This window comes from Aeromonas dhakensis, assembly GCF_002285935.1.
Lineage (GTDB): Bacteria > Pseudomonadota > Gammaproteobacteria > Enterobacterales > Aeromonadaceae > Aeromonas > Aeromonas dhakensis.
In genome coordinates this window covers 3,971,879-4,028,784 of the sequence record NZ_CP023141.1, presented here as the reverse complement: position 1 = coordinate 4,028,784, position 56,906 = coordinate 3,971,879, and the positions used below count along the sequence as shown (strand labels likewise).

Annotated in this window: 46 protein-coding genes (2 of these 46 running past the window's edge); 20 read left to right on the top strand and 26 right to left on the bottom strand. The window is 63.0% G+C overall.

Annotation, left to right across the window (positions count from 1 at the left end; all coding sequences use genetic code 11):
- On the top strand, positions 1-129 hold the final stretch of the coding sequence (locus CK627_RS18665; protein ID WP_010634517.1) for a hypothetical protein. The gene continues 222 nt to the left of window position 1, outside the view; only the last 129 of its 351 coding nucleotides appear in the window; its start codon lies off the left edge, out of view; the stop codon is at positions 127-129.
- Here CK627_RS18665 and CK627_RS18660 read toward each other — a convergent pair.
- On the bottom strand, positions 126-968 hold the full coding sequence (locus CK627_RS18660; RefSeq protein ID WP_095593085.1) for a HAMP domain-containing protein: 843 nt from the start codon (positions 966-968) through the stop codon (positions 126-128). The two genes, CK627_RS18665 and CK627_RS18660, sit on opposite strands and share 4 nt — an antisense overlap.
- Before the next feature lie 133 nt (positions 969-1,101).
- Positions 1,102-2,376 carry an adenosylmethionine--8-amino-7-oxononanoate transaminase gene (gene bioA, locus CK627_RS18655; RefSeq protein WP_095593084.1) on the bottom strand — a complete coding sequence of 425 codons (1,275 nt, stop codon included), beginning with the start codon at positions 2,374-2,376 and terminating at the stop codon, positions 1,102-1,104.
- Positions 2,377-2,596: 220 nt separating this feature from the next.
- Between bioA and bioB the strand changes: the two genes are divergently transcribed.
- The 5 genes from bioB to htpX all read left to right on the top strand — a co-directional run bounded on the left by bioB (position 2,597) and on the right by htpX (position 7,420).
- Entirely contained in the window at positions 2,597-3,685 is a 1,089-nt protein-coding gene (gene bioB, locus CK627_RS18650) for a biotin synthase BioB (RefSeq protein ID WP_095593083.1), read from the top strand.
- Positions 3,682-4,878, top strand: coding sequence for an 8-amino-7-oxononanoate synthase (bioF, locus tag CK627_RS18645; RefSeq protein WP_095593082.1), 1,197 nt, complete (start codon positions 3,682-3,684; stop codon positions 4,876-4,878). The genes bioB and bioF overlap by 4 nt, the downstream gene beginning before the upstream one ends.
- Positions 4,868-5,671 carry a malonyl-ACP O-methyltransferase BioC gene (bioC, locus tag CK627_RS18640; protein ID WP_095593081.1) on the top strand — a complete coding sequence of 268 codons (804 nt, stop codon included), beginning with the start codon at positions 4,868-4,870 and terminating at the stop codon, positions 5,669-5,671. Before bioF ends, bioC begins: the two co-directional genes overlap by 11 nt.
- Before the next feature lie 83 nt (positions 5,672-5,754).
- Complete coding sequence (gene bioD, locus CK627_RS18635; protein ID WP_005299037.1) at positions 5,755-6,435, top strand: dethiobiotin synthase; 681 nt, start codon at positions 5,755-5,757, stop codon at positions 6,433-6,435.
- A 112-nt stretch (positions 6,436-6,547) separates the two neighbouring features.
- Positions 6,548-7,420 carry a protease HtpX gene (htpX, locus tag CK627_RS18630; protein ID WP_010634511.1) on the top strand — a complete coding sequence of 291 codons (873 nt, stop codon included), beginning with the start codon at positions 6,548-6,550 and terminating at the stop codon, positions 7,418-7,420.
- Between the two features lie 61 nt (positions 7,421-7,481).
- Here htpX and CK627_RS18625 read toward each other — a convergent pair whose 3' ends face one another.
- Together CK627_RS18625 and CK627_RS18620 are read right to left on the bottom strand one after the other, a co-directional pair.
- On the bottom strand, positions 7,482-9,194 hold the full coding sequence (locus CK627_RS18625) for a methyl-accepting chemotaxis protein (protein WP_095593080.1): 1,713 nt from the start codon (positions 9,192-9,194) through the stop codon (positions 7,482-7,484).
- Between the two features lie 219 nt (positions 9,195-9,413).
- Entirely contained in the window at positions 9,414-11,228 is a 1,815-nt protein-coding gene (locus CK627_RS18620; RefSeq protein WP_095593079.1) for an MOSC N-terminal beta barrel domain-containing protein, read from the bottom strand.
- A gap of 376 nt (positions 11,229-11,604) precedes the next feature.
- On the opposite strand from CK627_RS18620, the gene CK627_RS18615 reads away from it, so the two are divergent.
- Positions 11,605-13,251, top strand: coding sequence for an NAD(P)-binding protein (locus CK627_RS18615; RefSeq protein WP_095593078.1), 1,647 nt, complete (start codon positions 11,605-11,607; stop codon positions 13,249-13,251).
- Entirely contained in the window at positions 13,248-16,823 is a 3,576-nt protein-coding gene (nifJ, locus tag CK627_RS18610; protein WP_095593077.1) for a pyruvate:ferredoxin (flavodoxin) oxidoreductase, read from the top strand. Before CK627_RS18615 ends, nifJ begins: the two co-directional genes overlap by 4 nt.
- A 72-nt stretch (positions 16,824-16,895) precedes the next feature.
- Here nifJ and CK627_RS18605 read toward each other — a convergent pair whose 3' ends face one another.
- Positions 16,896-19,400, bottom strand: coding sequence for a penicillin acylase family protein (locus tag CK627_RS18605; protein ID WP_095593076.1), 2,505 nt, complete (start codon positions 19,398-19,400; stop codon positions 16,896-16,898).
- A 188-nt stretch (positions 19,401-19,588) separates the two neighbouring features.
- On the opposite strand from CK627_RS18605, the gene CK627_RS18600 reads away from it, so the two are divergent.
- Positions 19,589-20,704, top strand: a complete 1,116-nt coding sequence (locus CK627_RS18600) for a helix-turn-helix domain-containing protein (RefSeq protein WP_095593075.1) — start codon at positions 19,589-19,591, stop codon at positions 20,702-20,704.
- Positions 20,705-20,780: 76 nt separating this feature from the next.
- Here the strand turns inward: CK627_RS18600 and CK627_RS18595 are convergent, their stop codons facing one another.
- The 6 genes from CK627_RS18595 to CK627_RS18570 form a co-directional block, all read right to left on the bottom strand.
- Positions 20,781-20,996, bottom strand: coding sequence for an HP1242/YdcH family protein (locus CK627_RS18595; protein ID WP_005299061.1), 216 nt, complete (start codon positions 20,994-20,996; stop codon positions 20,781-20,783).
- 286 nt (positions 20,997-21,282) lie between these two features.
- Positions 21,283-21,873: a hypothetical protein gene (locus tag CK627_RS18590; protein ID WP_017766109.1), complete on the bottom strand. Its 591-nt coding sequence runs from the start codon at positions 21,871-21,873 to the stop codon at positions 21,283-21,285.
- Positions 21,874-21,884: 11 nt separating this feature from the next.
- Positions 21,885-23,231, bottom strand: a complete 1,347-nt coding sequence (locus CK627_RS18585; RefSeq protein ID WP_042007156.1) for an MATE family efflux transporter — start codon at positions 23,229-23,231, stop codon at positions 21,885-21,887.
- A gap of 146 nt (positions 23,232-23,377) precedes the next feature.
- Positions 23,378-25,201 carry a SulP family inorganic anion transporter gene (locus tag CK627_RS18580; protein WP_095593074.1) on the bottom strand — a complete coding sequence of 608 codons (1,824 nt, stop codon included), beginning with the start codon at positions 25,199-25,201 and terminating at the stop codon, positions 23,378-23,380.
- A gap of 70 nt (positions 25,202-25,271) precedes the next feature.
- Entirely contained in the window at positions 25,272-25,892 is a 621-nt protein-coding gene (locus CK627_RS18575; protein ID WP_095593073.1) for a nucleotidyltransferase family protein, read from the bottom strand.
- Complete coding sequence (locus tag CK627_RS18570) at positions 25,882-26,139, bottom strand: GNAT family N-acetyltransferase (protein ID WP_005299077.1); 258 nt, start codon at positions 26,137-26,139, stop codon at positions 25,882-25,884. The genes CK627_RS18575 and CK627_RS18570 overlap by 11 nt, the downstream gene beginning before the upstream one ends.
- Before the next feature lie 134 nt (positions 26,140-26,273).
- On the opposite strand from CK627_RS18570, the gene cysM reads away from it, so the two are divergent.
- Positions 26,274-27,179 (top strand): cysteine synthase CysM, encoded by a 906-nt coding sequence (cysM, locus tag CK627_RS18565; RefSeq protein WP_095593072.1) that lies wholly within the window; start codon positions 26,274-26,276, stop codon positions 27,177-27,179.
- 165 nt (positions 27,180-27,344) lie between these two features.
- The gene (locus tag CK627_RS18560) at positions 27,345-27,626 is read left to right on the top strand and encodes a hypothetical protein (RefSeq protein WP_095593071.1); all 282 of its coding nucleotides are present in this window, start codon (positions 27,345-27,347) and stop codon (positions 27,624-27,626) included.
- A 34-nt stretch (positions 27,627-27,660) separates the two neighbouring features.
- Here CK627_RS18560 and CK627_RS18555 read toward each other — a convergent pair whose 3' ends face one another.
- From CK627_RS18555 to CK627_RS18540, 4 genes are read right to left on the bottom strand one after another with little or no spacing between them, the layout of a single operon-like run.
- Entirely contained in the window at positions 27,661-28,845 is a 1,185-nt protein-coding gene (locus CK627_RS18555) for an iron-containing alcohol dehydrogenase (RefSeq protein WP_095593070.1), read from the bottom strand.
- A gap of 16 nt (positions 28,846-28,861) precedes the next feature.
- Positions 28,862-29,377 (bottom strand): SCP2 sterol-binding domain-containing protein, encoded by a 516-nt coding sequence (locus CK627_RS18550; RefSeq protein ID WP_019838562.1) that lies wholly within the window; start codon positions 29,375-29,377, stop codon positions 28,862-28,864.
- Positions 29,358-29,960, bottom strand: coding sequence for a TetR/AcrR family transcriptional regulator (locus CK627_RS18545; RefSeq protein ID WP_095593069.1), 603 nt, complete (start codon positions 29,958-29,960; stop codon positions 29,358-29,360). The genes CK627_RS18550 and CK627_RS18545 overlap by 20 nt, the downstream gene beginning before the upstream one ends.
- A gap of 10 nt (positions 29,961-29,970) precedes the next feature.
- Positions 29,971-31,401 carry a coniferyl aldehyde dehydrogenase gene (locus CK627_RS18540; protein ID WP_095593068.1) on the bottom strand — a complete coding sequence of 477 codons (1,431 nt, stop codon included), beginning with the start codon at positions 31,399-31,401 and terminating at the stop codon, positions 29,971-29,973.
- Positions 31,402-31,612: 211 nt separating this feature from the next.
- On the opposite strand from CK627_RS18540, the gene CK627_RS18535 reads away from it, so the two are divergent.
- On the top strand, positions 31,613-31,906 hold the full coding sequence (locus CK627_RS18535) for a hypothetical protein (RefSeq protein WP_005299095.1): 294 nt from the start codon (positions 31,613-31,615) through the stop codon (positions 31,904-31,906).
- Between the two features lie 55 nt (positions 31,907-31,961).
- Here the strand turns inward: CK627_RS18535 and CK627_RS18530 are convergent, their stop codons facing one another.
- Positions 31,962-32,411 carry a C40 family peptidase gene (locus tag CK627_RS18530; protein WP_005299102.1) on the bottom strand — a complete coding sequence of 150 codons (450 nt, stop codon included), beginning with the start codon at positions 32,409-32,411 and terminating at the stop codon, positions 31,962-31,964.
- Between the two features lie 853 nt (positions 32,412-33,264).
- On the opposite strand from CK627_RS18530, the gene ahh1 reads away from it, so the two are divergent.
- The gene (ahh1, locus tag CK627_RS18525) at positions 33,265-35,130 is read left to right on the top strand and encodes a hemolysin Ahh1 (protein ID WP_017781836.1); all 1,866 of its coding nucleotides are present in this window, start codon (positions 33,265-33,267) and stop codon (positions 35,128-35,130) included.
- Between the two features lie 67 nt (positions 35,131-35,197).
- Here ahh1 and CK627_RS18520 read toward each other — a convergent pair whose 3' ends face one another.
- Positions 35,198-36,106 (bottom strand): hydrogen peroxide-inducible genes activator, encoded by a 909-nt coding sequence (locus tag CK627_RS18520; protein ID WP_011705410.1) that lies wholly within the window; start codon positions 36,104-36,106, stop codon positions 35,198-35,200.
- Positions 36,107-36,252: 146 nt separating this feature from the next.
- Here CK627_RS18520 and CK627_RS18515 point away from each other — a divergent pair, with 146 nt between their 5' ends.
- On the top strand, positions 36,253-36,855 hold the full coding sequence (locus tag CK627_RS18515; protein WP_005299113.1) for a peroxiredoxin C: 603 nt from the start codon (positions 36,253-36,255) through the stop codon (positions 36,853-36,855).
- A 164-nt stretch (positions 36,856-37,019) separates the two neighbouring features.
- Here the strand turns inward: CK627_RS18515 and CK627_RS18510 are convergent, their stop codons facing one another.
- From CK627_RS18510 to CK627_RS18485, 6 genes are all read right to left on the bottom strand, one after another.
- Positions 37,020-37,985 carry an alpha-L-glutamate ligase-like protein gene (locus tag CK627_RS18510; protein WP_010634493.1) on the bottom strand — a complete coding sequence of 322 codons (966 nt, stop codon included), beginning with the start codon at positions 37,983-37,985 and terminating at the stop codon, positions 37,020-37,022.
- Between the two features lie 3 nt (positions 37,986-37,988).
- Positions 37,989-39,527 carry an inactive transglutaminase family protein gene (locus CK627_RS18505; protein ID WP_005299120.1) on the bottom strand — a complete coding sequence of 513 codons (1,539 nt, stop codon included), beginning with the start codon at positions 39,525-39,527 and terminating at the stop codon, positions 37,989-37,991.
- Between the two features lie 3 nt (positions 39,528-39,530).
- Positions 39,531-40,319, bottom strand: a complete 789-nt coding sequence (locus CK627_RS18500) for an ATP-dependent zinc protease family protein (RefSeq protein WP_005299122.1) — start codon at positions 40,317-40,319, stop codon at positions 39,531-39,533.
- A 52-nt stretch (positions 40,320-40,371) separates the two neighbouring features.
- Positions 40,372-41,349 carry a tRNA 5-methoxyuridine(34)/uridine 5-oxyacetic acid(34) synthase CmoB gene (gene cmoB, locus CK627_RS18495; RefSeq protein ID WP_019838556.1) on the bottom strand — a complete coding sequence of 326 codons (978 nt, stop codon included), beginning with the start codon at positions 41,347-41,349 and terminating at the stop codon, positions 40,372-40,374.
- Positions 41,346-42,089, bottom strand: coding sequence for a carboxy-S-adenosyl-L-methionine synthase CmoA (gene cmoA / locus CK627_RS18490; protein WP_010634490.1), 744 nt, complete (start codon positions 42,087-42,089; stop codon positions 41,346-41,348). Before cmoA ends, cmoB begins: the two co-directional genes overlap by 4 nt.
- A 393-nt stretch (positions 42,090-42,482) precedes the next feature.
- A complete protein-coding gene (locus tag CK627_RS18485) occupies positions 42,483-43,331 on the bottom strand; it encodes a DUF72 domain-containing protein (protein WP_095593066.1) in 849 nt (282 codons plus the stop codon).
- 432 nt (positions 43,332-43,763) lie between these two features.
- Here CK627_RS18485 and aspS point away from each other — a divergent pair, with 432 nt between their 5' ends.
- The 3 genes from aspS (at position 43,764) to CK627_RS18465 (ending at position 48,248) form a co-directional block, all read left to right on the top strand.
- Positions 43,764-45,530 (top strand): aspartate--tRNA ligase, encoded by a 1,767-nt coding sequence (gene aspS, locus CK627_RS18475; RefSeq protein ID WP_019838554.1) that lies wholly within the window; start codon positions 43,764-43,766, stop codon positions 45,528-45,530.
- Between the two features lie 102 nt (positions 45,531-45,632).
- Positions 45,633-46,373: a YebC/PmpR family DNA-binding transcriptional regulator gene (locus CK627_RS18470; RefSeq protein WP_005299136.1), complete on the top strand. Its 741-nt coding sequence runs from the start codon at positions 45,633-45,635 to the stop codon at positions 46,371-46,373.
- Positions 46,374-46,631: 258 nt separating this feature from the next.
- Positions 46,632-48,248, top strand: a complete 1,617-nt coding sequence (locus CK627_RS18465; RefSeq protein WP_017783865.1) for a phosphoethanolamine transferase — start codon at positions 46,632-46,634, stop codon at positions 48,246-48,248.
- 192 nt (positions 48,249-48,440) lie between these two features.
- On the opposite strand, the gene nagC is transcribed toward CK627_RS18465, so the two are convergent.
- From nagC to nagB, 3 genes are read right to left on the bottom strand one after another with little or no spacing between them, the layout of a single operon-like run.
- Positions 48,441-49,655 carry a DNA-binding transcriptional regulator NagC gene (gene nagC / locus CK627_RS18460; protein WP_010634486.1) on the bottom strand — a complete coding sequence of 405 codons (1,215 nt, stop codon included), beginning with the start codon at positions 49,653-49,655 and terminating at the stop codon, positions 48,441-48,443.
- Positions 49,656-49,659: 4 nt separating this feature from the next.
- A complete protein-coding gene (gene nagA / locus CK627_RS18455) occupies positions 49,660-50,805 on the bottom strand; it encodes an N-acetylglucosamine-6-phosphate deacetylase (protein WP_095593065.1) in 1,146 nt (381 codons plus the stop codon).
- Positions 50,806-50,814: 9 nt separating this feature from the next.
- Positions 50,815-51,615: a glucosamine-6-phosphate deaminase gene (nagB, locus tag CK627_RS18450; RefSeq protein ID WP_017766092.1), complete on the bottom strand. Its 801-nt coding sequence runs from the start codon at positions 51,613-51,615 to the stop codon at positions 50,815-50,817.
- Positions 51,616-51,888: 273 nt separating this feature from the next.
- Here nagB and nagE point away from each other — a divergent pair, with 273 nt between their 5' ends.
- The 3 genes from nagE to glnS all read left to right on the top strand — a co-directional run.
- The gene (nagE, locus tag CK627_RS18445; RefSeq protein ID WP_095593064.1) at positions 51,889-53,343 is read left to right on the top strand and encodes an N-acetylglucosamine-specific PTS transporter subunit IIBC; all 1,455 of its coding nucleotides are present in this window, start codon (positions 51,889-51,891) and stop codon (positions 53,341-53,343) included.
- A gap of 122 nt (positions 53,344-53,465) precedes the next feature.
- On the top strand, positions 53,466-56,129 hold the full coding sequence (locus CK627_RS18440) for a beta-N-acetylhexosaminidase (RefSeq protein WP_095593063.1): 2,664 nt from the start codon (positions 53,466-53,468) through the stop codon (positions 56,127-56,129).
- Between the two features lie 346 nt (positions 56,130-56,475).
- A protein-coding gene (gene glnS / locus CK627_RS18435; RefSeq protein WP_025201933.1) for a glutamine--tRNA ligase crosses the window boundary here: on the top strand, positions 56,476-56,906 show its start. It continues 1,231 nt past the right edge of the window; only the first 431 of its 1,662 coding nucleotides appear in the window; the start codon lies at positions 56,476-56,478; the stop codon falls past the right edge of the window.

Below are 56,906 nucleotides of genomic sequence, written 5' to 3'. Positions count from 1 at the left end.
CTGCTGACCCTGGCGGTGCTGCTGGCAGAGCGTTGGCGCTGCCGGCGGCGGGAGGACACGGGGCGGGTTCACCTGGCTATCTTGCTGCTGATCCTCGTCGCCAGCCTGCTGTTCTACTACCTGGGCTAGTCTGCCGGCCCGGAGCGGTCGCGGCTGGAAGGCGCTTGCTCCGCCCGCGGCTGCTCGCCAGCGGAGCGCTTGCCGAGCTGGCGCTCCACGCTGTCGAGCATCTGGTTGTAGGCGAGCGCCACCCGACCAATCTCATCCCCCTCATCCCCTTCCAGCCGGTGGCCGAAGTCGTGCAGATCGGTGGCCTCCTCCATGGAGCGGGTCAGCTGGTTGAGAGGGCGGACGATCCAGGTACGGATGACCCAGAGGGTGAGCAGCAGCCCCAGCCCGAAGATGACGGTGAGGCTCAGGGCCGAGGTGAGAATGTTCTGCTCGACCCGGGTAAACAGGGTGTCGAGGGAGTAATCAAAGCGCACCGCTCCCAGCACGGTATTCTCCGGCACCTGGTGGCAGCTGGTGCAATCGGTGCCGCGAAAATCCTTCTTGGCCAGCAGCGGACGGGTCACCACCAGCTTGCTGTGCATGCCGTCGTGTACCACCTCCAGGCTCCCTTTGCCCGCCAGTGCCAGCTCGTCGAACCTGTCTTTGGACTGCTCGTGCTCGCGGCCTGCCCCGTACTGCTTGCTCACCGCCTCGCTGCGCACGATGCGGGCATCCTCCACGTGGGCGTGCTCGAGGAACTTGTCGCGCAGGGTATCGCGGGCTTCCATCTTGCTGGTCAGCATCAGCATGTTGAGCCCATCGAAATAGGCTTCGGTCTGCTCGCGGCTCTGCTCCTTGATGAGGGTCAGGATGAGGTCGCGCTCGCGCACCGCCTGATAGGCCGCGGAAAACACCAGCACCATGGAGAAGATGAACAGCAGGAAGAAGTTGATTTTGGCAGCAATGGAGAGGCGCATGGGAACGGTACATCTGTTGGGTAAAACCCGCGCAGTCTACGCGTCTTGGCGGCCCGGGTCTGGTGTCTTGCTCACATTATGATGAAAAAGATTCAAAAGACCCTGCCTGAGCGGCAGGGGCTGCCTGTCAGGCTCAGAACTCGCCGCTGTGGATGGCGGCGGCGATGGCGCCGGTCAGCACGGTCAACTGTGCCGGGCCGATGACGAAGGGGGGCATCAGGTAGATGAGCTTGCCAAAGGGGCGGATCCAGGCGCCCAGCTCCACGAACTTGCGCTGGATGCGCGCCACGTCCACCCGCTCCTTCATCTCCACCACCCCGATGGCGCCGAGCACCCGCACGTCGGCCACCGCCGGATGCAGAGTCAGTTCCACCAGCTCGGTGCGCAGCTGATGCTCGATGGCACGCACCCGCTCAGCCCAAGGCGAGGCCAGCAGCAGTTCGATGGAGGCGTTGGCCACCGCACACGCTAATGGATTGCCCATAAAGGTCGGCCCATGCATGAAGACGCCGGCCTTCCCATCACACACGGTGCGAGCCACATGCTCGGTAGTGAGCGTGGCCGACAGGGTGAGGTAGCCGCCGGTAAGCGCCTTGCCCAGACACATGATGTCGGGGCTGATGCCGGCCCAGTCGCAGGCAAACAGCTGGCCGGTGCGGCCAAAGCCGGTGGCTATCTCGTCGGCAATCAAGAGCACGCCGAACTCGTCGCACAGGGCGCGCACCCACTGCAGGTAGCGGGGGTGATAGAAGCGCATGCCACCGGCGCCCTGGACTATGGGTTCGAGCACGATGGCGGCGATCTCCTCGTGATGGTCCGCCATCAGGGTGGCCAGCTCCACCACGCAACGCTCGTCCCACTCGGCGTGGAAACGGCAGCTGGGGGCTTCCACGAAATGGTGCTCGGGCAGGAAGCCCTGGTAGAGCTCGTGCATGCCGCCATCCGGGTCGCACACGCTCATGGCGCCGAAGGTGTCGCCGTGATAGCCACCGCGCAGGGCAACGAACTTGGCGCGAGGCGTCCCCTTGGCGTGCCAGTACTGCTGGGCCATCTTGAGCGCCACCTCCACCGCCACCGAGCCTGAATCCGCCAGAAACACCCGATCCAGCCCCTTTGGAGTGATCGCCACCAGCTTGCGACAGAGCTCCACCGCCGGGGCATGGGTCAGGCCGCCAAACATCACGTGGGACATCTTGCCGAGCTGGGCGGTGGCGGCCGCGTCCAGTTCCGGCACCTGATAGCCGTGCACACAGGCCCACCAGGAGCTCATGCCATCCACCAGCTCGCGGCCATCGTTGAGGGTGAGGGTCACCCCCTTGGCACTGGCCACTTCATAGCAGGGCAGGGGATGGGTGAGAGAGGTATAGGGGTGCCACACATGGTGTAAATCGAATTCTTGGTTGGTCATTTGTTGTTCTGTTGTCAATTGGTTTGATCTGGTCGGTGTTGACAGTCTACGCCCGCTCTCTACACTAGCCAACAATTTCAGCCACTTGGCCCTGCGCGCATCCCTGTTCGCCCGGGCCAGGCGGCGGGTTTTGCGCTTCTCTACTTGCAAGGACCTCTTACAAAGACTCTTTGCAAGCAAGGCCGCGCAGGATCCCACTTATAACAATTGGAAGCCATGTATGAATGCTCTCACCGCGGGCGGTCACGCCCTTCGTCACGACTGGACCCTCGCCGAGGTTCAGGCCCTGTTTGCCCTGCCGTTCAACGATCTGCTGTTCCAGGCCCAGACTGTGCACCGTACCCATTTCGATCCGAACGAGGTGCAGGTGAGCACCCTGCTCTCCATCAAGACCGGTGCCTGCCCGGAGGATTGCAAGTACTGTCCCCAGAGCGCCCGTTATCACACCGGCCTTGAGGCCGAGCGGCTGATGGAGGTGGAGAAGGTGCTGGAGCGGGCCCGCGAAGCCAAGGCCAACGGCTCGTCCCGCTTCTGCATGGGAGCCGCCTGGCGCAACCCCAAAGAGAAGGACATGCCCTATATCCTGCGAATGATCGAGGAGGTACGCGGGCTCGGCATGGAGACCTGCATGACGCTAGGCATGCTCACCGCCGATCAGGCGGCGCGCCTCGGCGCCGCCGGCCTTGACTACTACAACCACAACCTCGACACCTCGCCGGAGTTTTACGGCGACATCATCACCACCCGCACCTATCAGGATCGGCTCGATACCCTGGAGCATGTGCGCGGCGCCGGCATGAAGGTCTGCTCCGGCGGCATCGTCGGCATGGGGGAACAGGCGAAAGATCGGGCGGGCCTCTTGATGGCGCTGGCCAATCTGCCGCGCCACCCGGAGAGTGTGCCCATCAACATGCTGGTCAAGGTGAAGGGGACGCCGCTGGAGAACCAGGAGAACCTGGATCCGTTCGAATTTATCCGCACCATCGCCGTGGCACGTATCATGATGCCGGCCTCCCACGTGCGCCTCTCCGCCGGGCGGGAGAAGATGAACGAGCAGATGCAGGCCATGTGCTTTATGGCGGGGGCCAACTCCATCTTCTACGGCTGCAAGCTGCTGACCACCCCCAACCCGGACGAGAACAACGACATGCAGCTGTTCAAGCGCCTCGGCATTCGCCCCGCCCAGCGGGCCCAGAAGCCGGATCAGGTTCAAGAAGAGGAGCTGCTGGCCGAGGTGAGTCGCCAGAGCGAACCCGCCGAGATGTTTTATGACGCCACTCGCCCCCGTGCCGGGGCCGCGCGGTCATGAAGGGCCCCGCAGTCTCGGGCCCCTTCGAGTTGAGCGCAGCGCTGGCCGAACGCGAACAGGCCGGCCTGCTGCGCAGTCGCGTCGCCACCGACGGCGCGAGTGGTGGGCGCCTCAAGGTTGGGGGGGGCGATTACCTCAACTTTTCCGCCAACGACTATCTGGGGCTGGCTGATCACCCCGCCATCAAGGTCGCCTTCCAGGAGGGCATCGAGCGCTATGGTGCGGGCGCCGGTGCCTCGCCGCTGGTGACCGGTTACAGCCGGGCCCACCAGCAGCTGGAAGAGACGCTGGCCGAGTGGCTCGGACTGGAGGCGGTGCTGCTGTTCAACTGCGGCTTCTCGGCCAATCAGGCGGTGCTCAAGGCCCTGCTCGGCAAGGAGCATCTGCTGTGGCAGGACAAACTCAACCACGCCTCCCTGCAGGAGATGGGCAGTCAGCTGCCCTGCAAGATGAAGCGCTTCTGTCACAACGACATGGCGGTCCTTGAGCGGCAGCTTGAGCCAAGTCGAGGCTTGATCGTCTCGGAGGGGGTGTTCAGCATGGACGGGGATCAGGGCCCCTGGCGCGAACTTAGCCAACTGGCCGCCCAGAGCGGCAACTGGCTGATGATCGACGATGCCCACGGCCTCGGCGTACTGGGGCCACAAGGGCGCGGCACCTTGGCGGCCCAGGGGGTGAACTCGGCCGGCGTGCACATCCAGATGGGCACCTTTGGCAAGGCGCTCGGGGTAGCCGGCGCCTTTGTGGGCGGCAGTCGCGAACTGGTGGCGTATCTGGTCAACTTCGCCCGCCACTACGTCTACAGCACCCATATGCCGGCGGCACAGGCCTGCGCTGTCATTAAGAGCATCGAACTGGTGCGCGCCGCTGACGAGGCCCGCGCCCAGCTTGGTGAACTCATCACCCGTTTCCGACAAGGGGCGCAGGCGCTGGGTTGGCAGCTGGGTGACAGCAATACCCCCATCCAGCCGCTGCTGGTGGGGGAGAGCAGTGCCGCCCTGCAACTGGCCGAGCGGCTGCGGGGGCGCGGCGTCTGGGTGAGTGCCATCCGTCCGCCCACGGTACCGGTCGGCACGGCGCGCCTTCGCATCACCCTGAGCGCCGCTCACCGCGCTGAGGACGTGGATCGCCTGCTCGATGTCCTCGGTCCTTGCCCGGCGGACAATGAGAGAGGAGGCACCCATGCTGCATGAGCGTTTTCAGGCGGTGGACAAGGCCCAGCTTGCCCGCCGTTTCGGCGCCGCCGCCCGTCACTACGACGCCCACGCCCGCTTCCAGCAGGAGGTGGGACAGGCGCTGCTGGTGCGGATGAGTGCGGCGGGTATGCATGAGGGGCTGGAAGGTCGTGGGCTCGATCTGGGCTGCGGTACCGGTTTCTTTCTGCCGACTCTGGCCGGGCGCTGCTGTGAGCTGACCGGGCTGGATCTCGCCCCCGGCATGCTGGCCCAGGCGGCCCTTCGCGGCAGCGGCGCCCGCCTGCTGTGCGGCGATGCCGAGCAATTGCCCTTTGCCGACGGGACGTTTGACTGGGTCTTCTCCAGCCTGGCGCTGCAGTGGTGCGAGCGGCCGGCCCAGGCTTTCGCCGAGCTGCACCGGGTGCTCAAACCCGGCGGCCGGCTGCTGTTCTCGACCCTGTTGGCCGAGTCGCTCTGGCAACTGCGTGAGGCCTGGCGCACGGTTGACGAGTGTGATCATGTCAATCGCTTCCTCAGCCTGCCACAATTGCAGCATGCCATCGCCGTCGGCGGCTTTGCCGCCCCGGCGCTGGAGAGCCTGACCTGGTCGCTCGGCTATTCCGAGCTCAACGGTTTGCTGCGCGATCTCAAGGGGATCGGTGCCAGCCAGGTCAATGACGAGCGTCATACCGGCCTTGGCAGCCGTCAGCGCTTGTTGCGTCTGAGCCAGGCCTATGAGGCCCATCGTCAGCCGGACGGTCTGCTGGCCGCCAGTTATCAGGTTTGCCTCGGCCAGCTGATCCGTCGTTAACCGGCGGCCTTGGCCGAGAGAATTGAGCTGCGGGTGCCCCGCCGTATCGAGCCTGGGCACCTGCGCCGTATTGAGGAGTCATCATGGTCAAATCCTTCTTCGTCACCGGCACCGATACCGATGTGGGCAAGACGCTGGTCGCCCGCACCCTGCTGCTGGAGTTCGCCGCGCACGGCATCCGTTGCGCCGGTTACAAGCCTGTCTCCGCCGGCTGTGCCCGCACCCCGGAGGGACTGCGCAATCTGGATGCGGTGCTGTTGCAGGAGGCGGCGAGCCTGCCGCTGCCCTACGATCTGGTCAACCCCTACGCCTACGAGCCGCCCATCGCGCCCCATATCGCCGCCAGCGAAGCGCGCGACGCCATCACCCTGAAGGGGTTGTCGGACGGGCTGCGCCAGATTGAACAGGCGGGGGCCGAGCTGGTGGTGGTGGAGGGAGCGGGGGGCTGGTTCCTGCCACTCGATCGCAAGCACCTGCTGTCGGACTGGGTCAAGCAGGAGAACATGCCGGTGATCATGGTGGTGGGGGCCAAACTGGGCTGTCTCAACCATGCCCTGCTCACCTTCGCCGCCATTCGCAACAACAACCTGCCGGTGGCGGGCTGGGTCATCAACCGGCTGCACGGCTCCATGAGCCACTATCAGGAAAATCTGGACACCCTGCGGGGCTTGCTGCCGGCCCCGTTTTTGGGTGAAATACCCTTTGTAAACAATCCGCTCGAGGCTGATCTGCGCGGGCGACTCGACATTTCGCCCCTGCTCTGAATCCGACATTCAGCGAACATTCATAGAAACTGTCTATTATGCGTGACAGGTGTGACCCGGCCGGCAGCGAACTGGTGACGGGCCACGCATCCATATCTCACAAGGAGTCAATATGAAGCGAATTATGCTATTCCTGGTGACCAACCTGGCCGTCATGCTGGTGCTGGGGGTGGTACTCAATATCCTGTTCTCGGTTCTGGGGATCAACAAGTCCAGCATTTCCGGTCTGTTGGTGTTCTGCGCCGTGTTCGGTTTTGGGGGTTCCTTTATCTCCTTGCTGATGTCCAAGTGGATGGCCAAGCGCAGCTATGGCGTCCAGGTCATCGAGCAACCCCGCAACGAGACCGAGCACTGGCTGGTGAGCACAGTTGCCCGTCAGGCCCGTGAGGCGGGCATCAAGATGCCGGAAGTGGGGATCTACGACTCCCCCGAGATGAACGCCTTCGCCACTGGCGCCCGCCGTGACGACTCGCTGGTCGCCGTGTCGTCCGGTCTGCTCTACAGCATGAGCCGTGACGAGGCGGAAGCCGTGCTGGCCCACGAGGTGAGCCACGTGGCCAACGGCGACATGGTGACCCTGACCCTGATCCAGGGGGTGGTGAACACCTTCGTGATGTTCTTCGCCCGCATCGTGGCCGGCGTCATCAGCAACTTCTTCAGCTCCAACAACGAGGAAGAGAGCAGCAGCACAGGCGGTTTTGCCTACATGATCACCGTGTTCGTGCTGGAGATGGTGTTCGGCGTGCTGGCCTCCATCATCGTCATGTGGTTCAGCCGTCAGCGTGAATTCCGCGCCGACGCCGGCGCCGCCAAACTGGCCGGTCGCGACAAGATGATCGCCGCCCTCGAGCGCCTCTCCCGTGGTGCCGAGCCGCAGCTGGAAGGCTCCATGATGGCGTTCGGCATCAACGGCAAGCGCTCAATGAGCGAGCTGTTCATGAGCCACCCGCCCATCGAGCAGCGCATCGCCGCCCTGCGCGGTTAAGCGTACCGTACCAATGAAAACGGCTGCCTTCGGGCAGCCGTTTTGCTTTGTGCGCTTTGCGCTACAGCTTGAAGTGGGCCATCTCCTGGCGCAGCAGCCGTGACAGCTGCTTGAGCTTGGCCGCCTCCTGGGAGACGTGGCGGGCGGCATCCCCCGACTGCTCGGAGAGGGAGGTGATGTTGCCGACGGTGGAGACCACCTCGTTGGCGGCAGTGGACTGCTCGCGCAGGGTGTGGCTGATCTCCCCCATCAGGCCGGTGAGGTTGGAGGCGTGATCCTGGATGCTGGCGATGGCCGCGCCGGTCTGGCTGGCCAGGCTCACCCCGCGGGAGACGTTGTTGACCGTGTTTTCCATGCTGCGGATGGAGGCGTCCGCCCCGCTCTGAATTTTGCCGATCATGCCGGTGATCTGCTGGGTGGAGGCGGCCGAGCGGCTGGCGAGGTTGCGAACCTCGTCGGCCACCACCGCAAAGCCGCGTCCCTGCTCGCCGGCCCGGGCCGCCTCGATGGCGGCGTTGAGGGCCAGCAGGTTGGTCTGATCGGCGATGCCGCGGATCACCTCGATGATCTCCGAGATCTGCTGGGTGTGGCTGTTGAGATCCGCGATGCTGCTGGCGGCGTTGGAGACGGTGTCCGAGATGCTCTGGATGCTGTCGAGGGTCTGCTTGATGACCCCGGAGCCCTCTTCCAGGGTGTTGGCGGAGATCTTGCTGAGCTCGTCGGCGTGGGTGGCGTTGTCCGAGAGGTGGCTGATGCTCACCACCAGCTCCTCGATGGCGGCCGCCATAGTTTGGGTGCTGGTCTGCTGGGAGGTGGCGAACTGGGCTGTCTGCTCCGCTATCTGGGCGATGCTGTCGGCCGAGCCTGAGAGCTCTTCGCTGGAGTGGGAGACCTGGGCGATGATCCCCTTGAGGGTGCTTTGCATGGTGGCGAGCAGGCCAATCAGGCTCTCCTTGGCACCGGCCGGCACCTTGATCGGCTGGGAGAAGTCCCCCTCGGCCAGGTGGTTGAGATCGCTTCTGAGCTGATCGACCGAGGTGCCGACCAGGTCAATCAGCGCCTTGTAGGTGCGCCAGAGGAAGAACATCAACACCAGGCCGAGCGCGATGAACAGGTAGCGCAGCATGGCGGACTGGCTGGTGGCGTCATCCACCGCCTGCTGGGTACGGGTCTCCATCATGACGTAGAAGTCGTCGATGGGGGACATGATGCGCCCCTTGTTCTGGTGATAGGCCTTGTCATGCATCATGGCTATGGCCTTCTGCTGGTTGGCGGCCAGATCGCCATCGGTCTGCTGCACCAGCTTGAAGGCGGCCACCTCGGTGTTGACCAGGGCATCCGAGTTGTTCTTGGCCTCGTTGAGCTTGGCGAGCTCCTCCTCGGTAAAACCGGTGTCCTTCATCAGGTCGATGAGGCCGCGACGCACCTGGCTGTCGGGCCGCGGGTTCTGGCCGTTGGCGGCGACGAAGTCCCAATAGATGCGGTTGTAGCCCTGCGGCCGGTTCTGTTCCCCGTTGCGAATGGCCAGGATCCGCATGTACTGCTGCTCGTAGGCGGGATCCTTGGTGATCACATAGGTGCGGCCGAGGCGGGTCAGATCGTCGGAGGATTGCCGCAGTTCATCGGCCAGCAGATAGGATTGGTAACGTTGCTGATAGCTCTGTTCCATCTGTTTTCCCGACCAGCTGTAGGCGAAAAACACCAGCGACAGCAGGATCAGGGTGATGACTGAGAGCAGCAGATTGAGCTGAAAGGCGGGTCTGTTCTGTTCCATGGTTTGAGCGTCCTTATTCTCACCGATAACCCCCTTTGTCACGCGGCGAAGGCCGGTACTTCTGTGGGGTTTTATTGTTGTTGCAGTGAGTATAGGAGCGCTCTTCGCTAAGGCTGCGGCGGGTCGGCGAAAAGGTGCGAGAAAGGAGGCGCGAAGGCAAAGGAGGGGAAAAGCGCGGCCGGGAGCGTACCCCGGCCGGATTATTGCACCTCGATCACCTTATTTGATGACGATGTCGGTGAGGGGGACGGCGCAGCAGGTGAGGATCTTGCCAGCGGCTCGCTCGGCGGCGGTGATGGCGGGGGCATCGGGGTGATCCACTTCACCCGCGACCAGGGTCTGCTTGCAACTGCCGCAGATGCCGGCGCGGCAGCTCCAGGGCAGCTCCACCCCTTGCTTGTGGGCCTGATCCAGCACTGTGCCCTGATTGTTGCCGGCAAACGCCTGCTCGCCGATGCGCAGTTGCACCGCCTGATGTGGGCGGGAGAGGGAGAGGATGGCGCCGCCAAAGCTCTCCTGGCGGATCCGTCCGGCCGGCACGCCAAGGGCGGCCAGTCTGGCGGCCGCATCGGCCATAAATCCGTGGGGGCCGCAGATAAACACTTCCCGCTGTTGCAACCCTTTGATCTGTTTGAGGTGAACCTCGTCCAACCGCCCCTTGAGCCCCTGCCAGTGCGTATCGGGCTGGCTCAGGATCAGGGTGAGGGTCATCCCCTGCTGCGCCAGGGCGTGCAACTCGCCGGCGGCGGGAATGTCCGCCTCGCTGCGGCACAGGTGCATGAAGTGCACGTCGCCGAGCTCCCCGCGCAAGGCCAGAGTGCGGGCAATGGAGAGCATGGGAGTGACCCCCGAGCCTGCCGAGAGCAGCAAGAGATTGCGATCCCGGCCCAGATGAAATTCGCCGGCGGGGTTGGCGGCCAGCAGACGGTCACCCGGTTGCAACTGCTGGTGCAGCCAGTGGGAGATGCGACCGCCGCCCACCTTCTTGACGCTGATGCTGTAACGCTCCGGCTGCTCCGGGGTGGAGCTCAGGGTATAGCGGCGCTGCAGGCGCTCGCGCCGCAGACCGAGGCCAATATCCAGGCTGATGGGCAGGTGCTGGCCAGGCAGGTAGTCGGGCAGGGGCTCACCATCGGCCGCCTCGAACCAGAAGGTCTCCAGATCCCGCGCCAGCGGCTCGCGGGCCACGCACACCAGTTCCCGTTTTTTCGGGGCCGCGTTGGGGTAGACAGGTGCGCGGGCGCGCTCCAGCACCTCTATCTCGCTGCCCGCCTCAATCCACCCCTCGTTGAGGGCCACCAGGTTCTGACCGAAGTAGACCTCGCCATCCTCGCCGCGCCGGTAGCGGGTGAGGGTGGCCAGCGGCTCTTTCAGGGCATTGAAGCGATCCGTGCCCGGCTCCACCGTGGTCATGATGCAGCGGCTGCAAGGCTTGGCCACCAGGAACTCCACCTCGCCGATGCGGATCCGCTTCCAGCCGTCCTCCTCGAAGGGGAGGGTGCCGCTCGCCACCAGGTTGGTGCGAAACTGGCTCATCTGGTGCAGCGCGTCGGATCTCAGGTTGAGATCTTCCAAAGACGCCTGGCTTATCAGCAGCAGGGGGTAACCGTCGGCAAAGCTGACCCGGGTGCCGGTCTTCTCCCGAAAGCGGGCAGACTCTTCGCCAAGCCAGAGCAGCTGCACCGGCTCCCCCGCCACCTTGCTCAGCCACGCATCGGCCTGGGCGTGGGTGTGCAGGGCGTTGAAGATGTCTTTCCAGACGCCGGTGGCGCGGGACGCGCGGCTGAACTCGGTCTCTTGCAGGGTGAGCGGCTCGAAGCCCGGATAGCGCAGCTGCAGGCCGCCCTCGATGGGGGGGGCCACCACCTGCTGCAACTGGGGATGGGTGCGGGCCGTGATGAAGCTGCCGTCCGGTTTGACCACCATGTAGCGACGATCCCCCTGCAGCCCCTCTTCGGTGACCAGGGCGCGGGTCAGTGGCATGCCTGCCGTCGACTTGATGGGGTAGAGATGAATGCTGGCGAGTGTTGGCATGGCCGAATCCTTGTGCGATGGCGGTTCCAGTGCAGGAGACAGGCGGGCGAGCCCCGTTCCGTGCAGCAATGGTTGCAGGAATGGCGTTCACCCGGAGTGGCCGACGATGCGGTGTCGCTTGCGGGGCGTGAGCCCGAGCGGAGTTCCTGCAGACGGGCAAGATGTTACACGGGTCACGTTGTGCACTCCATACCCCATAAAGTGCAACATTTTTTGATCCTGATCCGTCATTCAGTACAAAAATCAGTCCATTATCGAGCCAGCTTCCAGTTTCTGACGCTTTCGCTTCTTCCCTCTCCGGCCACCGTCCGCTTCGGTTAAACGGTATCAAGTGCATTCGGATGGGGCCTGTCACCCAAAAAGAAGAAAGCAATGTATGAGCAAACAACTGGATATGACCCCACCGCCGGATCTCTCCCAGAAGACGGGAACAGGTCCGGTCCGTACTCGGCTACCCGTTTGGCGGCCAGCCCTGCCACCCTGCAATCATGCCTGCCCGGCTGGTGAGAACATCCAGGCCTGGCTTGCCCTGGCTGAAGCGGGCCGCTTCGAGGCGGCCTGGCAGACTCTCATCGAAGAAAATCCCCTGCCTGCGGTCCACGGGCGGGTCTGCTATCACCCCTGCGAAAGCGCCTGCAACCGGGCCCAGGTGGATGATGCCGTCTCCATTCATGCCATCGAACGCTTTCTCGGCGACGAGGCGCTGGCCAGGGGCTGGCAGCCTGCAGCCCCCGCGCCCGCCAGCGGCAAGAAGGTACTCATCATAGGCGCCGGCCCCTCCGGCCTCTCCTGCGCCTGGCACCTCAACCGACTCGGCCATCAGGTGGAGATCCGCGAGGCGGGGCCGCTTGCCGGCGGCATGCTGCGCTTCGGCATTCCCGCCTACCGTCTGCCCCGCGAGGTGCTGGATCGGGAGGTGGCCCGCATCGTCGCTGCTGGCGTCACCCTTACCCTCAACCACAAGGTGGAGGACGTGCTCAAGGAGCGCGACCAGGGGGGCTTTGACGCCGTCTTCATGGCCATCGGCGCCCATCTGGCCAAGCGGGTCGACATTCCGGCCCGGGAGGCGGGCAAGATCCTCGATGCGGTGAGCTTCCTCGAGCAGGCCAGTCTGGCCGAAGAGCAGGGCTTGCCGCCCCCCAAACTGGGGCGGCGGGTGGCCATCTACGGCGGCGGCAACACCGCCATGGACGCGGCCCGCACCGCCCGCCGCCTCGGGGTGGAGGAGGCGATGATCATCTACCGCCGCGACCGGGATCATATGCCGGCCCACGCCTTCGAAGCCGACGAGGCCGAGGAGGAGGGGATCAAGATCAACTGGTTGCGCACCATCCGCCAGCTCGACAACACCAATATCGAAGTGGAGGTGATGACCCTCGACGAACATGGCAAGCCGGTGCCCACCGGCCAGTTTGAAACCCTCGAAGCGGACTCCCTCATTCTGGCGCTGGGTCAGGAGGTGGACTTGAGCGTGCTGGAGAGCATCCCCGGCGTGCGGGTCAACCAGGAAGGGGTGGTGCAGGTTGGCGAAAACCTGATGACGGACGTACCGGGTCTGTTTGCCGGCGGTGACATGGTGCCTTCCGAGCGCACCGTCACCATCGCCACCGGTCACGGCAAGAAGGCGGCGCGCCACATGGATGCCTGGCTGCGCGGTCGCCTCTACCACAAGCCGCTCTCCTATCCGCTGGTTGGGCCCGAGCAGCTGCAGCTCTGGTTCCAGACCCACGCCCCCGCCAGCAGCCAGCCGGTCAAACCGCCCTCGGCGCGGGACGACTTTGGCGAGATCATCGGCGGACTGGACGAGACGGCGGCCCGCTACGAGGCGGCTCGCTGCTACTCCTGCGGCAACTGCTTCGAGTGCGACGGCTGTTATGGCAGTTGCCCCGAGCAGGCCATCGCCAAGCTGGGGCCGGGTCTGGGATATCAGGTGGATGCCGAGCGTTGTACCGGCTGCGGTGCCTGCCACGACCAGTGTCCCTGCCACGCCATCGAGTTGCGTCAACCGGAGGAGTCCCTATGAAACACGAACTGATCATGGTTGACGGCAACGAAGCCGCGGCCCGGGTGGCGTATCAGCTGAGCGAAGTGTGCGCCATCTATCCCATCACCCCGAGCTCGACCATGGCCGAACTGGCCGACGCCTGGGCGGCGGAGGGGCAGACCAACCTGTGGGGCAACATCCCTACCGTGGTGGAGATGCAGAGCGAAGGGGGGGCGGCCGGCACGGTGCATGGCGCCCTGCAGGCGGGGGCGCTCGCCACCACCTTCACCGCGAGCCAAGGGCTGATGCTGATGCTGCCCAACATGTACAAGATCGCAGGCGAATTGACCTCGGCGGTGTTCCATGTGGCGGCCCGATCCTTGGCGGCGCAGGGGCTGTCGATCTTTGGCGACCATCAGGATGTGATGGCGGCGCGCAGCACCGGTTTTGCCATGCTCGCCTCCAGCTCGGTGCAGGAGGCGCAGGACCTGGCCTTGATTGCCCACAGCGTCACCCTGCAGTGCCGGGTGCCTTTCGTCCACTTCTTCGACGGCTTTCGTACCTCCCACGAAGTGAACAAGATCACCGCGCTGCACAAAGATGAAATTCGGGCGCTGATCGATAACGACTGGGTGCGTGCCCACCGCGCGCGGGCGCTCAACCCGGATCATCCGGTGATGCGCGGCACCGCCCAGAACCCCGACACCTATTTCCAGTCCCGCGAGAGCGTCAACCCCTTCTACGAGGCGGTGCCGGCGCGGGTGCAGCAGTGCATGGAGAGCCTCGGCGAGCTGACCGGCCGCCACTACCGGCTGGTGGAGTATCACGGCGCCCCGGATGCCACCGAGGTCATCGTGTTGATGGGTTCGGGGGCGGCGACCGCCCGCACCACGGTAGATTGGCTCAACCAGCAGGATCGCAAGACCGGGGTGCTGGTCATTCGTCTCTATCGCCCCTTCCCGGTGCAGGCGCTGCTCGATGCCCTGCCCGAGAGCGTGCGGCGCATGGCGGTGCTGGATCGCACCAAGGAGCCGGGCGCCGGCGGCGAGCCGCTGCTGCTGGATGTGCAGAGCGCCCTCATCGATGGCTTGCAGCGCGGTCTTATCAAGCGGCTGCCGTGGCTGAGCGGCGGTCGCTATGGCCTCTCTTCCAAGGAGTTCACCCCCGCCATGTGCGCGGCGGTGTTCGAGGAGCTGGCATCCGATGCGCCGCGCCCCCGCTTTACGGTGGGGATTGTCGATGACGTGTCGGGCCTCAGTCTGGCCTGGCACCCCATCGGCGATCTGGAGCCTGCCAGCCGGGTGCGGGCGCTCTTCTTCGGCCTTGGTGCCGATGGCACCGTGGGCGCCAACAAGAACAGCATCAAGATCATCGGCGAGCTGGAGGGCTTCCACGCCCAGGGCTACTTCGTCTACGACTCCAAGAAGTCGGGCTCGCGCACCGTCTCCCACCTGCGCTTTGGTCCCGAACCCATCGACGCCCCCTGGCTTATCGAGCAGGCGAGCTTTATCGGTTGCCATCAGTGGGGCTTTGTCGAATCTGTGGATCTGCTGGAGTTCGCCGCCGAAGGGGCGACCCTGCTGCTCAATGCCCCCCATGAGCCCGACCGGGTCTGGGCCGAACTGCCCGAGCGGCTGCGCGCCCGCATCCGGGCTCTCGATATCCGCCTCTACTGCATCGACGGGGATAGGGTGGCCGAGCGCAACGGCATGGGCAATCGCATCAACACCATCATGCAGACCTGCTTCTTCGCCCTGGCCGGCATATTGCCGCGGGACGAGGCGATTGCGCTTATCAAGGAGAGCATCGAGAAGAGCTATGCCCGCAAGGGGCCCGAGGTAGTCGAGCGCAACTTCGCGGCGGTGGACGACACCCTGGCCCACCTCCATCAGGTGGTCATCCCGGCTGGTGAGGAGCAGATCAGCGACTATCCGCTGCCACTGGCTCCCGGCGGCAGCGAGTTTGTCCAGCGGGTCACAGGTGAGATGCTGGCAGGGCGCGGCGATTTGATCCCCGTCTCCATGCTGCCGGTGGACGGCACTTACCCCACCGCCACCAGCCGCTTCGAGAAGCGGGATATCGCCCGCGAGATCCCGATCTGGAATTCGGACATCTGCATCCAGTGCGGCAACTGCGTCTTTGTCTGCCCCCACGCGGCGCTGCGGGCCAAGTTCTACCATCAGGACTGGCTGACGAGCGCTCCAGAGGCTGCCCAGTCGGTGCCCGTCACCGCCAGGGGCTTCCCCGATAGCCGCTACACCTTGCAGCTCTATCCGGAGGATTGCACCGGCTGCGGCCAGTGCGTGCAGGCCTGTCCGGTGCGGGCTGGAGAAGATGAGAGCCATGAAGGCGAGCGCGCCATCGCCATGATGGACAAGGCGCCCCATCTGGCCGGCCAGAAACAGGCGCTGCGTTGGTTCGAGAGCCTGCCCTGGCCTGCTCGCGAGCGGGTGGATTTCTCCACGGTGCGCGGTGCCCAGTTCCTCGAGCCCCTGTTCGAGTTCTCCGGCGCCTGCGCCGGCTGTGGCGAGACCCCTTACCTCAAACTGCTGACCCAGCTGTTTGGTGACCGCATGCTGGTGGCCAACGCCACCGGTTGCTCCTCCATTTACGGCGGCAACCTGCCGACCACGCCGTGGGCCAAGAACGGTGAAGGGAAGGGGCCGGCCTGGTCCAACTCATTGTTTGAGGACAATGCAGAGTTTGGCTTTGGTTTTCGTCTCACCGCCGATCAGCATCACGGTCAGGCAGTGGCAGCCTTGCAGGCGATGAAGGGGGAGCTGGGCGCAGAGCTGGTCGATACCCTGATTAGCGCCCCGCAGCGGCTGGAGTCGGAGATCCGCGCCCAGCGCACCCGGGTGGCGCAAGTGCGCGAGCGGCTGGAAGAGGTGAAATCCGGCAAGGCTCGCGAGCTGCTCTCGCTTATCGATCAGCTGGTGCGCCGCTCGGTCTGGATCATCGGCGGCGATGGCTGGGCCTATGACATCGGCTCGGCGGGGCTCGATCACGTGCTCGCCTCCGGGCGCGATGTGAACGTGCTGGTGATGGATACCGAGGTCTACTCCAACACCGGCGGCCAGATGTCGAAATCGACCCCGCTCGGTGCCGTCGCCAAGTTCGCGGCGGGGGGCAAGACGCTGGCCAAGAAGGATGTGGCCCTGCAGGCCATCGCCTACGGCAACGTCTATGTTGCTCGCATCGCCTTCGGGGCCAATCCGCAGCAGGCGCTGCAGGCCTTGCGTGAGGCCGAGGCCTATCCGGGCCCGTCGCTCATCATCGCCTACAGCCACTGTATCGCTCACGGCATCGACATGGAGTTCGGGTTGACCCAGCAAAAACGCGCCGTGGCTTCCGGCCACTGGCCGCTGATGCGCTACAACCCGGTATTGCGCAGTGCGGGGCAGAACCCCTTCAGCCTCGACAGCCTGCGCCCCTCCATTCCGCTCGCCGAATATAGGCAGGAGGAGACTCGTTATCGGGTGCTGGCCCAGAGCCACCCGGAGGAGGCGCAGCGGCTGATGCAGGTGGCACAACAAGTGGCGTGGCAGAAGTGGGCCACCTACGAGGAGATGGCCACCCGCGAGGCCAGTCATTTCCATCCGCCGGTGTGATGATGGGGCGAAACAGGTATGAGAAAGCGGGCCATTGGCCCGCTTTTTTATGGCTGGATAGAGAGGGTTGACTCAGAGGCTGCTGGTGCGCAGTACCTTGAGGTGCAGGGTACGCTCCAGGTGGGCCGCTATCTCCTGCTCGGTGAAGCGCATGGGTTGCCACTGCTGACGGGCGAACTGCTCGGTCTGATCGGTGAAGTGCGGGCTCTCGGGGTCGTGGGACTGGCCGTAGCTCAGGAAGCGCTCCGCCTTGGGGCCGGCGTCATCGAACTGCAGGGCCAGCACAAAGCTGGAGCCGTAGTTGGCGCGATAACGCAGCTCGGGCTGGCCGTCACCGTCATCATCCAGACTGCGCAGCGTGGTGCCTGCCACGGCCTTGCCGGTCACTATGTTGGCGAGATCCGAGCTGCTGCGCGAAGGCAGGTTGGTCTGCACCATGTTGAACAGCCCCTCGAACGAGTTACCTCCCGGCAGTGCGATGGGGGTCAGCCCGGCCGCTTTTTGCACGAATTGCAGTGCGCCGAGTTCGGCATCCGGCGCGATACCGGCCGCCTGCAACCGCTGCTGGGCCTGGGCCAGCGCCAGCAGGGCCGGGTCTTCATCCGGTGCACCGCTCCAGGGCGCCAGCCCGCGCGGGGTGGTGGCGCCATGGGCCGGATCGAAGGGGATGGCAAACAGGGCATCCTTGATGTCTCTGTGGCCGCTGGTGCGAAACGCCGTCAACCATTCGCGCATCAGGTGAGCTCCCCGGCTTTCAAGCTGATACTCGCCATCCCAGTTGGCGAGCGCGTTGCAGCTCGGCGTCAAGTCCAGCGGGCCGCTGGTCAGCTGGATCTGCGGATGGGCCTGGCAGCGAGCCAGCAGGGGATCTCTGAGCTCACGGGCAAACAGGGAGCCGTTGTGGGTCAGTACCCGTTGCAACGTCTGCAGGGTAAAGCGGCGATCAGCCCCGGTCAGTCCCATGGTGTCGGGGGTGCTGATGAGCTGGGCGTTGTAGCGGGTACGCGGGCTGCGCACTGTCTGCTCCGGCCCATAGAGAATGGAGTATCCCTCCAGCGGGGCCGCCAGGTTGGTCAGCCAGTGGCTGCTGTTGGCGTTGTAGACGTAGTCGCTGCGAGTCTGGCGGGGGGCCTGGCTGAGGGGGACAAGGCCGGGAGCCCGGGTCTGGCCGCTGTCGACCCACTCGAAATCGGGGTCGTTGCCCGGCAACAGCACGCTGCCCTCTCCATCCAGCCAGATGGGGGCCAGTTGCGGCGTCTGGGAGGCGGCTCGCCACCAGGCTTCTGCCTTGGCGCCGAGGCGGGGTACCTGGGTGGCATCCACATAGCTGGCCTGGCCCGTCTTGTCGACGAGCAGGGTATTGACCCAGGGCACCCCCTGATGCTCGGCCAGCGCCTCGAAGAACGCCGGGGTGCTCTGGGCCCTGGCCATGGCCAGCCACTGTTCCAGCATCTTGTAGTTGCCGGCGTTGGCATCGCGGAAGCTGACGGCGCTGCTGCTGGTCCAGCCCAGGGTGGGCGAGAGGGAAGCGAGGTTGACCATGGGGCCGAAGTGGCTGGCATAGACGGTCTGGACATGGGGCTGCAGGCCGCCATCGGCCTGGCGTACCTGTACGGTGATCTCTTTCTGGCTCATCTCCCGCCACTGGTCGCCGTAGCGGTAACGCAGCGGATTGGCGGGATCCAGGGTGAGCTGATAGAGGGTGAAGCGCTTGGACTGGGAGACTGTGTGGGTCCAGCCCAACTGCTCGTTGAAGCCGATCAGGATGGCGGGAAAGCCCATCATGGTGGCTCCGGTCACGTTGAGCTCCCCCGGGATCTGCAGGTGCTGTTCAAAGAATCTGAGCTCGCCATCCCAGGGGAAGTGGGGGTTGCCGAGCAGCAGGCTGTTGGCGTTGCTGCTGCGATCCGCCCCTAGCGCCCAGCCGTTGCTGCCGATCCCCTCCGAGGTGAGCAGCGAGACGGGATCCAGCGCCGGGGCGGGCAGGGCGGTACGTCCCTGTGCACCGGCAGTGGCGGGGGGCTGGGCGCTGGCCATGGCGCCGATGAAGCTGCGGCCGCTGGCCAGTTGGGCAAGATCCAGGTGATAGGCCAGCAACTGGACCGGGGTGATGGGTTCGACCCACTCGGCCCCGCGGCAGGGGGAGGGGTAGTCCGCCGGGCCGGCGCGGCCGGCAAGTGAGTGGTTGAACCCCGCCACATAGCCTTCGACAAGGTCACGGGCATCCGGCGCCAGCTTGCCATACAGGGCCGCGGCCTGGGCTGGCAGGTCGAGGGCGCGATAACCCACGTCGGAGAGCAGGTTGCGCTGCTGCTCCCCCGCGCCCAGCCAGCGGGATTTCTCTCCCCGCAGCTTCATGATCTGCTCGCTCAGGGTGCAGAGGTTCTCCTCGGCATGGGCATAGCCGGTCCCGAAGCCCAGGCTGGCGTAGTCGTTCGCCTTGATGTGGGGAACACCCTGCTCCGTGTAGGTAAGGGTGACGTCGTAGTGGCGAGCGGGATCCGGCTCGCTGCTGTTCTCCTGGCAGCCGGCCAGTACGAGGCAGCCGAGCAGGGGGAGGGGAAAATGGGTTTTCATCCTGGTTCCTTCTGTGGTCCTGACTTGTTATTGTTCTGTTGCTTTTCAGCCGCAGGCGAAGGTATTTAAGCGCAGCCCTTTCGTCCCTGTCGCCTCGCTGGATGGAACCGGTCAATGGTTGGAAAACATAATAAAAACAAGGATAAACAGGTACGGTTCGATGGAGGCGTACCTGCAGGAGGACGCATATGCAGTGGGAAGAAGTGGCCGCCGTGCTCAGTCTGAGCCTGACCGGCATGTTGCTGCTGGCCACGCTCGGCTGGCTGCGGCGCATGCGGCGGGATGCCGCCGCCGGTTATCTGCTGGCTCTGCTCAGCCTGAGCGGCTTGCAGGCGCTGGAGTATCTCTACCACCAGCAGCAGTGGTTTCTGCAGTGGCCTCATCTGCTCAAGCTGGCCGACCCTTTGGTGGTGATGTTGCCGTTCTGCCTGTATGGCTACATCAGGGCTCTGCAGGGGGAGTCGGTGCTCGGTTGCTGGCGTGAGCGGCTGGTGCACGGCTTGCCCATGCTGCTGGTTGCCGCTCTGGCGCTGCCCTACTGGTTGTTGCCGGGGGCCGACAAGGTGAGCTGGATCCTGCTTGGCAAGCAGGGGGATGCGTTGTGGCCCGGGGTGACCCTCTATGGCAACCGCTATCTTGCCTGCATCGCCCTGCTGGGGCTGACCTACTGGTGGCAGCAGCGGCGCCTGGGAGTGGTCAGCCGCAAGCCGGCGCTGCGGGCCTGGGTGGCTCAGCTGCAGGGGCTGCAACTGCTGGTGGCCTTGCTGTTGCTGGTGCGCATCGCCTTGAGCTGGCTCGGCTGGCCGCTCTCTACCGTCTATCTGCAGGCTCCCGTCACCGCCTATCTGCTGCTGCAAGTGCTGGCCCATGCCAGGCTGCCCCAACAGGGCGGCGCGCCTGAGGGGGGCGTGCGCGAGCGCGTCAATGATGCCGCATCGGAACCGGTTCGGGATGAGGGCTTGCGCCCCTTGTTCGAGGCGCTGGAGCGCCAGCTCGGGCGCGGAGCCTATCGGGATCCCGCCCTCTCCCTTGGCAAGCTGGCCGAGGAGTGTGGCCTGAGCCTTCACCAGGCGTCCAGCGCCATCAACGCCTGCTCGGGGGGCAACTTCTACGACTGGCTCAATCGATATCGGGTGGCGGAGGCCAAGCGACTGTTGCAGGAGAGCGACGAGACGGTGGCCTCTGTCTGTTACCGGGCCGGGTTCAACAGCAAGTCCACCTTCAACAGCGCTTTTCGCCGTCATACCGGCCAGACGCCGAGCGAGTTTCGACGCCAGGGGGCGCAAGCGGCCGTCGCCTCCTGATGAGCGGCCAACAAAAAGCCCGGCGTCGGGCCGGGCTGGCAGGATAAGTTGCTTATCCAGGTATTCGTCGAGGCGTCTATTGTGGATGTTGTTTGAGGATGTCGTAGATCTCCTCTTTCAGTTTGAGTTTCTGTTTTTTCAGATCCTTCACCTCGGCGCTGTAGTCGCTGGCGTGATGTTTCTCCAACTTTCTAATCTCCACATCCAGGTCGTTATGCAAGTCAAACTTCTTTTGGAAATGGACATCACTGCTCTTCAGTTTCGAGATGAGCTCTCTGTACTCTGGGAACATGTAATGCGGCCTCCTTGGTTTCGTTTGATTGTGCCTGCAAGACCAAACTACCGCGTCCCCTGCGAGATAAATGTGATCCGGCTCCAATTCGGGACCAATGATTTGCTGCATGCGACGGGCGATTTTTAACTGTTTGAATCACAAGCTGATAAGGCTTTTATCGGTAAGCGGAGAGTCTGAAAAGTGCCGGATGGATCACAATTGTGACGGCCGGATGACAGCCTGGGGCCGCCGGGTGGGCAGCAAAAAGGGGCGCAGGGCCCCTTCTTGGTAACAGGTGTCGCGTTTACTCTTTTTTCTTTTTCTTCTCGGGCAGCGGCTTGCCATCGCGGGCGATCACCTTGCCCACCTCGAAGCCGATTTGCGCCGCCAGCTCTTCCAGGTCCGGTGACTTGGCTTCGTTGCCGATGGCGTACTGATAGTTGGCGATGGAGATCTTCTCGGCCACCGGGGTGCCCGGGACGATGGGCTCGCGCCAGCCCTGACCCACATGGGCCACCAGGGTACCGTTCATGATGAGCTCGCCGACGATCTCCTGGGTGGGGATGCCCTTGCCGTAGGTGAGGCCCTGCGGGTGCTTCTTGCCGACCAGGGGTTCGCTGCTTGCCGGCATCAGCTTGGTGCGGATCAGCCACTTGGGCGACTTGGTCTTGCCCACCGCCTTGCCGGTCTGGTACTCGTTGATCTTGATGGTCTTGATCATCTGGGCCATGAAGTCCTTGGTCAGCGCCTTCTGGGCCTCGCTGGTTTCATCGATGGCGATGGGGGCCACGTACCAGGTCTGGGCCGCCTGCGCCTTGGGGGCGGCGGGGGCGGTTTGCGCCATGGCGAGCGGGCTGAGCAGGATGGCCGCCAACAAGAGTCCTATCTTCTTCATTGTGATTCCGCTTATGTTTCAACAAGAATTTTGTTTTGCCAGCGACGACTGCGCCAGCGCCAGAACATGGCCAGACCGCGCACCCACTCGTCGCAGGCGAGCGCCAACCAGATACCGACCAGTCCATAACCCTGCATGATACCAAGGAAATAGGCCAGTGGAACGGCAATTCCCCACATGGAGAGCAGCGCCATGTAGAGCGGGAAACGGGCGTCACCGGTGGCGCGCAGGGCGTTGATCACCACCAGGTTGAAGGTGCGGCCGGGTTCCAGAATGAGGCTTATCAAGAACAGCTGCGCCACCTGGGTGATGATGTCGGCGTCATCGGTGAACAGGCTGATGATGGTGCGGCCGTTGAGGGCGGCGGCGAGGGCGATGAGCGCGGTGACGACGAGCCCCAGTTTCAGGCTCTTCATCAGCTGGGTGTAGGCCTGCTCGAAGCGGCGGGCCCCCGCCAGATGGCCGATGATGATCTCGTTGCCAAGGCCGATGGAGAGGCCGAACAGTAGGATGAACAGGCAGATCTGGAAGAAGTAGGACTGGGTCGCCAGCGCCTTGTCGCCGAGCAGGCCGACGAAGGCGGTCACCACCATGAACTGCAGCATCCAGGAGAGGTTCTCCCCGGCGGCCGGCAGGCCGATGTGCAGCACTTTGCCCAGCATCAATCGGCTGGGTTTGACGATCTCAGGCAGTTTCAGGTGGATGCCGGTCTTGCGCGCCACCAGCCACACCAGCAGCACCACCCCGACGATGCGACCCGCTACCGTGCTGATGGCGACCCCGGCCACCCCGAGCTGGGGCAGGCCGAACCAGCCGTAGAGCAGCAGCAGGTTGCCGACGAAGGTGATGAGGTTGACGGTCAGGGTCACGTACATGGCCTGACGGGTGTGGCCGTGGGCGCGCAGGGTGGCGGCCAGGCAGAGGGCCGCCGCTTCCGGCAGCAGGCACAGGCCGATGATCTGCAGGTAGAGGGTGGCATCGCTCATCAGGTTGGCGGGCAGGTTCATCAGCGCCAGCATGGTACTGGCGCCGGCGATGACGCCGACGGCGGCCACCAGCCCCACCAGCAGGTTGAAACCGATGGCGGTGTGGATGACGACGCGGGCCTTCTCCTTGTCGCCGGCCCCCAGATACTGGGTGATCACCACGCTGGTGCCGATGCTGACAAAGCTGAACAGGGTGATGGCGAGATCGAACACCTGGTTGCCGACCGCGAGCGCCGCCACCCCCTGATAGGAGACGTGACCCACCATGAAGGTGTTGAGGGCCCCGGTCAGAAAGTGCAGGGCGAGATCGATAAACAGGGGCCAGGTCAGGGAGAAGAGAGTGCCCGGACCTGCGTGGGATTGAGTTTGCATGGGGTGTCCAAATACTGGGGATGGCCCTCGTCAGTGCCATCTGGACGGGCATTTAACACCAAGCGGGTGCGAGGCGCAATCGTGGCGGTGACTAAGAGGGGGAAGAGCGCGCGAGCCCTGCCGCCATGGGCAGGGCCAGCACTGGATCAGGCCGGGGTGGCGCCCGCCTCCTGCTCGCTTGGCAGGGTGAGGCGCGCCGAATCGGGCAGGGCCTCATCCTGGGGCCAGCGCGAGAGGATGGCCTCGGTGGTGCTCTCCACCACCTCGTCGTCCTTGAACACCGGTTCGCGGTAGCAGCGGGTCATGCGCAGCGCCTGATACATGTCGGGGCAGAGGATGATCCCCTCGTCGCCGACCCGGATCCCGGCCTGCTTGAGCCACAGGCTCATCTGGCCGTGGCGGCCGGCCATCACCATGTGAATGCCGCGCCGTTTCAAGTCGCGGTGCAGCTCACCCAGCATGCTCATCACGCTGATGTCCTGGTGGGTGAAGCAGGCCACCGCGTCCACCACCAGGCATTTGGGGCTGTGGGGATCCTGCACCAGCAGCGCCAGCACCCGCCGCTTGAAGTAGGGGGCGTTGAAGTAGGTGAGCGGCGAGTTGAAGCGATAGACCAGGATGCCGGGAATGGCCTTGGCCTGCTCGTTGTCCCCCAGGGTGCGCACCACCCCTTCGTCGTCCATGCCGAGCAACTGGTCGGTGGGGCGCATCACGTTGCGCAGGAACTGGAACAGCCCCAGCAGCACCGCGAGGGTGATGCCCGGAATGACCCCCATGGCCAGCACGCTGATGAAGGTGATGAGCGCCAGCCAGAAGGCGGCGCGGTCGGAGTGACGCAGGGCCCACAGGCCGCGAAAGTCGGTGAGGGACAGAGACGCCATCACCAGCACCACGCCGAGGGCGGCGGTGGGGATGTATTGCAGCGGCGCCGTCAGGTAGAAGGTGACCAGGGCGATGACAGCGGCGGCGATGATGGAGACCAGCTGGCTCTTGCCGCCGTTGGCGTCGTTGACCGCGGTGCGCGAATCCGCGCCGCTGATGGCAAAGCCCTGAGAGGCTGCCGCCGCCAGGTTGGCCATGCCCAGCGCCCGGAACTCCTTGTCCGCATCTATTTCGTAGCCGTTCTTGGCGGCGAAGCTGCGGGCGGTCAGCATCATGGAGACGAAGCTTACCATGGCGAGGTTGAGCGCCGGCAGCACCAGCTCCCGCATCAGGCCGGGGGGAAACTCCGGCATCTGGAAGGCGGGCAGGCCGGAGCCGATGGCGCCCAGGGTGGCGATGCCGAACCGGCCGAGATCGAGCGCCCACACCAGCCCCGCCGTCACCACCATGGCCACCATGGAGGAGGGCCAGGCCGGCTTGAAACGTTTGGCCAGCAGCAGGGTGAGCAGGGCGGTCAGGCTCATGGCCAGGGTGGGCAGATGAGTCTGGGTGATGTAGCTGGCACCGCCGGCGATCCGCTCGATGAGGTAGCGTTCGCTGAAGGTGAAGCCGAAGATCTTGGAGAGCTGGCCCACCATGATGGTGATGGCCACCCCGTTGAGCAGCCCCATCAGGATCGGGCGGGAGAGAAAGTCCGCCAGCACCCCCAGCTTGAAGCGACTGGCGATGAGGCACCAGAAGCCGGTCATGGCGGTCATGGTCATCACCAGCTGCCAGTGGCGGGTGGCGTCCCCGGCGGCCAGCGGGGTCACCACGGCGGCGATCACCGCGCAGGTGGCGGCGTCCGGCCCGACGATGAGCTGACGGGAGGTACCGAACAGGGCGTACACCAACATGGGCAGGATGCAGGAGTAGAGGCCGACCAGCGGCCCCACCCCGGCCAGTTCCGCATAGGCGATGGCCACGGGCAGGGCCACCGCTGCCACCGACAATCCAGCGCGCATATCCGGCATCAGCCAGGCCCGCTGGTATTGCAGCAGGGCGGCGAGGCCCGGTAGCCAGCGTTCGAGTGAGAAGAAGTCGCGCATTATTTAACCCATTGAGTTACAAACAGCTTTTCCTTAGTGTGCCCAAGGTTATCGAAACATTGCAATCAGGTTATGGCCAGTTCACCACCAGGTCAGGCCAGAGCCGTTGCCACTCCTTGGCCTTGACCCGCTCGGTAAAGACCCGGCTCTCCTGGCGGCAGCGCGGGTTGGGATCCACCTGCAGGGACCAGTTGGGGGCAAAGCCGTAGGGGGCCAGCCACTCGAATGAATCGTCTGCCAGCAGCCGGACCCCGATGCAGGTGGGCACCTCCACCCAGTGGCTGAGGGCCGAGAGCGAGCTGGTAAACGGGGGAACTTGCTGGCGCAGATGCATGCGGGCCTGGTTGCGTACCTCCCACTGCTGGCCCGGCATCCTGACGGCGAGCCAGGCTTCGTGATCGGCCTCCGCCAACCCATCCGGGTCGGCGCTATCCAGATAGATAAGGTCGATGTCGTTGAGGGCGGTCGGCGCCGATTTGTGGTGCAGATGATCCCAGATGAGGTTGCGGATAAAACCGGCCCCCAGCGCCCAGTCGGGCAGTGCCAGTTCACGGGCTGCCCAGAGGCAATCCATGCGCTGGTCATCGGCCCGCAGCAGGGCTTCGGTCTGCGCCTGCAGGTCGGCTTCCCGGGCGCTCTGGCGAAGGTTGAACGCTTGCGTGTGGTGACGCGTCTGGGAGTCAGCCGGCATTGCGGCGCAACCAGACGTCGATGTAGCTGCAGCTCGGTACTATGGTGAGCCCTTCCGCCTGGGTCCAGTCGTAGAAGGTGCGGGCCAGCTGATCGGCGATCCCCTGTACCCTGAGCTCGGGCGGGACGAAGGTGCTGTAGGCGTCGATGGTCTTGGCATCGAGCCGCCGGTAACGCAGTCTGGACTCCTTGCCATCCACCACACAGATGAATTGCTGCTGGTTGGCCTGATGAATGATCTCGCTCATGCTTGTTCCTCGGTACGGGGGATGGGGTTATCTGACCATGTCGGCGCCCCTTTGCCAACTGTTCGGGGTCGCTTACACTGCGAGCCCGGCCGGGTACATACCCGCTAGCCAAGGTATAGAACAGTTCACGAAGGATGGATCCCATTATGGCTTTTGCCACGCTGGAAGAGTTGATCGGCAATACCCCCCTGCTGGCGCTGCGTCGCATCAATCCCCACCCCGATGTCACCCTGCTGGTCAAGCTGGAGGGCAACAACCCGGCCGGCTCGGTCAAGGACAGGCCGGCGCTGAACCTCATCAAGTGTGCGGAGGCGAGCGGTCACTTAGCGCCTGGGGCTCGCCTGATCGAGGCCACCTCCGGCAACACCGGCATCGCGCTAGCCATGGTGGCGGCGGCGCGGGGCTACCGGATGCGGCTCATCATGCCAAATACCATGAGCCAGGAGCGGCGCGATGCCATGCAGGCCTATGGCGCCGAGCTGGTGCTGGTGGAGGGGGGCATGGAGGCCGCACGCGACCTCGCCCTGGCGATGCAGGCACGGGGCGAGGGGCTGGTACTCGATCAGTTCAACAACCCGGCCAACCCGGATGCCCATTACCTCTCCACCGGCCCCGAGATCTGGCGCCAGAGCGAGGGAGCGGTCACTCACTTCGTCTCGGCCATGGGCACCACGGGCACCATCATGGGGGTCTCCCGCTACCTCAAGGAGCAGAACCCGGCGGTGCAGGTGATCGGCCTGCAACCGGCCGAGGGGAGCCAGATCCCCGGCATCCGACGCTGGCCGGCGGCCTACCTGCCCGCCATTTTCGAACCCGCCCGGGTCGACCGGGTGCTGGACGTCACGCTCGACGAGTCCCTCGCCATGATGCTCCGGCTGGCGCGGGAGGAGGGGATCTGCTGCGGGGTCAGCTCGGGCGGCGCCGTGGCCGGCGCGCTGCGGGTAGCGGCAGAGATCAAACAGGGGGTGGTGGTGGCCATCATCTGCGATCGGGGGGATCGCTACCTCTCCACCGGGGTGTTCAGCGACGAACAGGGGTGAGAGCCCAGGTCGGCGTGCTGATTAACATGATATGTATCAACAGCTTGCTGATACATCGCACTGTGTACCCCTTGTAACAATCAAGCCTGCCGGCAGGCTTGATTCCATTTGCCTCCTGTTTGACACTCGGCCTCTTTTGTTGACCGCTGCAAACAGGAGCGTCCCATGATCTTGCCTTCCTCTCTTCGTCTTTCTCTGCTTGGCCTCTGTCTGGCCACGGCAGGCTGCACCGTCGAACCCTATGCCTATCAGTGCGGCGACAAGCAGTGCTCGGTAACCGATCACAAGGGGCAGAAACAGGAGCGGCCGCTGGACGAGGTGAAACCCGTCTGGGAGCGCAAGCAGGAGCGGGAAGAGGCAGTGCGCCGCAACAAGGAGTCCATCTGGCGCGAGAAGGCGCCCGAAGATGGCGGCAACTACGGCGCCGGCGCCACCATCCGCTGGTAACAGGCGGCCCCGCGAGACGGGGCCGCCTGCCTGATCACTCCCAGGCCTGCTCCAGCAGGGCCAGCAGCTGGGCCCGGTCGGCATCCTTGCGGTTGTAGAGCAGGGCGCCGTCGTTGATGGCGAGATCGCGGATCTCGGGCAGCAGGCCCTTGTCGGTGAGACCCGCCTCCCGCAGGGTGCGCGGCAGCTTCACCGTCTCCCACAGGGTATTGCGCAGCGCCTGCAACGCCTCGATGGCGGCCTGGGGCCGCACGGCGGCCGGGGTCGCGGCAAAGCGTTCGGCCCCTACCAGCGGCAGCAGCAGGTGGGCCAGCTCGGGGTCTATGCCCGGCCGGTTGTAGTCGAGCACGGTGGGCAGGAAGAGGTTCATGCACAGGCCGTGGGGCAGGTGGCAGCGGGCCCCCAGGCTGTGACCGAGGGCGTGCACCAGTCCCACCATGGAGTTGGAGAAGGCCATGCCAGCCAGGGTGGATCCCTCTGCCAGCTGCAGCCGCAGCTGCTTGTCCTGCGGGTTGCTCAGCACCTGGGGCAGGGCGTTGGCGATCTTCTCCACCGCCATCAGGGCCAGGGCGTCGCTGACCGGGTTCTTGGCCGTGCCGATGAAGGCCTCGATGGCGTGGGTCATGGCATCCATGGCGGTGGCGGCGGTGATGTTGAGCGGCAGCCCCTGGGTGAGGCGTGGATCCAGCACCGCCAGCTGGGGCAGCAGAAAGGGGGAGGTAAAGGGCACCTTGCGCCCGCTCGCCTCGTCCTTGATCACCGCCACCAGGGTCACCTCCGAGCCGGTGCCTGCCGTGGTAGGTACCACCGCCAGCGGCTGCAGCGGCCGGGTCAGGCAGCCGGCGCCGGCGTAATCGAGCAGCCGCTCCCCCCCCATGGAGGCGAGGATGTTGACCGCCTTGGCGGTGTCGATGACGGAGCCGCCCCCCAGCGCCACCAGGCTGTCACAGCCAAGCTCCCGGTGACGGGCCGCGATCCGCTCCACCACGGCGGTGGAGGAGTCGGCCGGGATCTCGTCCCAGATGGCGGCCACCGGCAGCTCCCCTTCGGCCAGCACCCCGGCCAGCAAGGTAGCTAGCCCGGTGCCGCTGACCCCCTTGTCGGTGAGCAGCAGCGGCCGGCGCGCCCCCAATCCCGCCAGCTCGCCGGCCAGTTGCTCCAGCGCCTGCTCCCCTGCGATCAGTTTGACCGGACAGAAAAAATCGTAATAGCGACTCATAGGCTCATCCTCTCGTTCAGCCGGTCAACAGACCCAGGTAGATGTGGCAGGCCCGGCTCAGCTTGTGGCTCGGGTCCGGATAGTGGCGCAGCAAGGGGCGGGCGATGAAGGCGGGCAGGATCAGCGCCTGCAGCTGCTCCAGCGCGCGCACCAGGTGCATGGCGACGGTGAGATCCCCCTCCACCAGCAGACGGTTCTCGCTGAACGCCTGATTGACCCCGAGCCGAAAGCTGAGGGCGCGAAAGGCGATGGCGGGATGCTTGAAACGTACCCGCAGCGGGTGCAGAGCGCCGGCATCGGGGGCGGGGCCGCTCTGCCAGCGGCCATCCGCTTTGTGGATGGTCAAGCCCTGGGCCATACCACCCACCTCCAGCCGGATGGTGAGCCCGTCCGGCAGAGGGGCCAGCTCCCGGCGCACCGCCTCGTCTACCCGGGCAGCGCGGCACAGGGTGCGGCCGATGATCCAGAGCAGGCTGGTTATCCAGAGACGGCGGCCCAGCGCCGCCAGGGTATCAAGGTTTTGGTTGTGCATACGCGTGAGCTCCCGAGATGGCGGACCAGAACAGGGCGAAGGCACTGGCTTGCCAGTGAGCGTCCCGTCCCAGTTCAGGTTGGTCGACAAACAGGGAGGCGCAGGCCAGGAACTGGCCCTGGCACACCTCCAGCATCAGGGCCGGTGGGGCTTGCATCAACTCGCCGCTGGCCTGGCCCTGGGCCAGCAGGCGGGGTAAAAAGCGCAGGGTGTCGCTCAAGATCTGGCTGCGCAGCGGGCGAGCCAGCAGGGGGGAGTGGAAGAAACCCAGCACGAACTTGAGCTCGTGGGGGTGGGCTTGCATCCAGGCCATCGCCTGGCTCCAGTAGTGGTGCGCCTGCTCCTTGAGGGGCAGGGTGGCGTCAGCCTCTGTGATGGCGGCACCGAGGCGCTGTTTGATGTCCTGATAGAGGCTCTGGATCAGCACCTCCTTGCTGGGAAAGTGGTGAAACAGGGTGCCATTGGCCACTCCCGCCGCCTTGGCGATGCGGGCGGTGGCGGCCCCCTGCAAACCATCTTCGGCGCACAGGGCAAGGGCAGCATCCAGGATCTGGCGACGCTTGTCGGTCACGGGCGTATTCATATTTGTCTCGTCAACGTAAGAACAGGGCCATCATCAGCCGCTGGTGCCAGCGCCGATAGGGAGGGTGCACCATGGTGCCGGTGCTGAAGCGCCCCCGGCTCAGCACGGTCTTGGCCTTGGAGAAGGTGAGAAACCCCTCGTGGCCGTGGTAGTGGCCCATGCCGGAGGCGCCGATGCCGCCGAAGGGCACGTCGTCGGCCGCCACCTGGAACAGGCTGTCGTTGATGGCCATGCCGCCGGAGTGGGTCTCCTGGATCACCTTTTGCTGCAGAGCGGGATCCAGGCTCATCAGGTAGAAGGCGAGCGGGCGGGGCCGCGCGGCTATGTAGGCGAGCGCCTCGTCCAGCGAGTCATAGGGCACGATCGGCAGCAGCGGGCCGAAGATCTCCTGCTGCATCAGCTGGCAGTGGTTCGGCACCTCGGTCAGCAGATGGGGCAGCAGGCGATGGGCGCCATCGTCGCGGGCCGGGTTGCCACAGGGGTGGATCTGGGCGCCTGCCCGCTCCGCTTCGGCCAGCCAGCCGGTGAGCCGCTCATACTGGCGGCCATTGATGATGGAGCCGTAATCCGCGCTGGCCAGCCCCTGGGGATAGAGACGGGCGAAGTGATCGCGATAGGCTTCGACAAAGGCCTGCTCCTGACCGCGTGGCAGCAGCACATAGTCGGGGGCGACGCAGATCTGACCGGCGTTGAGGCTCTTGCCGAAGATCATCCGCTCTACCGCCAGCGCCAGCGGCATGTCGGGGGCGATGAGGCAGGGGCTCTTGCCGCCGAGCTCCAGGGTGAGCGGGGTGAGCTGGGGGGCTGCCGCGGCCATCACCAGCCGGCCCACCGCGGTGGAGCCGGTAAACAGCAGGTGATCGAAGGGCAGGGCGCTGAAGGCGGCTGCCACCTGGGCATCGCCTTCAATCACCATTACCTCGCGCTCGTCGAAGACGCCGTCCAGCAGCTCGCGCAGCACCCGGTTGGTGTGGGGGGTAAATTCGGAGAGCTTCAGCATGGCGCGGTTGCCGGCGGCGATGGCGCTGATGAGGGGGCCGAGGCTCAGCATCACCGGGAAATTCCAGGGCACTATGATGCCGACCACCCCGAGCGGCTGATAGAACACCTCCACCCGGGCCGGCGCCAGCAGCAGGCCGGTGTGGCGGCGGTGCGGGCGCATCCAGCGCTTGATCCGTTTCTGGGTGTAGTTGATCTGCATGACGCAGGGGAGGATGTCGGCAATCATGCTGTCGTAGTCGCTGCGCTGGCCATAGTCTTTGGCCAGGGCGTCGCACAGCGGTTGCTTGTGGGCTATCAGGGCGCGCTTGAGCTGGCTGAGGTGGGCTCTGCGCTCGCTCAGGCTCGGCATGGGATTTTGCTGACAGGCGTCTCTGAGTTTGGCCAGTCTGGCCGGGAGCGACAACTTGTCGGCGGCCTCCTGCAACTGCATCGCTTCCATGGCATACCCCGCTGGTGAATGGACCGACTGATTGGTCGGTCTAAATCTAGCTGCGTGTTAATCAAATGTAAAGTTCGGTGCGCTGGTTTGGCATGGTGTGCGGGTGACTCACCCGGCGACTGTGCTGGCTACCACATTTTCGTGGATCCAGGGTTGGTGAATTATCCAATAAGAGGTAGCTTTGGCTATCAATCGACAAGGAGAGTGCACGATGACCAGGGAACTGAACAGCTTGTTGGCCCGCCTCGAGGATGTGGTCGAGCGGATGCCGGATTGCTTCAACACCTATGAGTTTGCCCAGAAGCTGGCGCTGCAGCATCAGCGCGAATTTTTTGCCGCGGGTCACTCCCTGGCCGAACAGGAGGGGCGCCTGCTGCGGGTGCTGCACGAGAAGATTGCGGAAGCGCTGGCCGGCAGCGACAAGGTGATCGAGGGGGCCTTGTTGCCCTGCGTCACCCCCTGGGGGGAGCGGGCCACCTCGCCGCGCTGGCACCGCAAGCACTGAGCCATCCACTGGATCAACAACAGGGCCCGTCGTGGGCCCTGTTCTGTTGTTGCTGTCACTGGGTCAGGCGGCGTGCCTGCCAGTAGCGGCTGTTCCAGTAGACGTTGTCGAGGCGCGAGCGGATCACCCCCTTGCTGGTGGAGGCGTGGATGAACTCCCCGCCGCCGGTGTAGACGCCGACGTGGTATTGCTGCCAGCCGGTCTTGAAGAAGACCAGATCGCCGTGCTGCAGCCGGTAGCGATCGACCGGCCGGCCCAGGTTGGCCTGGGATTCGGTGGTCCTCGGCAGATTGAAACCCATCACCTGCTGATAGGCGAGCTGGGTGAAGGCGGAGCAGTCGAGACCGGCCCGATCCGAGCCGCCCATGCGATAGGGGACGCCGCGCCACTGCTGATAAAAGCCTTCAAAGGCGCTGCTCTGCTGGCGCGGTGGGGCAGGCTCGGGCGTGCTGGAACAGGCGGCCAGCAACAGGGCCAGCAGGGGCAGCAGCAACTTGCAATCCATGGGGGCTCCTTCGAGACGACAACCTCTCCATCATAAACGGGGTTTGGGGCTCGAACATAGCCTTGCCTGCAAGAAACCACCTGTTGCTACCTCAAAAGAGGCGCGAATGGAGAGGGTTATAATATTGTTTGTATTCATTTGAATAATATTTCCTGATTATCTTGAATGAGTATTTCAATATTAAAGTAGTTATTCCAATCAGCCTGACAATGAAATGATAATTAACCTTGTTGACGTCACCCCGTGATCTGTGTCACGTTCTGTCTCAGGGCTAATTCGTTATGATGACGCCATGAAATAAATGGCAAGGGACCCCGCCATTTTCACCGCCAATATGACGGCAAAAAACAAGATATCTCTGGGTATATTCCCGCAACTGGTTCACATAATAATATTCGGTCAATGACTGGCGTTGGCTGACAATATCACCAGACAGAGGAGGGCCGCCCCATGATATCCGGTCCATAGCAGTGAGTGTTCCCTCGCACCAGGATGCCTGCGGCATCTGGCTGTTGTGCCATCGTTCAGGCCGATGAGCGCGACGTTAAAGCCAATGGGTACCATGCGAGGTTCAAGGCGCAGTCAGGCGGCCTTGAGGGAAGATCGCCATCAGATCGCGACTCCCGTGTAATAGCATCGGCGCATGCCGAATCGTCCACCTTAGATCGCCTCGCGATCCTTGTTCTGTCAACCATAAATACCTTCGCCAACCTGCTGTTAATTCACGGCGAAAATAATGAATGTCATGACAGACAAGCAGAATAACGCCCCGAAATATAACCGTGAATAATATGGTTATGCCATATTTGTTCGCTGTTTAAATAGCTTGGCGTGATTCGACAAGGAGATAACAATGAAAAACAAAAAACCACGCAAATTCATCACGCAAGCTCCCGCTCTCAGTCTGCTCGCGCTGGCCTTGTTGGCAGGCAGCGTGCAGGCCGAAGATATTGGCGAGCGTACCGACCAGGGCACCGCCATGCTGGCCAGCCTGCAATCCGAACAGGGACTGATTTACCTCAATGCCGACGTCTGGCTGAAGGGGCAGGGGGCGACGTCGCTGATGACCCGGGATCAGCTGCGCGAGCGGGTACTGGAACGGGGCGAGCGCCTGTTCATCGATTTCAGCGCCGTCACCGACAAGGCTGAGCGGCAGCAGGCCAGAAAGGCCATGGAGCAGCTGGCTGGCATCTCTTTTGATGCCGACTGGGTACTGGTGTCCGGCTACAAGGGGGAGTTGCTGTTCACCCCGCTGGGGGGCGTCGATGATCCGGCCTTCTATCAGGTGATGGAGCGGGTCGACAGCCTGGAAGGGCAGGGCAAGCGCCACAAGCGCTCGCTGACCCAGCCGCCTGCCGCCGAGGCCGGCCTGCCTCACGTGGCCTTCTACCTCAACGTCAACCGCAAGATCAGCGATGCCGAGTGCACCTTCCCGCGCTCGCGCACCTGGAGCCGGGGTGATCGGCTGTTCTGCGATTCGCCGAACATCTCGCTGGTCTACCGGGTCAACCTGGAGCGCTCCCTGCAATTTGGCAACACCGGCTCCGCCACGCCGGATGCCAAGATAGTGCGGATCTCGCTGGACGAAGAGTCGGCCGGTGCCGGCATCCAGCTCAACGAGGATCTCAGCTGGAGCGAGAATATCGCGGACTACCTGCTGCTGGACGGCTGGGCCCGCGACTATGCCACCGATGCCATCGCCCAGGATTATCGCTTCAGCATCGAGGCGTCCAACACCAAGGCGGCGGTGCTCAAGAGCCTGCCGACCAACCTCAACAGCAAGTACGAGCATCGCGAGATCTCGGGCTTCGAGGTGGGGGTCACCGGCGGGGTCGAGGTGAACAAGGATGGGCCCAAGGCCAAGCTGGAGGCCTCGGCCAAGTTCAGCCAGCAGCGCCAGCTCGCCTACAACACCCAGGATTACCGGGTCGAACGCTCGGCGCCGAGCGCCCAGAAGGTGAGTTTCAGCTGGGTGCGCGATCAATACGCGACCGCGGAGTCCCTGCTCTCCTCCAAGACGGCCACCGTCTGGGGCATGGGCTACGACGTGGATCACAACCGCATCCAGCCGCTCAGCTACAAGGGGTTCGTGCCGAATCTGGACGTCATCTACAAGGCAGCGCCGGACGAGACGGGCAGCACCGAGTTCAAGATCGACTCCTCGGTCAACATCCGCCCCATCTACACCGGCATCTACAAGCACTACTACGTGGTGGGGGCCCATGTCTCCTTCCAGGGCTTTGAAGATACCGACAAGCGCAGACGGGTGACGGCGTCCACCAGCTTCAAGGTGGACTGGAACCACCCGGTGTTTACCGGCGGTCGCCCGGTCAACCTGCAGCTGGGGGGCTTTGACAACCGCTGCCTGAGCGCGGATGCCAACCATGGTCTGAGCGCGGTAACCTGTGACGAGACCTCGGCGGCTCAGTCCTTCATCTATGACCAGTACGGCCGCTATGTCAGCGCGCAGGATACCCGCCGTTGCCTGGACGGCAACAACCTCGGCCAGCTGCAGAGCTGCAGCCTGAGCCTGGGTCAGCGCTGGGAGTGGAAAGCGGACAGCGATGCGCTCAGTAACCTGAGTGCCCACCAGCTGCTGGGTCATGACAAGCAGAGCGGGGCGCTGGGGCTCTACGACGAGAACGGCAACCCGCAGAATGTGAGCGTACGGACCCTGACCTCCTACACCCGCATCTTCGGGCCACCGGCCAGTCACTGACAGAGCAGGGCCTTGCGCCCAAGACAACAACGCCGGCAAGTGCCGGCGTTTTTTCATGAAGGACGGATCAGGCCTTGTTTTCGATGAGCGGGGCGAGCAGTTCCGCCAGCTTGTAGAAGGTCTGCACCCGGGTGGTGCTGGGGCGCCACACCAGCCCTATCTCGCGGTAGGGATGTTCTCCCGGCAGCGGAATGGCCACCAGATCCGTGTTGTCGAGGATGCCCGCATCGATGGCCATCTGCGGCAGGAAGGTGGTGCCGAGCCCGGCGCCGACCATCTGCACCAGGGTGTGCAGGCTGGTGGCGGCAAACGGGTTGATCTTGCTCTTGTCCCGCAGCCGGCAGGCGCTCACCGCGTGTTCGGTGAGGCAGTGTTCCCGCTCCAACAGGAAGATGCTCTGGTTGGGCAGCTCCTTGTAGTCGAACGGGGTGTGCAGGCTGGCCGCCATGCTGGCGGGCATCACCATGTGGAAGGGATCCTGACCGACCGTCTTGCAGTGAAAGCCGCCGATCTCCACCGGCAGCGCCAGGATCAGCAGGTCGAGCTGACCCTGCTCCAGCTGCTTGAGCAGGTTGGTGGTGGTGTCTTCACGCAGCAACAATTCCAGCTCAGGATAGGTCTTGCCGCACACCTGCAGCAGCTTGCTGAGCAGGAAGGGGGCTATGGTGGGAATGCAGCCCAGGCGTACCGTGCCGTGCATGACGCCCCCCTGATGCTGGCCGAGTTCCATCAGATCCCGCGCATCGGAGAGCAAATTGCGAGCTCGCTCGACGATTTCCATGCCGACCGGGGTCATAATGAAGCTCTTGTGGTCCCGTTCCACCAGTTGCAGGTTCATCATGTCCTCCAGCGTCTGGATCCCGGTACTCAGGGTCGACTGGCTGACATGACAGGCCTTGGCGGCGCGGTTGAAGTTTTTGTGCTCGTCGAGAGCGACCAGATATTGCAGCTGTTTCAGGCTGGGCCAACGTTGCATAGGAAAACCCGATTAATGCTATCTATTTAATTTGATTTAACTAATCTACCATCGGGGTTATAGTTTGTCGCTTTAATTAGACGGACTTGGCTCTAGGTAGCCCAATCCTGACAGGATTGTTCACTTCACATAAAGAGGAATTGAATATGGTATTGGTAGGCCGTCCCGCACCCGATTTCACCGCTGCTGCCGTTCTGGGCAATGGCCAGATCGTTGACTCCTTCAACCTGGCATCCCACATCAAGGGCAAGGCAGCCGTCCTGTTCTTCTATCCGCTCGATTTCACCTTCGTCTGCCCGTCCGAGCTGATTGCCTTCGATCACCGTCTGGAAGAGTTCAACAAGCGTGGCGTGGAAGTGATCGGTGTTTCCATCGATTCCGAGTTCTCCCACAACGCCTGGCGCAACACCAAGATCGAAGACGGCGGCATCGGCCCGGTCAAGTACCCGCTGGTTGCCGACATCAAGCACGAAATCTGCAAAGCCTATGACGTCGAACACCCGGAAGCCGGCGTGGCATTCCGTGGCTCCTTCCTGATCGACAAGAACGGTGTCGTTCGTCACCAGGTTGTCAACGATCTGCCGCTGGGCCGCAACATCGACGAGATGCTGCGCATGGTCGACGCCCTGCAGTTCCACGAAGAGCACGGCGAAGTGTGCCCGGCTCAGTGGGAGAAAGGCAAAAAAGGCATGACCGCCTCTCCGGACGGCGTTGCCAAGTACCTGTCCGAGAACGCCGCTTCCCTGTAATCGGGCCAGCAAACCGGATAGTGAAAAACCGATGCCCAGGCATCGGTTTTTTTATGGCCGCTATTTGGCGGCTAGGTTCAGTAACCATGGTTCGGCAGATTGCCGATAAACGGCAGGCATAAAAAAGCGCGCCCTTTGGCGCGCTTTTGTCATCCAGCTCCGGACTACTCGTCAAAGATACCGAAGTGATCCTTGGCGAAGTTGACCCGCTGCTCCACGTTCATCTTCACCTGACCCAGCTTCTCGATGGTCTTGAGGTTGGGCACCAGGCCGCGGCCGTTGGCGATCTGGATGGCGAGGCCCGGACGGGCGTTGAGCTCCAGCAGCATGGGGCCGCGGAACTTGTCCAGCACCATGTCGGTCCCGATGTAGCCGAGGCCCGACATCTCGTAGCAGGAGGCCGCCAGGGTCAGCAGGGTGTCCCAGTGGGGCACCTTGAGATCGTACAGATCGAGGCCGGTATCCGGATGGTGGCGGATGGGTGAGCCAAACTGTACCGCCCGCAGGGCGCGGCCGGTGCGCAGGCACAGACCCACCCCCACGGCGCCCTGGTGCAGGTTCGCCTTGCCGTCGGAGGCGGCGGTGGAGAGGCGCATCATGGCCATCACCGGGAAGCCCTTGAAGATGATCACCCGCGAATCGGGTACCCCTTCAAACGAGTAGCCGTCGAACACGTCATCGAAGTTGATGAGCCCTTCCACCAGCGCCACGTCAGGCTTGCCGCCCAATGAGTAGAGCCCCGCCAGGATGTTGGAGACATGACGCTCCAGATCCTGGCCGTTGCTGGCGCTGCCGTTCGGCTTGTAGAAGAGGCCGTCCTCCTGGCGCAGGATCACCAGGATCCCCTTGCCGCCGGAGCCGCGTGCCGGCTTGATGCAGAAGCCCGGCCAATCCTTCACCAGCTCGGTGATGCGGCTCACGTCGTGCTGGGCACGGATGGTGCCGATCAGTTCCGGCACCGTCACCCCCGCATCCAGCGCGATGCGCTTGGTCTGCAGCTTGTCATCCACCAGCGGATAGAGGCTGCGCGGATTGTAGCGGCTGATGTAGGAGTGGTTGCGCTTGTTCATGCCGAGGATGCCTGACTGAGACAGGCTCCACGGGGTGGTGTACTTTTCCCAGAACCACATCTGTTACTTGTCCTTACCCGGGGTGGCACCGGAGCGCATCTCGTCCACCAGCGGCTTGAAGCGCTTGAGCTCGCTCAGCTTGTAGCCGGTGTAGTTACCCATCAACAGCACGGTCGCCATCAGCACCAGCTGCAGACCGAGGAAGTTGAAGGTGAGGTGGCGGATCAGTTCGTTGTCCATGGCCAGGTAGGCGATGATGGCCACCAGCAGGGAGCCGCCGCCCTGGCGGAACACCTCTTTCGGACCCTCTTCTTCCCACAGGATGGACATCCGCTCGATGGTCCAGGAGAGGATGATCATCGGGAAGAAGGTGATCTTCATGCCGTCGGTCAGCCCCAGCTTGAAGGCGAACGCCGAGAAGATGCCGATCATCGAGATCACCATGATGATGATGGCCGATATCCGCGCCACCAGCAGCAGGTTGAGCCGCGACAGGTAGGAACGGATCACCAGACCCGTGCCGACGATGAGCAGGAAGCCCACCAGACCGGTGATCAGCTGGGTCTGGATGAAGGCGACCGCGATCAGCACCGGCATGAAGGTACCCGAGGTCTTGATACCGACGATGACCCGCAGGAACACCACCATCAGCACGCCGATGGGGATCAGCAGCAGGCCCTTGAACAGGGTCTGCTCTTCCAGCGGCAGGCTGTGGATGGAGAAGTTCATCATCTCCGATTTTTCAAACTTCTGGGCCAGCGCCACGCTCACCGGCTGCTCCTGCGCGATCATCGAGAAGCTTACCTTGGAGTTGTGGCCACCGGTCACGTCCAGCAGGGCACCGGAGTTGTACTCCCACAGCAGCAGGTTGGCCGGGCGACCCTGTTCACCGGTTTGCGGGTTGAACAGCTTGTAGTCGGTCGGGCTGTTGAACACCTGCAGGTAATCCACCAGCTCCTGACGACGGCGACCGTCTTCCAGGCTCAGGGCATGGACGACCCGGGCCGGTACGTCGGCGTTGTTGAGCAGCTCGGCGATCAGGTTGGCGCGGCTCTTGTGCTTTTTCAGCAGCTCGGCGTTCTGCTCCTGCTTCTCGATCTCCTTGATGATCTCGCGAGTCAGGGTGTAGCCGTCGGCGGAACGCTCCTGGGCACGCTCTAGGATCTGCTGCATGGCGGTGGCGTAGGGCTCGCTCTCGATCTGCTTCTCGATGGCCGGCGGCTGCGGGTTGGCAGCCGGCTTGGCGTGGGCATCGGCCATCATGTCGACGCGGTAGTAGAGCTCCTGACGGCCGGAGGCGGTGCGGATGGACCACTCGGCACGGGCATCGCCATCCTTCTCGACGAAGGAGAGGCCGTAACCCGGGCTCGCGGCGTTCTCGTTCATCAGGGTGAAACCGGGCTGGGTGCCCGGAATGGCCAGGGAGGCGATCACCGGCTCGCCGGTGGCCTCGAACTCCAGCTTGGCTTCGATGGACCAGATCTGGCGTTTTTCACCCGGCGTGAGCGGTACGTCCAGCGCGATGTGGTGATAGAACGTCATCCCCAGGCCGACAATGTACAGCAGGGCAACCAGCAAATAGAACGGCTTACGGGAAACCATGGATTATTTCACATCCTTGAGCTTGGGTTTTGGTTGGATATATTCGCGGGCCACATCAACCACGGCGATGTCTTTCAGGAATTCACGACCCAGCAGCACGGGGAAGGCCATGTCGCTGCGATCTTTCAGGGTAAATTCGGCCTTCTCGGTCATGTCGCCGATACGTACGGCGAGGCGTACCACAGGGCGGCGGTCGAGATCGTCGGCGGAGGCCTGACGCACCCGCACGTGGCGCACCAGCGGCGCTTCAATCTGGATCTTGTCGTCCATCTCCTGATGGCTCAGGAAGAAACGCACCCAGTTCTTGCCGTTGCGCTCGAAGATGGTGATGTCCTGGGCGCTGATGGAGGAGGTGGTGGCACCGGTATCGACCCGCGCTTGGAAGGCGTCGTTGGCGGCGTCAACCCAGATCCACTCCGCCTCGCCGACCAGCAGCTTGCCGTCAACGGTGTGACCCTGGCTCGGGGCCTGGCACTTCTCGGTCGGGATCGCCATGGGTTTGGGCGGCTCGGGCGGCAGGTGTTCCAGCTTGCTGCCGACTTTGTTCACGGACTCTTTCATGTTGTTGACATCAGTGTTGAGCTGAACCAGCAGGTGCTGTTGCTGCACATACTGCTTCTGTTGCTGTTCCATGGATGTTTGCAGGCGCTGCTCGCTCAGATTGATCTCGTTGCGAAGCTCGGCCAGCGTCAGGGTAGGTACCGGGGGCGCTTTTTCCATCGTGACACACCCGCCGAGACTGAGCAGGGAGAGCAGGGTCATTCCTTTTAATTTGCTTTTCATGTCATTCATTTAACTGTGCTTCCTGGAATTGGGTCAGTGTAACTTCCACCGCGGCCATCGGCTAGTCTTTGGCCTTTCTGGCAATCAGTACGGCACGTTTGGGTGCCGGGTGTCCTTCTACCGTGAGTGCCGGATTGGCTGGATCCAGATAATCACTCAGGGATTCATTAATCATCCAGTCGGTACGACGCTGTTCGTCCGTGCTGGTCATATTCTCGTCGACTATCCGCACATCGGTGAACCCGCAGCGCTCGACCCACAGCTTGAGTGCCGCGCTGGAAGGAATGAACCAGACGTTGCGCATCTTGCCGTAGCGATCGGTGGGCATCAGCACGTCGTTGACGCCGCCGTCGATCACCAGGGTCTCCAGCACCAGCTCACCGTCGTCTTTCAACTGGTTGCGCAGCTGTTCGATGTGCTCGATGGGAGACTTGCGGTGATAGAGCACCCCCATGGAGAAGACGGTGTCGAACGCCCGCAGCTCCGGCAGCTCCTGAATGCCGAGCGGCAGCAGGTGGGCGCGCTGGTCGTTGCCGGCGAAGTGACGAATAGCCTCGAACTGGCACAAGAACAGCGGGCTCGGATCGATGCCGACCGCCAGCTTGGCCCCTTCGCCCACCATGCGCCAGAGGTGATAGCCGCTGCCGCAGCCCACGTCCAGCACGTAACGGCCTTTGAGCGGGCTGATGTGGGGCAGCACCCGATCCCACTTCCAGTCGGAGCGCCACTCGGTGTCGATATGGATGCCGTGCACCGTGAACGGGCCTTTGCGCCAGGGCATGAAGTGGCGCAGCAGGCTCTCCACCTTCTTGCGCTCCCCTTCGCCGAGGCTCTCGGCCGAGCCGATTTCGACCCGGCTGGTCAGCTCGACGTGGCCGGGGGCTACCTGCGGCAGCTTGTTGAGGGCACGGTTCCAGCGCGGCAGATCGCCGTGCTGGTTGTCGTGTTGCCAGGCGTGCAGCTGGGCGGGCAGGGTGTGCAGCCAGTGGCTCAGCCGGTTCTTGGCGATCAGCTGATAGAAGTTGGCAAAGTCGATCATGGCTGGGCAGGCTCGCTCGATTTGATGGCGATCATGGAGCCGAAGTTGAAGCACTGGAACCAGAGATCCTGATGGGCGAAGCCGGCCTCCCGCAGGCGGGCCTGATGCACCGGCAGGCTGTCGGTGCGCATCACGTTCTCAAGGGCGGTGCGTTTCTGGCTGATCTCCAGCTCGCTGTAACCGTTGGCGCGCTTGAAGTCGAGATGCAAGTCGATGAGCAGCTCGTTGACCTGCTCGTCCTCGAAGCGGAACTTCTCGCTCAGGATCAGGATCCCGCCCGGGCGCAGGCCGTCAAAGATGCGCTGGATGAGGGCGGCCCGTTTCTCGGGCGCGACGAACTGCAGGGTGAAGTTGAGCACCACCACGGAGGCGTTCTCAATCTCGATGTCGCAGATGTCCGCCTCGATGAGCTCCACCGGCACCTCGGACTTGAAGCCTGAGAGGTGGGCGCGGGCCCGCTCTATCATGGGGTGGGAGAGATCCACCGCCGTGATGCGGCAGCCGGGTTGGGCAACATGGCGACGCATCGCCTGGGTGGCGGCTCCCAGGGAGCAGCCGAGATCGTAGAGTCGGCTCTCGGGCTGGGCGTAGCGGGCGGCCATCATGCCGATGGCGGAGATGATGTTGCTGTAACCCGGCACCGAGCGCTGGATCATGTCGGGAAAGACATCGACGACCTGTTCGTCAAAGCAAAAATCCCCCAATCGGGCGATGGGGGCGGCAAAAATCTGATCGTGCATGCTGGCGCAACCTGACAGCCGGTGCGCGAACCGACTGTTTTGTTCAATTGAATCGTTGGGTGACACCCGTCCGGGTCGTGTCGTCACCGGTTTACGAACGGGGTGGCGGGCCTTGAGATCCATCGGGCCGCTTCCGTTCGCAATGGACCATCATCCTGGTCCTTTTGATGGGCTGCGCCCTGGGCGACAAGCGCTTGTCGTCAAGGGGCGTCGGGGCCCTGTTACCGGAGCCGGATGCTCGCCTGCAATCAAGTGCGATGGGCGGGCAGACCGGGTCCTTGCATGGGGCGCTAGTGTAGAGGAAAGGCGGCCGTTTGTCTTGACGCCAAGCCCCGTCAGATCAGAAAAAAACGGCTTTTTTTCGCGCCGAAGCGGGGGCGGCGAAAGCGCCGCTCAAAAGGGCAGCACGCCCTGGCGCGCGCGATCGTTTTCCCCCGGCCAGAGGGCCATCTCCTGCCCCAGCAGGCGGGCCACCTGACGGGCCAGTTCGGGGGCCTGGGCGTTGTCTGCAGTATGTATAAAGAGGTAGAGATCTTTTCCCTCCGCCAACCACTGACGCCAGTGAGGGAGCCAGCCTGGCAGGAAGGGGTGGTTGTCCTCGGGATGTGGCAGGCCGATGAGCCGCACCACGGGGGCATCGGCGGTGGCCAGCAGGTGCACCGGCAGCCTCGGCTTCTTGCCCTGGGCATCGATCATGGCCGCCGAGGTGGCGGGCACCGAGAAGAGCGGCCGGCTGTCGAGCATGATGCGGTTTATGCCTCTCTCCATCAGCAGCCGGTTCAGCTGCCGCTCCGCCTCGCCCTTGGCGAAGAAATCGGGGTGGCGCACCTCGAGGGCATAGTTAAATTGTGTCGGCAGCCGTTCGAAGAAGGCCGCCAGGCGAGGAAGACCATCGGGTCCAAAGCGGGCAGGCAGCTGCAGCTTGAGCAGCCCCAGCTTGTCATGCAGGGGGGCCAGCAGGCGGATAAAGTCGCTCACTTGCTTGTCGGCGCTCACCAGATCGCTCTGGTGACTGATGGTTTGCGGAAACTTGAAGCTGAAACGAAAGCCCGCTGGCACCGCATCGGCCCAGCGCCGGACCGTGTCGGGGGTCGGCGAGGCGTAGAAGGTGGTATTGCCTTCCACCGTGTTGAAGACCCGGGCATAGTGGGCGAGGTGCTCGGAGGGCTTGGCACCCACCCCCAGCAAGTGACCGGGCCAGGCCGGGTGCGACCATTGTGGCAGGCCCAAAAAGAGGCTCATGAGGGATCCTGTCTGCGGGTTTGTCTCGATTTTCCCCTTTTTTTGCCCCGGGATGTAAAAAACAGGGCAAAGGAGGCTGCTGGCCATTTTACCCAAATGGGGGTTTTCCTCTATAATGCCAGCCCTTTTGTTTGCCAATTTGTTGTGACTCACGCCGCTGTACGCATATTGTGACGACGGCAGCGGCCATGATGCGGCCAAACAACAATCGCTTGCCGATGTCCTCCGCCCGACAACCCGGCCGCTTGTCAGCCGCCTCTGGTCGAGCCGATATCGGCGGCAGGTGTCCGATCCCGGCGGTCGGACGGTACGAGACAGATTTCAAACCGGGCAAGAAGCAGGATCTGGCCAGCTGTGAGACAGACGGTGCTTGCCAGTCGTGCCCGGCGACCCAGGTTAACCGTCTCTCTACAATTTCGAAGGAAGAAGTCCATGCGCTCTATCTATTGCGGACAGGTCAATGAGGCCCATGCAGGGCAGACCATTACATTGTGCGGTTGGGTCCATCGTCGTCGCGATCTGGGCGGCCTCATCTTTATCGACATGCGTGACCGCGAGGGCATCGTCCAGGTGTTCTTCGATCCGGACAAACCGGACGCCTTCGCCCTGGCCTCCGAACTGCGCGGCGAGTTCTGCATTCAGGTCTCCGGCGTGGTGCGCACCCGTCCCGACTCCCAGCGCAACAGCGACATGGCCACCGGCGCCATCGAGGTGTTTGCCCACGAGCTCACCATCATCAACCGTGCCGAGCCGCTGCCGCTGGACTTCAACCAGGTCAACAGCGAAGAGGTGAGCCTCAAGTATCGCTACCTGGATCTGCGTCGCCCCGAGATGGCCAAGTACCTGAAGACCCGCGCCAAGGCCAGTGCCTTCGTGCGCCGCTTCATGGACGAGCACGGCTTCCTCGACATCGAGACCCCGATGTTGACCAAGGCCACCCCGGAAGGGGCCCGTGACTACCTGGTGCCGAGCCGCGTGCACAAGGGCAAGTTCTACGCTCTGCCGCAGTCCCCGCAGCTGTTCAAGCAGCTGCTGATGATGTCCGGCTTCGACCGTTACTACCAGATCGTCAAGTGCTTCCGTGACGAAGACCTGCGTGCCGACCGCCAGCCGGAATTCACCCAGATCGACGTGGAGACCTCCTTCATGACCGCACCGCAAGTGCGTGAAATCATGGAAGAGATGATCCGCAAACTGTGGCTGCACATCCTGAACGTGGATCTGGGCGACTTCCCGATCATGACCTTCGACGAAGCCATGCGTCGCTACGGCTCCGACAAGCCTGACCTGCGTCTGCCGATGGAGCTGGTGGATGTGGCTGACCTGCTGACCGCGGTCGAGTTCGCCGTGTTCGCCGGCCCCGCCAACGATCCGAAAGGCCGTGTGGCTGCGCTGAAAGTACCGGGCGGCGCCGAGCTCTCTCGCAAGCAGATCGACGAGTACACCAAGTTTGTCGGTATCTACGGTGCCAAGGGCCTGGCCTGGATGAAGGTCAACGAAGCGGCCAACGGCATCGAGGGCGTGCAGTCCCCGGTGGCCAAGTTCCTCTCTGACGCCATCGTGCGCGAGATCCTGACCCGCACCGGTGCGATGGATGGCGACATCATCTTCTTCGGTGCCGACTCCAAGAAAGTGGTGTGCGATGCCATGGGCGCCCTGCGTCTGAAAGTGGGCCGCGATCTGGGTCTGCTGGAGAACAGCTGGAAGCCGCTGTGGGTCATCGACTTCCCGATGTTCGAAGAGGATGGTGAAGGCGGTCTGGCTGCCATGCACCACCCGTTCACCGCGCCGAGCGGCCTGAGCCCGGAGCAGCTGAAAGCCAACCCGGTAGGCGCTTACGCCAACGCCTACGACATGGTGATCAACGGCTACGAAGTGGGTGGCGGTTCTGTCCGTATCCACAACAGCGAGATGCAGGCCACCGTGTTCGACATCCTGGGTATTACCCCGGCCGAGCAGCGCCTGAAGTTCGGCTTCCTGCTGGATGCCCTCAAATACGGTACCCCGCCGCACGCCGGCCTGGCCTTCGGCCTGGACCGCCTCAGCATGCTGCTGACCGGTACCGAGAACATTCGGGACGTGATTGCCTTCCCGAAAACCACGGCGGCCGCCTGTCTGATGACCGACGCCCCCAGTTTTGCCAACCCGACCCAGCTGGGCGAGCTGGCGATTGCGACCACCGTCAAGGGTGACGAATAAGCCTTTATCGGCAACCAGGGCCGCAGCAATGCGGCCTTTCCCGTTTCCCCGGGTAGTCGCAACCTGTGTTACTGAAATTTCAAACTATAACGGAGAGTCCCTATGGCAGGTCACAGTAAATGGGCCAACATCAAACACCGCAAGGCGGCGCAAGACGCCAAGCGCGGCAAGATCTTCACCAAGCTGATCCGCGAAATCACCACCTCCGCGCGTCTCGGTGATGCCGACCCGGCCAACAACCCGCGCCTGCGTGCGGCGGTGGCGGCGGCCCTGACCAGCAACATGACCCGTGACACCATCAACCGTGCCATCGCCCGTGGGGCCGGCGGTGGTGACGGCGAGCAGCTCGAAACCATCGTCTATGAAGGTTACGGCCCGGCCGGCTCTGCCGTCATGGTGGAGTGCCTGACCGACAACCGCAACCGCACCGTGGCCGAAGTGCGTCACGCCTTCAGCAAGTGCGGCGGCAACCTGGGTACCGACGGCTCCGTGGCCTACCTGTTCACCAAGAAGGGTGTACTGACCTTCGTAGGCGCCGATGAAGATGCCCTGATGGACGCCGCTCTGGAAGCCGGTGCCGACGACGTGGTGACCGAAGAAGATGGCACCATCGAGGTGTACACCACCCCGAACGACTTCGGCACCGTGCTGGACGGTCTGGAAGCCGCTGGCTTCAAGCCCGAGAGCGCCGAAGTGACCATGATCCCCTCCACCGAAGCGGAGCTGGATGCCGAGACCGCGCCCAAGCTGATGCGCCTCATCGACATGCTGGAAGATCTGGACGACGTGCAGGAGGTGTACCACAACGGTTCCATCTCCGACGAAGTTGCCGCCACCCTGTAATCAGGTCGGCAATATTCCTCGAAACGGCAGCCTCGGCTGCCGTTTTTTTTCATCCGTATAACCCGCATCGACCCGCCCTTCGGCCAGAACAGGCCCCGCCTTAATTCTCCCTTAAGTTTGGTTTTCTACCCTGCCTGCGTCCCGGGGCCCTCGCGCCCACGGCCGGTCTGCACCTCGGGAAGAGGGCTCCGGCGCGGAAGATCCAAAGAGGGGCTGTTGCCAAGCCCCCTGTCTTGTCTGGTTTGTCGGAGTATCGTTATGCGTATCACCTTGGGTGTGATGAAGGTGAATCTGTTGTTGGTGCTGCTGTTTGCACTGCTCTTCAACTGGCCCATTTTCCTCCACTTCTACACCATTCTTACCAAGCTGGAACACGTCAAGGCGGGCTTCGTCGTCTCGATCCCCTTCGTGCTGCTGGCCGCGCTCAATGCGGTGTTCCTGCCTTTTACCTTTCGCTATCTGCTCAAGCCCTTCTTTGTGCTGCTGATCCTGATGGGATCCGTGGTCAGCTACGCCATGCTGAAATACGGCGTCATCTTCGACGTGAGCATGGTGCAGAACATCGTCGAGACCAACAGCGGGGAGGCGGCCTCCTACCTCAATGGTTCCGTGTTGCTCTGGTTCGCGCTGACCGGCCTGCTGCCGGCCTTGGCCCTGCTGTGGGTGAAGATTGACTATCCCCGTCCCTGGTACAAGGGGCTGGGCCTGCGGCTCGGCTCCATCGCCCTCTCCTTGCTGTTTCTGGTGGGGGTAGCCGCCCTCTATTACCAGGATTACGCCTCGGTCGGGCGCAACAACAAGTCCCTCGGCAAGGAGATAGTGCCCGCCAACTACGTACACGGCCTCTATCGCTACGCCACCGACATCCTGTTCGCCACCCCGATCCCGTATCAGCAGCTGGGCACGGACGCCAGGGTGGTGGGGCAGGGCAGTAAGCCGACCCTGATGTTCCTGGTGGTGGGGGAGACGGCGCGCAGCCAGAACTACTCCCTCAACGGTTACGGCAAGGCCACCAACAGCTTCACCGCGAGGGAGTCGGGCGTGGTCTCGTTTCGCAACGTGCGCTCCTGCGGCACCGCCACCGCGGTCTCGGTGCCCTGCATGTTCTCCAACCTGACGCGACGCGGCTATGACGACACCCTGGCCCAGTCCCGCGACGGCATGCTGGATGTGCTGCAGCACGCCGGGGTCTCCGTGCTGTGGAAGGAGAACGACGGCGGCTGCAAGGGGGTGTGCAAGAACGTGCCCACCATCGAGATCGAGGCCAAGGATTTTCCCCAGTACTGCCAGAAGGGATCTTGCTACGACGAGGTGATGCTGGAGGGGCTGGATCGGCAGATCGCGCAGATGAAGGGCAACAAGCTGGTGGCCTTCCACCTGATGGGCAGCCACGGCCCGACCTACTATCGCCGCTATCCCGCCAGTGAACGGACCTTCGTGCCAGACTGCCCGCGCAGCGACATCGAAAACTGCACCAATGAAGAGCTGGTCAACACCTACGACAACACCATCCGCTACACCGACAAGGTGGTGGCCCGTCTCATCGACAAGCTCAAGACGCTGGAGAAGGATTACAACGTGGGGCTGGTCTATCTGTCGGATCACGGCGAATCCCTCGGGGCCATGGGGCTCTACCTGCACGGCACCCCCTACAAGTTCGCGCCGGACGATCAGACCCGGGTGCCGCTGATGACCTGGTTCTCCCCCCAGTTGCAGGCCGACCGCAAGCTGGATCTGGATTGTCTGCAGCAGGAGGCGGCCGGCAACCGCTTCTCCCATGACAACCTGTTCCACTCCATGTTGGGGATCATGGATGTGCAGACTCAGGTCTACAACGGCGCGCTGGATCTGTTCAAGCCGTGCCGGGCGGGGTGAATGGGCCAGAAAGGTTGAGCGGCACGACAACCTGTTGCCCCGCGCCATGCTGGGGATCATGGATGTGCAGACTCAGGTCTACAACGGCGCGCTGGATCTGTTCAAGCCGTGCCGAGCGGGGTGAACCGGCGAGATAGATCAATAAAAAAACGGCAGCCACTGGCTGCCGTTTTTTCTCGCAAGGCCGGGGCCTTACTTCTGCTCCATGATGATCTGCAGCAGGTCTCCCTCCAGCAGGGCCCGCTTCACCAGCGCGAAACCACCGACGGTGGGTTGATTCTGGAAGCGTGCCTTCACGATGGGCAGGCCGCGATGGAAGCTTGGCAGCGACTGGTGCTCCACGCAGCGGCGGATGGCCGGGAACAGGATCTCCTCGGCGGCGGTGATTTCCCCCGCGATCAGCACCTTCTGTGGGTTGAACAGGTTGACCGTGATGGCCACCGCCCGTCCCAGATGCTCACCCACGTTCTCGATCACGCTGCGGGCCAGCTCGTCACCGGCCATGGCCGCCTTGCACACCTCCTGGATGGTGATGTGCTTCTCCTGCAGCGAGCTCAGGTGGCCGCGGCTGATGAGCTCCTTCACCTTGTCGACGATGGCCTCGTTGGAGGCGATGGTCTCCAGACAGCCGAAGTTGCCGCAGTGGCAGCGCTTGCCGAGCGGCTCGACCTGGATGTGGCCGATCTCGCCGACGTTGCGGTTCTGACCGAGGAACACCTTGCCCTTGGTGATGATGCCCGAGCCTGCCCCCTGATGGACGCTCACCAGAATGGAGTCCATGCAGTCGCGGGACTCGCCGAAGAAGTGTTCGGCCAGTGCCAGCGAGCGGGTGTCGTTACCCACGTAGCAGGGCAGGTTGAAGTGGTTTTCCAGCAGCTTGGCCAGCGCCAGATTGCGGATCTGGTACTTGGGGGTATAGATGACCATGCCCGATTCCGGGTTGACCAGGCCCGGCATGGTCAGCGCGATGCTGATGAGGTTGCGGCTGCGATCCTGCTGGGAGTCGATGAAGGCACCGATCTCCCGCAGCAGCATGTCGACCACCGGCTGTTGCTCGATCTCGGTCACCTGGGTGACATGCTGGTCGAGCTCCTTGCCGTCGAGATCATAGAGACTCAGCTGCAGGTAGCCGCGACCCAGCTTGGCGGACACAAACTGGAAGCGATGCTTGATGGTGGTCAGGGAGATGGCGCGCCGTCCACCGGTGGAGGCTTGCGGCGAGGTCTCCTTGATCAGGCCATGCTCGATCAGTTGCCGGGTGATCTTGGTCACGCTGGCCGGGGCCAGCTGACTCAACTCGGCAATTTTGACCCGCGAGATGGGCCCCTGCAGGTCGATGAGCCGATACACGGCTGCACTGTTGACCTGCTTGATAAGATCTACGTTTGCTATTTGTCCGCCAGTCATAGTGTCACTGTGTTGTGTAGTGTCCGTTAACCACGGTCCCGCAGACCGTGAAGGCCTGATCAAAGACAGTCAGGTTGGCTATTTTTCCGACCTGGATACTACCGAGACGTGAGTCCCATCCAATGGCGCGTGCAGGGTAAAGGGTGGCCATTCTCAGTGCTTCATCGAGCGGTAATCCGACCTGTTTGACCAGATTTTCCACCCCCTCGATCATGGTGAGGGCAGAGCCGCCGAGTGTACCATTCTCGTCGACGCACTGACCATCGCGGAAATAGACGGTTGCGCCACAAAAATCAAACTTCTCAAAGCCTTCCGGTGCCCCCGCCGGTGCGGTCGCGTCGGTTACCAGCACCAGCCGTTCCCCCAGCATCTTGTGCGCGAGGCGCACGTTGGCCCAGTGCACGTGATGGCCGTCGACGATGACGCCAGCGTAGACATCCTTGCGATCATAGATGGCACCCACTACGCCCGGCTCGCGGCCGTTCAGGGTCGGGGTCATGGCGTTGTAGAGGTGGGTGGCGAAGCGAATGCCGCTGTCGAACCCGGCCATGGCCTGATCGTAATTGGCGGCGGTGTGGCCGGCGGAGACCAGAATACCGGCCTCCACCAGGCGGCGGATGTGTTCCGGCTTGTTGCGCTCCGGCGCCAGGGTGATCTTGGCGATGGCATCCGCGTTGGCGCAGAAGAAGTCGATCATCTCGTCGGCGGGCTGGCGGATCTGCTCGGCCGGGTGGATCCCCTTGCGCTTGAGATTGGTGTAGGGGCCTTCCAGGTGCACGCCAAGGACTTCGTTGGGGTGCGCCGCCATGTAGTCGCGGGTGACGGCGACGGCCTGCTTCATGTCCGCATCCGGGCTGGTGATCAGGGTCGGCAGGAAGCTGGTGGTACCGGATTTCAGATTGGCGGCCTGCATGGTCGCCAGGGTCTCGGTGGTGATGTGACCGTTGAACATGACGCCGCCACAGCCGTTGAGCTGCACGTCGATGAAGCCGGGGCAGAGGTTGGCACCCTTGAGGTCAATCCGTTCGATGCCGGCCGGCAGTTCGGCCTGGTGGGAGATGGCGACAATCTGGTCGCCCTCGATCACCACCCCGTAACCGGTCAGCACGCAGCTGCCGGTGTAGAGGGTGCAGTTGGTCAATGCGTACATGGTGACTCCTTACAGACGGCCGATGTTGGCGGCTTCGAGCTGCTGGAAGTAGCGTACCGTCTTGACCTTGAGCTCCATGGTGGAGGGCTCGTCACACACCATCATTCCCTTCGGATGCAGCTGCAGGGTGGAGATGGTCCACATGTGGTTGACGCTGCCTTCCACCGCGGCCTGCAGGGCCTGCGCCTTGCCGTGACCGGTCACCAGGATCATGATCTCCTCGGCATCCATCAGGGTGCCGACGCCCACGGTCAGCGCCAGCTTGGGCACCTGCTCCATGTCGCCACCGAAGAAGCGGGAGTTGGCGATGCGGGTGTCTTCGGTCAGGGTCTTGACCCGGGTGCGGGAGGCCAGGGAAGAGGCCGGCTCGTTGAATGCGATGTGGCCGTCGTTGCCGACGCCGCCCATGAACAGGTGGATCTTGCCGTAGGACTTGATTTTGTCTTCGTAGCGCTTGCACTCGGCCACCAGATCCGGCGCGTTGCCGTTGAGGATGTTGATGTTCTCGGGGCGAATGTCGATGTGACTGAAGAAGTTGTTGTGCATGAAGCTGTGGTAGCTCTCGGGGTGGTCTTCCGGCAGGCCGACGTACTCGTCCATGTTGAAGGTGACCACGTTCTGGAAGCTCACCTCACCGGCTTTATGCAGTTCAATCAGGCGCTTGTAGGTGTTGAGCGGAGTGCCGCCAGTGGGCAGGCCCAGTACGAAGGGGCGATCGGCAGTGGGTTTGAACGCATTGATACGGTCAACGATGTAACGGGCGGACCAGAGCCCCACTTGGCTGGCAGATTTCAACGGGATCAGGCGCATTGTAGATACCTCTGTACGGGTTGCGGCCGGGATGTCGGCGGCAAGAAGAGCGGGACGGATTTAAGTTGTTTTATAGCGTAAATAAAGATTGCGAACTAAGCCACATCTATCCGCCACCTTTATCTCGTTTGGGTGATAATGATCACGATTACAGGTTTATTAATTTGCGCAGCGAAATAAAAGCCCTAGACTGCCAATCAAGCCTTGATGGCTTATGCGTCAAACGTGATAAGCACTTAATTTCTAGAAAAACATTAACTAAGGAGAGGAACCGTGAACATTCTCGGTTATTTGCAAAAGATCGGCCGGGCCTTGATGGTGCCGGTAGCGGTATTGCCTGCCGCCGCGATCCTGATGGGGGTTGGCTACTGGATTGACCCGAATGGTTGGGGTGGTGACAGCGCGCTGGCCGCCTTCCTGATCAAGGCGGGTGCGGCCATCATCGACAAGATGGCAATCCTGTTCGCCGTGGGTGTTGCCTATGGCATGTCCAAAGACAAAGACGGTTCTGCCGCGCTGGCCGGTCTGGTCGGTTTCCTGGTGGTGACCACCTTGCTGAGCCCGGGCGCGGTATCCCAAATCCAGCAGATCCCGCTGGACCAGGTGCCTGCTGCATTTGGCAAGATTGAGAACCAGTTCATCGGTATCTTGACCGGTGTGATCGCGGCCGAGCTCTACAACCGCTTCAGTGGTGTGGAACTGCACAAGGCGCTGGCCTTCTTCTCCGGCCGTCGTCTGGTGCCGATTGTGACCTCCGTGGTGATGATCGTGGTCTCCTTCGTCCTGATGGCCGTCTGGCCGGTCATTTACGGTGGTCTGGTGAGCTTTGGTGAATCCATCGTCAACCTGGGTTCCACCGGCGCCGGCATCTACGCCTTCTTCAACCGTCTGCTGATCCCGATTGGTCTGCACCACGCCCTGAACTCCGTGTTCTGGTTCGACGTGGCCGGCATCAACGACATCCCGAACTTCCTGGGCGGTCAATCCTCCATCGACGCCGGCAAGGCGGTCGTGGGTGTGACCGGCATGTATCAGGCCGGCTTCTTCCCCATCATGATGTTCGGTCTGCCGGGCGCCGCACTGGCCATCTACCACTCCGCCAAGAAAGAGAACAAGGACAAGGTTGCGTCCATCATGATCGCCGCCGCCTTTGCCTCTTTCTTCACCGGGGTGACCGAGCCGCTCGAGTTCTCCTTCATGTTCGTGGCGCCGGTACTGTACGTCATCCACGCGTTCCTGACCGGTATCTCCGTGTTCATCGCCGCCTCCATGCACTGGATTTCTGGCTTCGGCTTCAGTGCTGGTTTTGTCGACATGTTTATCCAGTCACGTAACCCGCTGGCGACCCACTGGTACATGCTGATCCCGCAGGGTCTGGTGTTCTTCGGCCTCTACTACGTGGTCTTCCGCGCAGTGATCGCCAAGTTCAACCTGAAAACCCCGGGTCGTGAAGATGACGAAGCGGTACCGGTACAGGCTCAAACCACCGACCGCACCGAGCTGGCCAAGCAATACCTGGAAGTGCTGGGCGGCCAGGAGAACCTGGTGGCCATCGATGCCTGCATCACCCGTCTGCGTCTGACCCTGAAAGACCGCAGCATCGTTGACGAGCGCAAGCTCAAAGCCCTGGGCGCGGCCGGTGTGGTCAAGCTCGGTGAGCAGAACCTGCAGGTGATTCTGGGCCCATTGGCCGAAATCATTGCCGGTGAGATGAAGGCCCTGCGTTAATCGGGCGCCAAGCTCGCCTCAAGTCTAAGTCCATTGTTGACATAACTAAGGGCCCCGCCTCGGGGCCCCATATAAAAAAAGCCAAGAAAATCCAACCTTTACTTCAAATGAGAGCAGCAGTTATGAACTTGAAACATTCTCTGTTAGCCATTGCCATGTCTACCGTTTTCGCCGGTCCGGCACTTGCAGCCGATGCCGCCAAGCAAGCCGTGGTCGACGCCCTTGCCAGCAACCTGGTGGTCAAGTACGAAGTCGTCACCAACGACGGTGCCGGCGCCGGCCTCGACTGCCAGGCGCTGGGCTCCGAGTGGGCGAGCTGCGGCGTTGCCAAGCTGCACCTGACCAACACCGGTGCTGACGTCACCTCCAAGGACTGGAGCATCTATGTCTCCTCCATCCGTCGCATCCAGCGGGTGGACAACGACCAGTTCACCATCACCCACCTGACCGGCGACCTTTATCGTTTGACGCCGACCGAGAAGTTCCAGGGCTTTGCCAAGGATGCCACGGTCGAAGTGCCGCTGGTGGTGGAGTACTGGGTACTGTTCGAATCTGACATCATGCCGAACTGGTATGTCGCCAGCGAAGGGGCCGAGCCGAAAGTGCTGGCCAGCATGAGCAACATCGACGATGCCACCACCTACGAGAAGCCGATGCCGGCCGACGGCTGGAAGCGCACCAAGGATGACAACAACATCCTGATGAACAGCGAAACCCGTTTCGCCGCCAACCAGACCAGCACCTTGCTGCCGGCTGGCAAGGTCGACAACCAGATCATGCCGACCCCGATGAAGCAGGTAGTGAAAGCCGGCCCGCAGGTCGACTTCTCCACCATCAAGCTCAATGCCCTGGATTTGCCGAGCGATCGCGCCGAAGCCCTGAAGGCTCAACTGACCAAGCTGGGTGTTACCCTCTCCGACACCGGCTACCCAGTGACCATCAAGCTCGGCAGCAAGCTCAAGCAGGCCGAAGGCTACGACATGACCATCGGCAAGAAGGGTACCGTCATTCAGGGGCACGACATCGAAGGTGCCTTCTGGGGTGCCCAGTCCCTGATCTCCCTCTTGGGAGTCAACGACAAGCTGGTCAGCCAGATGACCGTCGAGGATGCCCCGCGCTTTGAATACCGCGGCATGCAGACCGACGTGGCCCGTCACTTCAGAAGCCCCGAGACCCTGAAGAAGCTGGTGGATCAGATGTCCGCCATGAAGCTCAACGTGCTGCACCTGGGGCTGACCAACGATGAAGGCTGGCGTCTGGAGATCCCGGGTCTGCCGGAGCTGACCGACGTCGGCAGCCAGCGTTGCCACGACGAGTCCGAAACCAAGTGCCTGATGCCGCAGCTGGGCTCCGGCCCGACCAGCGACAACCAGGGTTCCGGTTTCTACAGCAAGGCCGACTACATCGACCTGGTGCGCTATGCCAAGGCACGCGGCGTGACCGTGATCCCCGAGATCAACATGCCGGCCCACGCCCGTGCCGCCGTGGTTTCCATGGAAGCGCGTTACAAGCGTCTGATGGCTGAAGGTAAAGAGACCGAAGCCAACCAGTTCCGTCTGACTGACCCGGCCGATACTTCCAACGTCACCTCGGTGCAGTTCTACGACAAGATGTCCTTCATCAACCCTTGCCAGCCGGGCGCCGCTACCTTCGTGGCCAAGGTGATGGACGAAGTGGCCCAGATGCACCAGGCCGCCGGCCAGCCGCTGACCGCCTGGCACTACGGTGGTGACGAGGCGAAGAACATCATGCAGGGCGGTGGTTACCAGGATCCGGCCGTCACCAAGAAAGAAGAGCTGGTCGCCTGGAAGGGCAACGTCGACTCCAGCAAGCAGGACAAGCCGTTCGGCAAGTCGCCGATGTGCCAGAAGATGATCGACGATGGCAAGATCAAGGACGTGGCCGAGCTGCCGGTCTATTTCGCCAAGGAAGTGAGCGAAATGGTCAAGGGCCACGGTTTCTCCACCCTGCAGGCGTGGGAAGATGGTCTGAAGTACGCCACGGATGCCAGCGTGTTCGCCACCGACAAGACCCGGGTCAACTTCTGGGAAACCCTCTACTGGGGTGGCTTCAACGAAGCGATGAAGTGGGCGCACAAGGGCTATGAGGTGGTGCTCTCCAACCCGGATTACCTCTACTTCGACTTCCCGAACGAGGTACACCCGGCCGAGCGAGGCTACTACTGGGCCACCCGCTTCAACGACACCCGCAAGGTGTTCGCCTTCGCCCCGGAAAACCTGCCGCAGAACGCCGAGACCTCGGTTGACCGCGACGGCAACGCCTTCGTGGCCAAGGGGGACCAGGATCCGGTCAAGTTCAAGGGGATCTCCGGTCAGCAGTGGAGTGAAACCGTGCGTACCGACGCGCAATACGAGTACATGGTCTACCCGCGTATCTTCTCCATGGCCGAGCGTGCCTGGCACAAGGGCAGCTTCGAGCTCGACTACGTGAAGAACCGCGAGTTCTCCGGCACCACCAAGTTCGTCAACAAGGCCACTCTGAACAAGGAGTGGAACCAGTTCGCCAACGTACTGGGTCAGCGCGTGCTGCCGAAACTGGACCAGGCCGGGGTGGAATACCGCCTCTCCGTACCGGGCGCCAAGGTGGTGAACGGCGTGCTTGAAGCGAACGTGGATCTGCCGGGCCTGCCCATCCAGTACAGCCTGGATAGCAAGAGCTGGAGCGCCTACGACGCTGCCGCCAAGCCGAGCGTCAACGGCAAGGTCTACCTGCGTACCACCAGCTTCGATGGCAAGCGCACCAGCCGCGTCACCGAGCTGAACTGATAGCCCTCAGTCCATAACGCAAGGTGGGTCGCAAGACCCGCCTTTCCCAAGGACGATGGTCATCGGGCTTGGGAAAGGTTGACTGTGCGTGTGAGCCTTTGTTGTGTGTGTATTGTCTGTTTTTGTTTTTCATCACCTTGAACCCCGCCGCGTGCGGGGTCTTTTTTTCGCCAGTCAGTCAAACCGGCCACCAGTGCGGGGCGTTTTGCGGCGCCAGTACCCCGAAACGGGCAAATTCAGGTTGAGACAGGGCGCGTAATGAGGGATCATATCCGGCTTGACGGCGGGGGGGTTGAGGGTGCCAGCCGGCACAACTTCCGCCAGTGACGCATTTTTGAGGTGAGCCATGAGTCAGGCGAACAGCCCAACTAACTTTATTCGTCAGATCATTGATGAAGATCTGGCCAGCGGTAAGCACTCCAGTGTGCATACCCGTTTTCCGCCCGAGCCGAACGGTTATCTCCATATCGGTCACGCCAAGTCCATCTGCCTGAACTTCGGCATCGCCCGCGACTACCAGGGCCAATGCAACCTGCGCTTCGACGACACCAACCCGGTGAAGGAAGATATCGAGTACGTTGAGTCCATCAAACAGGACGTGCAGTGGCTCGGCTTCCAGTGGAACGGCGAGATCTGCTACTCCTCCGACTATTTCGACAAGCTGCACGGCTATGCCATCGAGCTCATCGAGAAGGGGCTGGCCTACGTGGACGAGCTCTCTGCCGAGCAGATGCGTGAATACCGCGGTACCCTGACCGCGCCGGGCAAGAACAGTCC

Excerpts from the sequence above, each read along its gene's own strand:
- CK627_RS18660 (WP_095593085.1), bottom strand. The coding sequence starts at position 968 with ATGCGCCTCTCCATTGCTGCCAAAATCAACTTCTTCCTGCTGTTCATC.
- bioA (WP_095593084.1), bottom strand. The coding sequence starts at position 2,376 with ATGACCAACCAAGAATTCGATTTACACCATGTGTGGCACCCCTATACC.
- bioB (WP_095593083.1), top strand. The coding sequence starts at position 2,597 with ATGAATGCTCTCACCGCGGGCGGTCACGCCCTTCGTCACGACTGGACC.
- bioF (WP_095593082.1), top strand. The coding sequence starts at position 3,682 with ATGAAGGGCCCCGCAGTCTCGGGCCCCTTCGAGTTGAGCGCAGCGCTG.
- bioC (WP_095593081.1), top strand. The coding sequence starts at position 4,868 with ATGCTGCATGAGCGTTTTCAGGCGGTGGACAAGGCCCAGCTTGCCCGC.
- bioD (WP_005299037.1), top strand. The coding sequence starts at position 5,755 with ATGGTCAAATCCTTCTTCGTCACCGGCACCGATACCGATGTGGGCAAG.
- htpX (WP_010634511.1), top strand. The coding sequence starts at position 6,548 with ATGAAGCGAATTATGCTATTCCTGGTGACCAACCTGGCCGTCATGCTG.
- CK627_RS18625 (WP_095593080.1), bottom strand. The coding sequence starts at position 9,194 with ATGGAACAGAACAGACCCGCCTTTCAGCTCAATCTGCTGCTCTCAGTC.
- CK627_RS18620 (WP_095593079.1), bottom strand. The coding sequence starts at position 11,228 with ATGCCAACACTCGCCAGCATTCATCTCTACCCCATCAAGTCGACGGCA.
- CK627_RS18615 (WP_095593078.1), top strand. The coding sequence starts at position 11,605 with ATGAGCAAACAACTGGATATGACCCCACCGCCGGATCTCTCCCAGAAG.
- nifJ (WP_095593077.1), top strand. The coding sequence starts at position 13,248 with ATGAAACACGAACTGATCATGGTTGACGGCAACGAAGCCGCGGCCCGG.
- CK627_RS18605 (WP_095593076.1), bottom strand. The coding sequence starts at position 19,400 with ATGAAAACCCATTTTCCCCTCCCCCTGCTCGGCTGCCTCGTACTGGCC.
- CK627_RS18600 (WP_095593075.1), top strand. The coding sequence starts at position 19,589 with ATGCAGTGGGAAGAAGTGGCCGCCGTGCTCAGTCTGAGCCTGACCGGC.
- CK627_RS18595 (WP_005299061.1), bottom strand. The coding sequence starts at position 20,996 with ATGTTCCCAGAGTACAGAGAGCTCATCTCGAAACTGAAGAGCAGTGAT.
- CK627_RS18590 (WP_017766109.1), bottom strand. The coding sequence starts at position 21,873 with ATGAAGAAGATAGGACTCTTGTTGGCGGCCATCCTGCTCAGCCCGCTC.
- CK627_RS18585 (WP_042007156.1), bottom strand. The coding sequence starts at position 23,231 with ATGCAAACTCAATCCCACGCAGGTCCGGGCACTCTCTTCTCCCTGACC.
- CK627_RS18580 (WP_095593074.1), bottom strand. The coding sequence starts at position 25,201 with ATGCGCGACTTCTTCTCACTCGAACGCTGGCTACCGGGCCTCGCCGCC.
- CK627_RS18575 (WP_095593073.1), bottom strand. The coding sequence starts at position 25,892 with ATGCCGGCTGACTCCCAGACGCGTCACCACACGCAAGCGTTCAACCTT.
- CK627_RS18570 (WP_005299077.1), bottom strand. The coding sequence starts at position 26,139 with ATGAGCGAGATCATTCATCAGGCCAACCAGCAGCAATTCATCTGTGTG.
- cysM (WP_095593072.1), top strand. The coding sequence starts at position 26,274 with ATGGATCCCATTATGGCTTTTGCCACGCTGGAAGAGTTGATCGGCAAT.
- CK627_RS18560 (WP_095593071.1), top strand. The coding sequence starts at position 27,345 with ATGATCTTGCCTTCCTCTCTTCGTCTTTCTCTGCTTGGCCTCTGTCTG.
- CK627_RS18555 (WP_095593070.1), bottom strand. The coding sequence starts at position 28,845 with ATGAGTCGCTATTACGATTTTTTCTGTCCGGTCAAACTGATCGCAGGG.
- CK627_RS18550 (WP_019838562.1), bottom strand. The coding sequence starts at position 29,377 with ATGCACAACCAAAACCTTGATACCCTGGCGGCGCTGGGCCGCCGTCTC.
- CK627_RS18545 (WP_095593069.1), bottom strand. The coding sequence starts at position 29,960 with ATGAATACGCCCGTGACCGACAAGCGTCGCCAGATCCTGGATGCTGCC.
- CK627_RS18540 (WP_095593068.1), bottom strand. The coding sequence starts at position 31,401 with ATGGAAGCGATGCAGTTGCAGGAGGCCGCCGACAAGTTGTCGCTCCCG.
- CK627_RS18535 (WP_005299095.1), top strand. The coding sequence starts at position 31,613 with ATGACCAGGGAACTGAACAGCTTGTTGGCCCGCCTCGAGGATGTGGTC.
- CK627_RS18530 (WP_005299102.1), bottom strand. The coding sequence starts at position 32,411 with ATGGATTGCAAGTTGCTGCTGCCCCTGCTGGCCCTGTTGCTGGCCGCC.
- ahh1 (WP_017781836.1), top strand. The coding sequence starts at position 33,265 with ATGAAAAACAAAAAACCACGCAAATTCATCACGCAAGCTCCCGCTCTC.
- CK627_RS18520 (WP_011705410.1), bottom strand. The coding sequence starts at position 36,106 with ATGCAACGTTGGCCCAGCCTGAAACAGCTGCAATATCTGGTCGCTCTC.
- CK627_RS18515 (WP_005299113.1), top strand. The coding sequence starts at position 36,253 with ATGGTATTGGTAGGCCGTCCCGCACCCGATTTCACCGCTGCTGCCGTT.
- CK627_RS18510 (WP_010634493.1), bottom strand. The coding sequence starts at position 37,985 with ATGTGGTTCTGGGAAAAGTACACCACCCCGTGGAGCCTGTCTCAGTCA.
- CK627_RS18505 (WP_005299120.1), bottom strand. The coding sequence starts at position 39,527 with ATGGTTTCCCGTAAGCCGTTCTATTTGCTGGTTGCCCTGCTGTACATT.
- CK627_RS18500 (WP_005299122.1), bottom strand. The coding sequence starts at position 40,319 with ATGAATGACATGAAAAGCAAATTAAAAGGAATGACCCTGCTCTCCCTG.
- cmoB (WP_019838556.1), bottom strand. The coding sequence starts at position 41,349 with ATGATCGACTTTGCCAACTTCTATCAGCTGATCGCCAAGAACCGGCTG.
- cmoA (WP_010634490.1), bottom strand. The coding sequence starts at position 42,089 with ATGCACGATCAGATTTTTGCCGCCCCCATCGCCCGATTGGGGGATTTT.
- CK627_RS18485 (WP_095593066.1), bottom strand. The coding sequence starts at position 43,331 with ATGAGCCTCTTTTTGGGCCTGCCACAATGGTCGCACCCGGCCTGGCCC.
- aspS (WP_019838554.1), top strand. The coding sequence starts at position 43,764 with ATGCGCTCTATCTATTGCGGACAGGTCAATGAGGCCCATGCAGGGCAG.
- CK627_RS18470 (WP_005299136.1), top strand. The coding sequence starts at position 45,633 with ATGGCAGGTCACAGTAAATGGGCCAACATCAAACACCGCAAGGCGGCG.
- CK627_RS18465 (WP_017783865.1), top strand. The coding sequence starts at position 46,632 with ATGCGTATCACCTTGGGTGTGATGAAGGTGAATCTGTTGTTGGTGCTG.
- nagC (WP_010634486.1), bottom strand. The coding sequence starts at position 49,655 with ATGACTGGCGGACAAATAGCAAACGTAGATCTTATCAAGCAGGTCAAC.
- nagA (WP_095593065.1), bottom strand. The coding sequence starts at position 50,805 with ATGTACGCATTGACCAACTGCACCCTCTACACCGGCAGCTGCGTGCTG.
- nagB (WP_017766092.1), bottom strand. The coding sequence starts at position 51,615 with ATGCGCCTGATCCCGTTGAAATCTGCCAGCCAAGTGGGGCTCTGGTCC.
- CK627_RS18440 (WP_095593063.1), top strand. The coding sequence starts at position 53,466 with ATGAACTTGAAACATTCTCTGTTAGCCATTGCCATGTCTACCGTTTTC.